The organism is Streptacidiphilus pinicola (genome assembly GCF_003258295.1).
Taxonomy (GTDB): domain Bacteria; phylum Actinomycetota; class Actinomycetes; order Streptomycetales; family Streptomycetaceae; genus Streptacidiphilus; species Streptacidiphilus pinicola.
The window spans coordinates 1-47,963 of sequence record NZ_QKYN01000136.1; the positions used below are offsets into that span (position 1 = coordinate 1).

Sequence of the window (47,963 nt, forward strand, 5' to 3'; positions counted from 1 at the left end):
GGGTGGGTGGAGGACGGCAGACAGGCGAGGGTGAGGTCGAGGGGGAGGACAACGGTGGGCGGTTTTGGGAGGACCCGGGGGCCGGTGGATCAAGATCACCCGTACGGGCGGTGGCCGTTGTCGCAGGTCGGGGCGTTAGGACTGCTGGTCGCAGCCCCACTCTCGAGCACCTGGAGTCCGTCGTGCGCCAGCTCGCCTACGCCTTTGTCGCAGCGCTCACCCTGGCTGGGGGAGCCGTCGCCGAGCCTGGGGGGCAGCGGGGTCGGCCGGCGCAGCAGAGTGTCCGTCTGAGCATCGCCTCCGGCCACGACTCGTCGGACGGGGTGGCGGACCTGACCGTCACACGCGAGAGAGGCGGCTACCGGCTGCGCGGCTCCGTCGAGTCGGCGAAGGGGTGTGTCGAACTCAAGGCCGTCACCATGCACTTCGGCGTCTACCTCGGCGGTGACTCCGTCGCCAAGGTCTGTGGGGACGACGTGCACGCGGGCGTGGACGCCTGGACGCACCACTCCGACGTCGTGCTCACCGCGCTCGTGCCGCACGGCATGGACGGGGACTCGAAGATCGTGACCCTCACCGGACGTCCTTAAGAAATCTTTATTTCGGGCGTGCCGGAGGCCGGTGGCGGGGTGACGATAGGGGTGTACGTCGATCGGCAACGCAGCCATCAGGTGGTGGAGAGAATGCTCCCGAACCATTCCACTGAACGGCGCCACTCCCTGCTCCTGAGCGGGCTCGTGGCAGGGCTGATGCTCGTCGCGGCCGCCTGCAGTTCCGGCTCCGGTACCGGTGGTGCAGGAACGAGTGCGAGCCCGGCCACGTCGGCTTCCGCGACCAGTGCACCCGCGACCAGCGCGCCGGCCGGCACGGGTGGGGCCGCGGCGCAGGCCTGTGCGACGGGGGTGGCGCCGGCCGTCAGTGGGTCTGGGCCCAGTGATGTCGCCGCTGCGGGCGCCAGCGTCGCCCAGAACTTCAGCAAGTTCTTCAGTCCCACCACGCCCGCCGCCGAGAAGGTCGGGCTGCTGCAGAACGGTCAGCAGCTGACCGCCGTCCTGCAGGGCTTCGCCGGGAACCCGCTCGCGGCCAAGGCGAGCGTCACCGTGACGGCCGTGCACTTCACGAGCGCGACCACGGCGGACGTCACCTACAACCTGTGCCAGGGCGGCAGCCCCGCCCTGCCCAACGCCAAGGGCAAGGCGGTGCTGGAGAACGGCACCTGGAAGGTCTCGGACACGACGCTGTGCGCGCTGGTGGCGCTCAGCAACAACGGTAAGTCGGTGCCCGGTTGCTCCTGACGGAGTCCTCAGTCGACGCAGGGGATGCCGTCGCCGCCGCCGTTGACCGCCGAGCCCTGGAAGACCAGGTGCGGGGTGCTGCTGGGGCTGGCACCCACGCCGGAACCCGAGCCCGAACCTGAGCCCGACCCGGAGGACGGCGAGGTGAAGTCCGGGCCGAGGACCACCTCGACCGTCCCCGCCGCGATCGCGGCGCTCGCCGTCGCCTGGGTGCTCAGCTTGCCCGCGATCTGGCCGGCGGCGGACTCGGCGCCCGCGCCGTAGTAGACCTTGGTGGCGCCGACCGCCGCGTGGTTGCCGGTGTGGCCCCGCGTGTAGCCGTCGGAGACGAGCGCGTCCAGCTCCGTGCCCGCGGAGCCGGGCTTCGCGCCGCCGTTGAGGACGTCGACCACCGCGTGCGCGGCGGCCTGGGAGGACGAGCCGGCCTTCGGCGTCGAGGACGACGAGGACGACGAGGAGGACGACGACGGGGCGTCGCGGAACAGGTAGGCGACGGTGCGCTGAACCTGGCCGACGCTGACGGTGTTGACGGACTGGGTGCCCTCGCCCGGGATGTAGACGTTCGGCTGGCCGGTGATCGGCAGGGTGTTGAAAGTGACCTTGCCGCCGGAGAGGTTGGGCGCCTGCTGGGCGAAGTCCAGCAGGTTCCAGCGGTTGTCGATGACGACGTCCTTCTTGACCGTGTCGATCAGACCCTGCAGCTTGCCCAGGTCGGACAGCATGCCGTTCTTCTTCAGCTGCGTCTCGGCCGAGGTGATGTACGCCTGCTGGCGGTGGGTGCGGGCGAAGTCGCCGCCGTTGCCGTTGCCGTCGGTGTTGGTCAGGTTGTGTCGCTGGCGGACGAAGGACAGCGCCTGGGCCGGGGTCTGCAGCACGTTCAGGCCGGCGTGGAAGTTCGCCCCCGAGCCCTGGCCCTCCATGGCCGGGTCCGAGGTGGCGTGGTTGAGGCAGACGGTGACCGGGCCGATCGCCTTCGCCACGTCGTAGAAGCCGATCAGGTTGACCTCGGCGAAGTGGTCGATGTGCACGTTGAGGAACTTCTGCACGGTGGTGAGCGTCGCCGCCCGGCCGACGTCGCGGCTGGCCTGCTCCAGCGCGGCGCCCTTGAGGCCCTGGGCTTCAAGGCCCGGCATGGCCTTGGCCTTGGCCAGGCCGTAGGCCTCCTTGATCTTGTGCATGCCCTGCTCGGTGCCGTCGCCGTTGTAGGTCTCGACGTAGTCGTCACGCGGGACGGAGACCGCCTCGACCTTCTGGTTCGGGTCGGCGGGTATGTGCAGCATGATCAGGCTGTTGGTGTTGTAGCCGCCGACGTCGCTGGACGAGCCGGCGTGCAGCTCGTCCTGGACGAACCAGCCGGGCAGGTCGGAGCCGTCGTTGGCCTTACGGCTGTCCAGGCCGATCAGCAGGATGTTGATCGAGTTGTCCAGCTTCGGCGGCGCGTTCTTGGAGGAGACGTCCAGCGCGTCCGACTGCGTCACGCCGTCCGTCAGCTGGCCGTACTCGTACCAGCTCACGCCGGCGATCGCCATGACCACGCTGGAGCCGATCACGGCGGCGGCCCGGCCCGCCTTCAGCGCGCCCGAGGCGCGGGTGGCCCCGGAGGCCGCCGTGCTCCCACCCTTGCGGCTACCCACGACCGTTCCCCTTCACGTTGCGCGCGGACCGTGCGGACAGCGTCCGCGCCACGCCGATCACCAGGGCGCACAGCAGCGCGGCGCCCATCACCGGAAACGCCCCCGCGACGACCTTGAGCAGGTCGGTGCCGAGCTTGGCGCTCTTCGCCGACGAGTCGCCGACCACCAGCCCCGCGAGTGCCATCAGCAGCACGACCGGAGGCGTGCCGGTGCTGACCCACCAGACGCCGGGACGCGAGCAGAGCGCGGCGGCGCCGATCGCGCCGATCAGCGAGCCGGCCCAGAAGACGAGGCCGGTGCCGCCGCTGACCAGCGCCGCGGCCAGCGGCGGCAGGATCAGGACCAGGGCCACGACGGCCGGGTGACGACGTCCTTCGGGCGCGGGCCCGTCCTCCCAGCCGCCGGGCTGTCCACCGGACCGCTGGGTCGGAACGCCGCGGCGCCGCGCGCCGCGTCCCGCCGACTCCTCCGGGTCCAGCACCCTCGGTCCGGGACGACCCCCGGCCGCGCGCCCGCCCGACCCGGCGGGTCGGTCCCAAGCGTCCGTCATCTTCACACCCTTCGTGCCACGCCACTTCGAGCAGCTCTCCGCACACCTGAGGGACGCGTCGTACGTGCTCTCGGTTGCGAGACTTGCGCAATCTAGCAAGTGTTGGCCGGGCCGTGGGTCACTGCTGGTAAGGAAATCGGAAGGGCTGCCTGGATCCTTTGTGATCGGCCGGGGTCGTCAACGTGCCGATGAGCTGCGGCGATGCGGGCGCGCGCGGTCACGGGCGCGCGCTGGGAGCGGAAGCCGGCACGTGCTCTCCCTCACGCCGCGTGCGCGCTCGACGTGGCCTCGGCGGGCTCAGCCCGGCAGGCCGCGTGCCTCGGCCGGGTCGCAGAGTCCGGCCGCCAGGTCGCCGTGCGCGGCGACGCGGGCGATGACGTCCTCGGGCGAGAAGGCGAGGTCCTCCACCGACCGGCACGACTCGACCTCGGACCAGGTCAGCGGCGTGGAGACGCCGGGGACGGGCGTGCGGGTGGCGCGCAGGGTGTAGGGGGCGGACGTCGTCTTCGAGGTGGAGTTCTGCGACCAGTCCAGGAAGACCTTGCCGGTGCGCAGCGCCTTGGTCATCCGCGCCACCAGTAGCTGCGGGTAGGCGGCCGCCAGCCGCTCCGCGGCCGTGCGGGCGTAGCCGACGACCGCGTCCTCCGTCGTCGGCGGCAGCGGCGTGTAGAGGTGGAGGCCCTTGCTGCCGGAGGTGACCGGCCAGCAGGCGAGCCCGTCGGCGGCCAGGGCCTCGCGGACCAGCAGCGCGGCCACGCAGCACTCGACGGCCGTGGCGCCCTCGCCCGGGTCGAGGTCGACGACGAGGCGGTCGTGGCCGTCGCGGCCGGTCGTGAGCGTCCACTGGGGGACGTGGATCTCCAGGCAGTAGAGGTTCGCGGCGGCGATCAGGCTCGGGGCGTCGTCGAGGACGAGGTGCTCGCGCGGGCCCTCCTTGGCCTCGATCACCTCGATCCGAACCCAGTCGGGCGTCTGCGGCGGCGGGTTCTTGGCGACGAAGAGCGGGCCGGTCATGCCCTCGGGGCCGCGCAGGAACGACGCGGGCCGGTCGCGCAGGTGAGGAGCCATGGCGTCGGCCACGCGGGCGTAGTAGTCGAGCATCTCCGCCTTGGTCCAGGCCGGCCACAGCACCTTGTCCAAGTGGGACAGCAACAAGGGTCGACCGTCGACCTGCACTCGTACCTTTTGCGGCATAACGTGTCAATACCCAGCGAAGGGTGCAGCACCCCGCGAAAGGTTCAGCCCATGCCTCGCAGCGTCTGGACGGGCAGCATCACGTTCGGTCTGGTCGCCGTACCGGTCAAGCTCTATCCGGCCACCGAGACGCACTCCGGCCCGGTGCTCCACCAGGTCCACCGGGAGGACGGTTCACGCGTCCGGCTCAAGCGCTTCTGCGAGGCGGAGGACCGCGAGGTGGAGTACGGCGAGATCGCCAAGGGCTGGGACGCGCCCGACGGCGGGGTGGTCGTGCTGACCGACGAGGACCTGGCGACGCTGCCCGTGCCCAGCAAGAAGATCATCGACGTGGTGGCCTTCGTCCCCGCCGAGCAGATCGACCCGCTGCGCTGGGACAGCCCCTACTACGTGGGCCTCGGCGACAAGTCGCCGGCCAAGCCCTACGCGCTGCTGCGCGAGGCGATGCGCGACTCCGGCCTGGTGGCGGTCACCAAGATCACCATGCGCTCCCGGGAGTCCCTGGCGGTGCTGCGTGTCCAGGACGACCTGCTCGTGCTGCAGACCATGCGCTGGCCCGACGAGATCCGCTCGGCGGAGGGCCTCGCCCCCGAGGACGCCCAACTGCGCCCGCAGGAGCTGGCCATGGCCCGCTCGCTGATGGACACCCTCTCCGAGGGCTTCGACCTCGACGGGGAGAAGGACGCCTACGTGGTCGCCCTCGACGACCTGCTGACCGCGAAGGCCCACGGCGCGACCCCCGCCCCCGTCCCGATGGCCGAGGGCGGCGCGGAGGTCATCGACCTGATGGCGGCGCTGCGCTCCAGCGTGGCCGCGGCCAAGGCGAGCCGCGGCGAGGCCACCGGCGAAGCCGCGGACGGGACAGAAGAGGCGGAGGAGGCGCCAGCCCCGAAGGCGCGCAAGCGCGCGGCGCCCGCGCCCGCAGCCGCCGCCAAGAAGACGACGGCCGGGACGGCCGCGCGCACGAAGGCGGCCACGGCCAAGGAGCCACCCGCGAAGAAGACGGCGGCCAAGAAGACCGCCGCCGAGAAGACCGCCGCCGCCCGCAAGTCCGCGCCGCGGCGCGCCTCCTGAGCGGCGCGTCCCCATGTCCCGCGCCCGCACCCCGACCGCCCTCCCCGTCTACGCGCCGATGCTGGCGACGACCGCGCCGCTGCCGCGCGACGAGGCGCACTGGGCGGCGGAGGTGAAGTGGGACGGCATGCGGGTGCTCGTCTACGTCCCCGGCGACGGCTCCGTCCACGTCCGCTCCCGCACGGGTGCGGAGGCGACCGAGCGGTTCCCCGAACTCGCCGCTGTGGCAGAGGCGTTGGGCGATACTGCCGCCGTCCTGGACGGCGAGGTGGTGGCGCTCGGCGTCAACGGCTCACCCAGCTTCGGCGCGCTGCAGGAACGGATGAGCCTGCGCCGCCCCGCCCAGATCCAGGCCGCGCGGCACTCCACCCCGGTGACCCTGATGGTCTTCGACGTGCTCAACCGGGACGGCCACGACCTCACCCGGCTGCCCTACAGCGCCCGCCGTGCCCGGCTGCTCGAGCTGCCGCTCGACCAGGAGCACGGCCCCGTCCGGACGCCGCCCGCCTGGCTCGGTGACCTGCGCTCCGCGGTGGAGTGGACGGAGGCCTACGGCATCGAGGGCATCGTCGCCAAGCGGCTCGACTCCCTCTACGAGCCGGGCCGGCGCTCGCGGGCGTGGATCAAGCACAAGCACCGCCAGTCCCTGGACGTCCGCCTCGGCGGCTGGCTGGGCGAGCCGCGCAGCGGCGGGCTGCGCAGTGTCCTGGTCGGACTGCCGGAGCGGGGCGCGCTGCGGTACCTCGGCGCGGTCGGCTCGGGTATCGGCGTGCACGAGGGTGAGGACCTGCTGGTGCTGTTGCGGCATCTGGAGACGGACGTCTCCCCGTTCCTGGGCACCCCGGCCGACCTGGGCCGGCCGGACTCCACCGTGCACTGGGCCTCGCCGGCCCTGACGGCGGAGGTCGAGTACCAGGAGCTCACCGCGGGCGGGATCCTGCGGCAGCCGGTGTGGAAGGGCCTGCGCGAGGTGACCCCGGAGGCGTGACCTCAGGGGCGTGCCGCTATCCCCTCGCGGAGACGAGGCCGGCCTCGTAGGCCAGGATCACCAGCTGCACCCGGTCCCGTGCGTCCAGCTTGGTCAGCAGCCTCGCGACGTGGGACTTGGCGGTGGCCACGCTGATGACCAGGGTCTCCGCGATCTCGCTGTTGCTGAGGCCGCGGCCGACCAGGGTGAGGACCTCCACCTCGCGGTCGGTGATGCCGGCGAGCTTGCGGACCGGCGCGCCGGATTTGCCGCGGTCGGGGCGGCTGGCGAACTCCGCGATCAGGCGGCGGGTGACGCTGGGGGCGATCAGGGCGTCGCCCGCGGCGACGACGCGGATCGCGCCGAGAATCTCCTCCAGGGCCATGTCCTTGACCAGGAAGCCCGAGGCGCCGGCGCGCAGTGCGCCGTAGACGTAGTCGTCGTCGTCGAAGGTGGTGAGCATCAGGACCCGCGGCGGGTCCGTGGACTCGACGATGCGGCGGGCGGCCTCGATGCCGTCCATGCCGGGCATGCGGATGTCCAGGACGGCGACGTCGGGCCGGACGCTCGCGGCCAGGGCGACCGCCTCGTCGCCGGTGCCGGCCTCGGCGACGACCTGGAGGTCCGGGTTGTCGTTGATCAGCACCCGCAGGCCCGAGCGGACCAGCGGCTGGTCGTCGGCGAGCAGGATCCGGATCTCGGCGGGCGCGCCGCTCGTACCGTCGTCCATACCGTCCTCAGTCGTCGTCACGATGTTGATCATGTCAGCTCCGGTCACCCGGCGGTGGCCGAAGCCGGCGCCTCGGCCTGGTCCGGGCGCTCCGCCTGGCGGCCCGGCGGCAGTGGCAGGCACGCCGCGACGCGGAAGCCGCCCTCGGGGCGGGGCGCCGCGCTGAACTCGCCGTGCAGCAGGCTGACCCGCTCGCGCATGCCGGTGATGCCGAAGCCGGATCCGTGCCCGGCAGGCGCACCCGGCCCGCCCGGCGGACCGTGCACGGCCCCCGCGGTGCGCCCGTCGTCGACGATCTCCAGCGCCAACTGCTCGTCCCCGTAGTCGATCGACACCCGGCAGCAGCGCGCGCCGGAGTGCCGGACCACGTTGGTCACGGCCTCCTGCACGATGCGGAACGCGGACAGGTCGATGTCGCCGGGCAACGGGCGGCGTTCGCCGCGCCAGGTGACGTCGACGCGCACGCCCGCCTCCGTCGTCGTCGCGGCGAGCTTCTCGACGTCGTCGAGGCCGGGCGCGGGGGCGAGCGGGGCGAGCTGGCTGCCGGGTTCCGGATCGGCCTGACGCAGGGCCACCAGGGTGCGCCGCAGGCCGGAGAGGGTCTCCCTGCTGGTCGCCTCGATGGCCTGGAGGGCGGAGCGGGCCTCCTCCGGCTGGCTGTCCAGGACACGGCTGCCGACGCCCGCCTGGATGGCGATGATGCCGATGCTGTGCGCGACCATGTCGTGCAGCTCGCGGGCGATCCGCAGCCGCTCCTCGGTGATCGCCTGCTCGGTGGCCTGCGCCCGGCTGGCGGCGGCGAAGATGCGCCGGGTGCGGACCGAGTTGCCGATCAGCTGCGCGAGCAGCAGCACCAGCAGCATCGGCAGGATGTTGTACAGGCGGTCCGTCGGCATGCCCTGCCCGACCCGGCCCAACTCGTAACCCAGCAGCGTCGCATAGGACATCACCGCGGCCGGGGTGCTCACCTTGCGCGGCTGGGTGGCGCAGACGTAGCACAGGGCGAGCTGCGCGGGCAGCGTCTGCTGCAGGGCCAGCACCTCGACGGGGTAGTCCGCGGCGGTGCTGGTGTAGAGCACGAGGCCGAGGAAGAGCCCCATGCTCGTGCGCGGGTAGCGGCGCAGCAGCAGCGAGCCGAGGGCGATCCAGACGGTCACCGTCAGCGGACCCTGGTGCTCGGTGCCGTTGCGGATGCTCAGCGGATTCGGGGCCAGGTTCAGCACGAAGAGGATGACCAGCAGCGTCACCATCGCCTGCCCGAGCCCCGTCCACACCCCGGGAGGGATGCGGGAGAGCAGCGGAGGACGGGGTACGGCGGTCATGCCGTCGAGCCTAACGGCCGCTCCGCTTCCCGGCATCGACCTGCGGGCTTACGCCTGTGGGCTACACCGACGGGGCCCGCCGTCCGCCCCGGGCAGGTGGCGCCGTCCTAGGATCGGGGCATGTCGCTGCCCCACGCCATCCTCACCGCCCTGCTGGAGAAGCCGTCCTCGGGGCTGGAGCTGACGCGGCGGTTCGACAAGTCGATCGGTTTCTTCTGGGCCGCCACGCATCAGCAGATCTACCGGGAGCTCGGCAAGCTGGAGCAGGGCGGGCTGATCCGGGCCATCCCCGGCCCGCCGGCCCAGGGGCGTCGCAAGGAGTACGAGGTGCTGCCCGAGGGTCGCGCCGAGCTCGCCGCCTGGGTGTCGCGCAGCGACCCGCCGCGGCAGCTGCGCGACCCGCTCGCGCTGCGGCTGCGTGCCGCGGCCGTCGTCGGCCTCGGCGACGTGGGCGCGGAGGTGCGTCGCCACCTGGACCTGCACGCGGCCCAACTGGACGCCTACCGCGCGATGGAGACCCGTCAGTTCCCGCCGGACCGGCGGGAGACGGCGGAGGCCCGGCTGCAGCACCTGGTGCTGGAGGCCGGTATCGAGATGGAGCGGTTCTGGACGGACTGGCTGCGCCGCGTCGACGCCGCCGTCACGGACCTGGCCGAGTCGGAGCCCGCCCGGTCGGAGCCGGCCGCTTCGGAGGGGGCCGGAGGATGAACGGGTTCAGCTATCCCGAGGTGGGTGCCACGCTGCACGGCGGGGGCCTGCGCCCCGGCTACTCCCGCCTGTACCACCGGGTCCGGATCGGCCAGGGCACGGACGCGTTCCGCGTCGCCGCCGAGGCACTCGGGACGTTCCGGATGCACCGCCGCCTCCCGGTGGGCGTCACCGCCTCCGCGCCCCGCGCAGAACTCGGCGCGGACGTCACGGTCACGCTGGCGGGAGTGGTCCGCGCGCCGTGCCGGATCGTGTGGGTCGTCGACGAGCCCGGCCGTTACGGCTGGGCCTACGGCACCTTGGCGGGCCACCCGGAGTGCGGCGAGGAGGCGTTCCTGCTCACGCTCGCATCCAAGGGCGACGTGTGGTTCGACGTCATCGCCTTCAGCCGGCCCGGCGGCCGCGCGGCGCGGATGCTGGGCGGGCTGGTCCCGGTCATGCAGCGTCTCTACGCCCGCCGTTGCGGCATGGTCCTGCGCGGGATCGCCAGGACCGCGCCGGGCGCTGTGGCAGGCTGAACCCGTCAGCCGCACCACCACGGACGGAGCAGCGATGGCGCACGGCACGCACCAGCACGGCCACACCCACGGTCACGCGCACGACGTCGACGAGCCGCTCTTCGCCGCGCCCCGCCCGGGGGACGCGAAGCGGATCGCGTTCGTGTGGCCGTTCGTGCGGGAGCAGCTCGCGGGGCTGGGCCCGGGGTCGGTGCTGGAGATCGGCTGCGGCGCGCTCGGCGGGTTCGTACCGCTGCTGCGCGCGGAGGGTCATCGCGCCGTCGGCGTGGACCCGCAGGCGCCGGAGGGGCCCGGCTTCGTCCGCGACCGGTACGAGGACTACCGGCCCGACGCCGACGAACTCCCCTACGACGCCGTCGTCGCCTGCCTCTCGCTGCACCACGTCGAGGACCTGGACGCGCTGCTGGCCTCCCTCGCGTCGCGGGTGCGACCTGGCGGGCTGCTCGTGCTGCGCGAGTGGGCGCGCGAGGAGATGGACGAGGCGACCGCGCGCTGGTGCTTCGACCGGCTCCCGGCGGAGCAGACCGAGGACAGCCCGGCGTGGTGGATCGCGGGGCACCACGAGAGCTGGCGGGAGTCCGGCGGCAGCTGGGAGGAGTACTTCCAGGGCTGGGCCGGGGAGCACGGCCTGCTGACCGGAGCGGCCATGCTGCGCGCGCTGGAGGGCTCGGACTTCGAGACGGAGCTGCTGGAGCGCGACGCCTACTTCCACACCGCGCTGGCGGGCGTCACCGCCGAGGAGGAGCGGACGGCGATCGAGGCCGGCGCGATCCGGGCCAACGGCCTGCGCTACGTCGGCCGGCGCCGCGCGGCGTGAGCGTGGGCGCGCCGCACCCGTCGGACGCCCGTTGGACAGCGAACCGTTACGGGCAGCAGACTCGCTGCTCATGAGGGCACCCGGAGACGCAGCCGTGGATGATGCAGCGGTGGGAGACGCAGCCATGGGGGACGCGGCCGTGATCGCGGCGATCGACGTCGGCGGCACCAAGATCGCGGGCGGTCTGGTCGGCCGGGACGGCACCTTGCACCACCGCGTCGAGCGGCCGACCCGGGCGCGGGCCACCGATCCGGCGGAGGTGTTCCTCACCGTCGCCGAGGTGGTCGCCGACCTCGCCGCGGACCCGCGCTGGGCGCGGGTGGACCGGGTGGGCGTCGGCAGCGCGGGCCCGGTCGACATCGGCAAGGGCACGGTCAGCCCCGTCAACATCTCCGCCTGGCGCGGTTTCCCGCTCGTCGCGGAGGTCCGCGCGCTGCCGCAGGTGGCGGGCGCGCCGGTGGCGCTGGGCGGCGACGCGGTCGCGATGACCGCGGCCGAGCACTGGCGCGGCGCGGCCCGTGGCTTCGCCAACGCGCTCTGCCTGGTGGTCTCCACGGGCGTCGGCGCCGGGCTGGTGCTGGACGGCAAGGTCTACCCGGGGCCGACCGGGAACGCCGGTCACCTCGGCCACATCACCGTCGACCTGGAGGGCGAGCCCTGCCCGTGCGGGTCGCGCGGCTGCCTGGAGCGGGTGGCCAGCGGCACGGCCATCGCCGCCTGGGCCGTGGGCCAGGGCTGGCGCCCGGCCGGTGACGAGGGGTCAGCATCCGCCGCGGCCGTCGCGGAGTCGGCGCGGGCCGGCGACCGGGTCGCGCTCGCCGCCTTCGACCGGGCCGCACGCGCGCTCGCGGCCGGGATCGCCGCGACGGCGACGCTGGTCGAGCTCGACGTGGCGGTCCTCGGCGGCGGTGTGCTCCGCGCGGGCGAGCTGCTGCTGGCTCCCCTCCGCCGTCACCTGCACTCCTACGCGACGCTGCCGTTCACCCGTCACCTGACGGTGCGGGCGGCGGAGCTGGGCACGGACGCCGGGCTGATCGGGGCGGCGGCGCTGGCGCTGGACTGAAGGAGCCCGCTCGAGGCAGGCCGTCCGAAGATCAACCTTCGGCATGTCATATCAGCTCAATTCGGGCGAATCCCTTGTAATGGGCTTCATGAGTCTGCTGCGAGAGAACGCGGTTCTCGCCCTGTTCGTGTGTCTGGCCCTCGGATATCTCGTGGGCAAGCTGCGCGTGGGACCGATCACCCTGGGCGGCATCTGCGGCACGCTCAGCGGTTCGCCGGGCGGGCCGGCGCGATGGTCCGGCAGGACAGCGCGGACTACATCTACATCTCGCTCGGCATCTGCGCGGGCGTGCTGCTGGGCATGATCAACGTCCGCGCGGGGTCGGCGAACCTGACCCTGGGCGCGGGCGGCGGCTGCCTCATCTCCGGCCTGGTCTTCGGCTGGCTCCGCGCCCAGCGCCCGACCTTCGGCGCGTATCCGCCGGTGGCCGCGCAGACCGCGAAGGACCTGGGCCTGTCCGTCTTCATCGCGGTCACCGGCATGGCGGCCGGCCCCGACGCGGGCCCGCTGCTCAGGCAGTACCCGGTGCTGCTGCCCGCGGCGGGCATCGTCATGGTGGTGATCCCGGCGTTCCTGGGGCTCCTCGTCGGACGCAGGTTCCTGAAGATCGAGAAGCCGATCCTGATCGGCGCGATCGCGGGTCAGCAGTGCAGTACCCCCGCCATCACGGCGGTCACGAACGTGGCCCAGAGCAGCGTCCCGATGCTGGGCTACACCATCACCTACACGCTCTCGAACTTCCTGCTGCCGCTGACCGGCCCGCTGCTCGTGGGCGTGCTGGGGCTGCGCACCTGAGGTTGTCGGTGGTGCCGGTTAGAGTCCAGGGTATGGAGACGAAGGTCCACTGGGTCGACGTGCTCACGCCGCTGCCCACCGGGCCGGTGCGGGTGGCGGTGACGGAGCGCGGCGTCATAGGCGCCACCTTCGGGCCGGGGGACATGCTGCACGAGACGCGGGGTGAGGTCGTCGGGGCGCCCGCGCCGGCCGGGGACGAACGGGCGGCGCGCGTCGCCGCCCGGCTGGGGGAGTACTTCGCTGGGCGGCGTCGTGCGTTCGAGCTGCCGCTCGACTGGCGCTGGACGGACGGGGTCCAGCGCCAGGTGCTCCAGACGCTGGAGCGGACGGTGGGCTGGGGCGAGACCGTCACCTACGGCCAGTTGGCCGCGCGCAGCGGCGCCTTCGAGGCGGAGGTGGAGCAGCACCTCGCCGCCCGGGCGGTGGGGCAGATCATGGGGTCGAACCCGCTCTTCCTGCTGGTGCCCTGTCACCGGGTGGTCGCCGCGGACGGACTGGGCGGCTTCGGGGGCGGCGAGGCCGGGATGTCGGTGAAGCGCTGGCTGCTGACGCTGGAGGGCCACCTGCCGCCGACGCTCGACTGGGACGGCCCAGCCTGAACCCGTAGGCGGCGCACAGCAGCGCGAGGACGCCGAGGGTGAGGAAGGCCAGCCGGTAGGCGCCGGCGGGCGGGCCGGCCGCTGCTCCCGTCGTCGGCGTGCCCAGCACCAGGGAGGCCGTGACGACGGCGGGCGCCAGCGCCGCCGAGGTCTGGCGCATGACGGTGCTCAGCGTCGCGGCCTGGGCTGCGTCCGCGCGGTCGAGGGTGGTGAGCGAGGCGGCGGTGAGCGGCAGGTAGACGGCGCCCATCGCCAGGCCCAGCAGGAACATGACGAGACGGAAGGTCCACAGCCCGGTGCCCGCGCCGGTGGCGCCGCCCGCCCAGAGCTCGACGGCGGCCACGCCCAGCAGGCCGGCGCCGACCAGCGGGCCGGGGCCGACGCGGTGGTAGACGCGGCCGACGACCTGCACGGTGAGCAGGATCCCGACCGCCTCGGTGCAGGTGGCCGTGCCGGAGTCGAGTGCGCTGCGGCTCTGCAACTGCTGGACCACGAGGGGGACGAGGAACATCGCGCCCAGGAAGGGCACCAGGCCGAGCGCGCCCAGCAGGCTCGCCCGGCGGAACATCCGGTCCTCGAAGAGTCGGACCCGCAGGGCGGGTCGGCGTGCCCGCCACTGGTGGCGCACGGCCGCGACCAGCAGCGCCGCGCCGCCGAGCAGTGTGGCCAGCACGGCCGGCGCGCCCCAGCCCAGGTCGGGCCCGGCGCAGACGCCGTACATCAGCGCGCCCAGCCCGCTCCCGCTGAGCAGCAGCCCGGTCGTGTCCAGGTGCCGGTCCCGAGCCGCTCCGGACCGGTGCTCGTCCAGGAAGGCCAGCCCGAAGGCGACGGCGGCGAGGCCGAGCGGCAGGTTGACCAGGAAGACCCAGCGCCAGCCGAGGCTGTCGACCAGGACGCCGCCGAGCACCGGCGCCAGGGCGGGGGCCAGTTGCTGAGGGATGATCAGGATGCGGGAGAGCCGCACCTGCTCCCGCTGGCTGAAGGTGCGGAAGAGCAGGCCCTGGCTCACGGGCGTGAGCAGGCCTGCCGCCGCGCCCTGCGCGGCGCGGAAGACCACGAGCTGCGGCAGGCTCTGGGCCAGCCCGCAGAGCGCGGAGGCGAGGGTGAACAGGGTCAGTCCGAGCAGCAGCATCCGCCGCCCGCCGTAGTGTTCCAACAGCCAGGCGGAGGCGGGCACCGTGACGCCGAGACAGACGGGATAGACCACGACGACGCTGTCGAGGGCGGTGGGGGAGAGGTGGAAGTGGTGGCCGATGGAGGGGAGGGCCACGGTGGTGATGACACCGTCGACAATGACGAGGAACACCGACGCGAGGTACATGACGGGTACGGCGATCTGCTGCTGACGCAGTGTGGTCACAAGTACTGAGGGTACTCACTATGTGGGTACTCATCAAAACATTTCGAGGACGGGCGCCAGATGGGCAAGCAGCGACGGCACGGCAGCAGCGACGTCCTGATCGACGAGCTCTTCGACACCACGACGGAGCTGCGCGCGTACGTGGAGGGCAGGCTGCGCCCGCTCGGCGCCTCGGTCGCCCGGCTGCGCGCCCTGCGGATCCTCGCCCGTGAGGGCGAGCCGCTGCGCATGCGCGACCTGAGCGAGATGCTGGGGGTCGCCGCGCGGACCACCACCGCGATCGTGGACGGCCTGGAACGGGACGGGCTGGTGGAGCGCGTGCGTCACCCCGAGGACCGGCGCGCCTTCCTGCTGACGCTCACCGAGTCGGGCCTGCGGCACCACACCGAGGCCGAGGCGGAGGACGCGCGGGCGCTCGCCGTCGCGACGGGCCCGCTGAGCCCCGCGGAGCGCGAGCAACTGCGCGCGCTGCTCGCCAGGATGAGGGCCGCGGTCAGCCCCGGGTAGGGCCGGTGGGGGTGGCTCAGCCCTTCCGGGCCGATGCGATGATCTTCTCCACGGTGTGGTGGAACCGGCCCGTGCCCTGCACGCCGAAGGCCTTCTCCAGCAGCGGCACGGGGTTGGCCGGGCCCTTGCCGTCGACGACGCGGTAGTGCAGGTAGGCGGTGGCGCCGTGCAGGCCCACCACCTCCCAGTCGCCCCGCTTGCCGGCCTGCGGCAGCACCTGCGGATCCAGCGGGCCGGTCGTGAAGAGCAGGCTGAACCGCTCGTGCGCCTCGGGCGGTTTCGCGCCGAACGGCGCGGCCGCGTAGGCCTCCTCGACCTCGGCGAGGGTGTAGAGGGCGGTCGGGATCGCGAAGCCGAAGGCCTGCTCCAGCCGCTGCTCGATCTCCGCCCGCAGCTTGGCGCGGTCCTTGCCTGCGGTGGCGAAGAAGGCGTTGCCGCTGGCGATGTAGGTGCGCGCCGGGCCCAGGCCGAGCCCGTCGAGCTCGGCCCGGAGCCGGGCCATCTCCACCTTCCGCCGGCCGACGTTGACGGCCCGCAGGAAGGCGACGTAGGGGATCTGCTCAGCGCTCATGCGCCGATCGTAGGCCGTGCTCCCGCCTGCGGGCCTGCTACCAGGCGTAGTCCTCGGGCGCGGGCTTGTGGCCGGGGAAGATCCGGTCCAGCTCGGCCAGCGTGTCCTCGTCCAGGACCAGGTCCACCGCGGCGAGCGCGGTGTCCAACTGCTCCGCCGTGCGCGGGCCGATGATCGGCGCGGTGACGGCGCTCTGGTGCAGCAGCCAGGCGAGGGCGACGGTGCCCGGCTCGGTGCCGAGCTTCGCGCACAGGTCCTCCCACTGCTGCAGCTGGGCGAGCTGCGCCGGGTCGAGGGTCTTCAGCCGCTCCGCGCTGCGCGTGCCGTCCGCGTTCTCGGCCGCCTTGCGCAGCACGCCGCCCAGCAGCCCGCCCTGCAGCGGGGACCAGGCGATCACGCCGAGCCCGTGGTACTGCGCCGCCGGCAGCACCTCCAGCTCGACCGTCCGCTGCATCAGGTTGTAGTACGACTGCTCGGCCACCAGGCCCACGTTGTTCCGCCGCGCGGCCGCGCCCTGCGCGGTGGCGATGTGCCAGCCGGCGAAGTTGCTGCTGCCCACGTAGAGGATCTTGCCCTGCTGGACCAGGACCTCCATCGCCTGCCAGATCTCGTCCCAGGGCGTGGCCCGGTCGACGTGGTGCATCTGGTAGAGGTCGATGTAGTCCGTGCCCAGGCGCTTCAGGCTCGCGTCGCAGGCACGGCGGATGTTCAGCGCCGAGAGCTTGCCGTCGTTGGGCCAGCTGCCCTCGGTGCCGGGCGTCGGCATCGCTCCGTACAGCTTGGTGGCCAGCACCGTCCGCTCGCGGCGGCCGCCGCCCTTCGCGAACCAGCTGCCGATGATCTCCTCGGTACGGCCCTTGCCCACCTGCTGTCCGTAGGCGTTCGCGGTGTCGAAGAAGTTGACGCCCCGGTCCAGGGCGGTGTCCATGATCGCGTGCGCCGGCGTCTCCTCGGTGCGCGGACCGAAGTTCATCGTGCCGAGGCAGAGCCGGGAGACGGACAGGCCGGTGCGGCCGAGTGAGGTGTAGTCCATGCGGCTACCCTCGCCCGGCCGCACGATCTTGTCGAGAGCGCCCCTGAGGGCGGGTCAGCGGACCAGGACGTCGACGCTGCCCGAGACCCGGTCCAGCCAGCCGTTTCCGGTCGGGCGGCTCTTGGCGATCAGCCGCGCCCGGAACTGGACGCGCCCGAACGACGTGGCCCGCACCGAGCGCCCGTAGGCCGACCACGGCCGTCCGGAGCAGCCGAGCGCGAACCAGCCGCCGTTGCCGATCCGCTCGTCCAGGCAGGCGAAGGTATAGCGCACCGAGTCGTCCCCGCCGGACGCGGTGACCTGGATGTTCTGCCCTATCCGCACCGCGTGGGCCGACACCTGGACGTAGGCGCCGGACTTGGCGTAGGCGGTCCCGGTGAGCGCGGTGCCGCCGATCGCGACGGCGGCGAGTCCGGTGATGGCGGCGGCTCGGACGCGATGGATGGAGTTGACGGACATACGGCATTCCCCCGGGGCCGGCTGGCATTTATGCAGAGCTTACGCAAGCACGGACGCAGAAACGCGCACACCCGTTCCCTTCTGTCCGTCGAAAGAGGGACGCGACGGTGCGCTGATCGGATCGTCTGCTTCTCTCGGAGGGTGCTCGGGTAGACTCTGGGGTGATCGAAGGGGAGTAGCCCCGACCGGACCGTCGACATACTGGCGGGCTTCACGGCCCGCCCGGCGCCCGGGGCGCGAGCCGCCAGCAACGGCCCGCGTCGGCGAGACCTTCGGCCGCAGCAGTCGTACCCGACCACGTGTTCGCACTGGCTGCCGCGCCGAAGCGTCCCCGAGGTCGTGGGCTCCGCGGCGTCGGCACCACCTGATCCTGAGGACCACCCTTCCGTGAGCAGCTTCGCCGTCTTCGGCATCACCTTCGGCGTCATCTTCCTGGCCGAGCTCCCCGACAAGACCGCGCTGGCCAGCCTGGTGCTCGGCACGCGCTACCGCAGCTCCTACGTCTTCGCCGGCGTCGCGGCCGCGATGGCCTGCCAGGTCGCCCTCGCCCTCGTCGCCGGCCGGCTGCTGGCGCTCCTCCCGCACCGCGCGCTCGAGGCCGTGGTGGGCGGCCTCTTCGTGCTCGGCGCAGTGATGCTGCTGCTGCACAAGGAGGACGACGAGGAGGAGGGGGAGGGCCGCACCCCCCGCTCCGACAGCTTCTGGCGCGTGGCGGGCGCGAGCTTCGCCGTGATCGCCATCGCCGAGTTCGGCGACCTGACCCAGATCGCCACCGCGAACCTCGCCGCCAAGTACGGCGACTGGCTCGCCGTGGGCCTGGGCAGCTGGCTCGCCCTCTGCGCCGTCAGCGGCCTGGCGATCCTGGGCGGGCAGAAGCTGATGCAGCGGGTGCCGCTGCACGTGATCCAGCGCGGCGCCGCGCTGATCATGCTGGTGCTGGCCGGGATCAGCATCTACTCGGCGATCGCCGGCTGAGCGGGCTGAAGGTCAACGGGCCGACGGCTGAGCGGGCCGTGGCTGAGCCGGGGGCCTCAGCCGTTCCCGTTGTTGCCGCCGTTGCCCGCCAGCACCTGGGCCATCTTCGCCTGCGAGTTCGGCCCGTAGACGCCGGCCGGGTCGCCCTGGACGTTGTACCAGCTCTGGAACGTGCTGACGTCCTGCGCGGTGCGGTCGTCGTAGGTGCCGCTCGGCTGGCGGCGGTCGATCCAGAGCTGACGCAGGTCCTGCTGCAGCGCCGTCACGGCCGGGCCGGACGCGCCGATGCTCAGCGAGGTCGACTGCGGCGAGCTGGAGGGCGAGGCCGAGTGCGACGGTGAACGGCTCGCCGACGGGGAGGGCCGGTGGCGAGGCGACGGGCTCTGCTTCGGCGCGTGGCTGTGCGAGGCGCTCGGGCTCGGTGACGCGACGGTGCTGAGGGACGGCGTCGCGGACGCCGTGGCCGCGTCGACGGAGGGCGCCGCGGCCTGGACGGCGGGTGCGCCCGTGGACGGGCGCGTCAGCAGCGCCGCACCGGTCCCGATCAGGACGAGCGCGAGCGCCCCGCCGGTGAGTGCGAGCACCTTCCCGCGCCGCGGACCCGAGGGCCCCGGCTGCGGCTCGCGCGGCGTCGGCGGCCGGCCCTGCGGCCGCGCGGTCTGCCGGGGCGGTGCGCCGGGACCGGGTGGGACCGGCGGCAGGACGGTCGTGTGCTCCACGTCCGCCGCCCAGACCTGCGGCGCGCTCGGGGAGTCCGCGCGGGGCCCGACCGGGGCGTCCTCAGGGACGGGAGCGTCCCCCTCGGCGGCGCGCACGTACGGGCGGACCAGCGCCGGGTCGCCGTCGAGCGGCGGCAGGACCGTCGTCTCGTCGTCGCTGCCCGAGCCCTGACCGACGGCTCCGCCGTCCCCGTCACCTGGCGGAAACGCCATCATTCCCCCTGCTCGGGCCGCACATGCGAACGTGCCGAATGGCTCGACTGATGCGTCGATCGGGGCGATTATGCAGCATCCGTGCGAACGGGCGAACAGCAGATCGTCAGTCGGATCGTCAGTCGGTCAGCACCCGGGCCGGGGCCTCCAGCGAGTCGTCGGCCAACGTGCGCAGCATGTCCAGCAGTTCGGCGTGCTGCTCGGGGGAGTAACCCTCCAGCTTCTCGCGCAGCTGGTTCAGCCGCGCATCGGAGAGACGCTGGACGACGTCCTGTCCGGCCGGAGTCAGGGTCAGCACACCGGCAGGGTCGCGCTGGACGCGCCCGGAAGCGACCATCGCGTCCAGCTTCGGGCGGATCTCGACCGAGCTGACCTTCAGTCGTCGGCAGATCTCCTCCTCGGTGATCGGGCCCGCGTGGTGGAGCCGGAACAGCCCGTAGGCCTGCGGGACCGAGATGTTGATCCCGGAGCGGTCGATGGCGCGCCCGTACCGCTCCCAGATGTTCTCGCGGCTGGAGAGCCGCGTGATCATGCCCTCGATCTCCTCCGCCGAGCTGCGGAACGCGGGCGGCCCGGCTCCCTCGACCTGGTTGGTGCGCGTGGCCGTGCGCAGCGGGACCTCGCGCAGGAAGAGCGACAGGACGAAGGCCAGCACCGTAATGCCGGCCGCCACCAGATACACCGTCTGCAGCGAGACCGCGAAGATGTGCAGGAACGGGTCGAGCAGCGGCTTGAGCGCGGGCGGCGCCTTCTGCACGCTGGTCGGGTTGGCCAGCACCTGCTTCGCCGGGAACTGCGGGGAGAGCGTCCCGTCCTTCTGCGCGGTGGCGATCTTCGAGGTCAGCTGGTTGTTCAGCACCGTCCCGAAGATCGACGCCCCGAAGGAGCCGCCGATGGACCGGAAGTAGGTGACGCCGGACGTCGCCGTGCCCAGGTCGGCGAAGTCCGTGGAGTTCTGCACGGCGATGATCAGCACCTGCATCACCAGACCCAGCCCGAGGCCGAGCACCAGCATGTAGAGGCCCATCACCGTCGCGCTGGTCTTCTCGTCCACCTGCGCCAGCAGCACCAGCGCCACGCAGGTCAGCGCGGTGCCCATGATCGGGTAGATCTTGTAGCGCCCGGTCCGGGAGATCAGCTGGCCGGTGCCGATGGAGGTGATCAGTACGCCCGCCATCATCGGCAGCAGCCGCAGCCCGGACTCGGTGGGCGAGTTGCCGTTGACCACCTGCATGTAGAGCGGGATGTACGACAGCGCCCCGAACATGCACAGGCCGATGACGAAGCCGATCCCCGAGCAGACCGTGAAGATCCGGTTGCGGAACAGCCGCAGCGGCAGCACGGGCTCGGGCGCCCGCTGCTCCCACCAGATGAACAGCGCGATGAGCACCACCGCGCCGACCGCGCAGCCCCAGACCTCCGCCGAGTTCCACTTCCAGGTCGTCCCGCCCAGGCTGGTGATCAGCACCAGACAGGTGGAGGCAGCCGCCAGAAGTGCCGTGCCGAGGTAGTCGATCCGCGGGCGCGTCTCCGGTCGCTTGGCGTGCAGCGCGGTCGCGATGACGAACAGGGCGACCGCGCCGACCGGCAGGTTGACGTAGAAGACCCAGCGCCAGTTGAGGTTGTCGACCAGGAACCCGCCCAGCAGCGGTCCGACCACCGAGGACACCCCGAAGACGGCCCCGATCACCCCCTGGTACCGCCCGCGCTCACGCGGCGGCACGACGTCGGCGATGACGGCCATCGCCAGCACCATCAGCCCGCCGCCGCCCAGGCCCTGCAGCGCGCGGAACGCGATCAGCTCGGTCATGTTCCGCGCCTGGCCGCAGAGCGCGGAGCCCGCCAGGAAGATGACGATGCAGATCAGGAAGATGTGCTTGCGCCCGAAGAGGTCGCCCAGCTTGCCCCACAACGGGGTGGTCGCGGTGGCGGCCAGCATGTACGAGGTGACCACCCAGGACAGGTGGTTCGCCCCGCCCAGGTCGCCGACGATCGTCGGCAGCGCGGTCGAGACGATGGTCTGGTCGAGCGCGGCGAGGAACATGCCCAGCATCACGCCGAGAAAGACCAGCCGGACCCTCCGGGCACTCTCCGGCGTGGGCTCCTGCGGACGCGCGTCAACCGCCTGCTGCTGGGCCATGCCCCCAGCAAACCCCGCTGACGCGGGCCCAGCCCGCCGGTAAGCCCGAACGAGTGAGTTGCACCATCCAGGGGCGCGAGGAACTGCGCGAGGAACCCACCCGTGGCGGATGGCCCTGCGCGCTCGGGGCTCTACCCGCGTGGGTGGCTTGTCGCGCAGAGCCTCCCGCCCCTGAAGGGTTACCCGTACTGCACTTCCATCCGCTTGATGCCGTTCAGCCACGGAGAGCGAAGGCGGCGTGGGTCGCCGCTCAAACGGATCCCCGGCATCGCGTCGGCGATCGCGTTGAAGATGAGGTCGATCTCGAGCCGCGCGAGGTTCGCGCCGAGGCAGAAGTGCGGGCCGCCGCCCCCGAAGCCGAGGTGGGGGTTGGGGTCGCGGAGGATGTCGAAGCGGTCGGGGCGGTCGAAGACCTCCTCGTCGTTGTTGGCGGAGGCATAGAAGATGCCGACCCGCTGCCCGGACCTGATCTCCGCGCCGCCCAGCTCCACGTCGCGTGTGGCCGTGCGCTGGAAGGAGATGACCGGTGTGGCCCACCGCACGATCTCGTCCGCCGCGGTCTGCGGCCGGCGCTCCTTGTACAGCTCCCACTGCTCCGGATGCGTCAGCATCGCGTGCATGCCGTGGGAGGTGGCGTTGCGGGTGGTCTCGTTGCCGGCCACGGCCAGCACCAGGACGAAGAAGCCGAACTCGTCGCTGCTGAGGTTGCCCTGGCCGGAGGCGTTGACCAGCTTGGTGACGATGTCCTCGGCCGGGCAGGCCTTACGTTCCTCGGCCATGCCCATCGCGTACGTCATCAGCTCGATCGCCGACTGCATCCCCGTCTCCTGACTGATCGCCAGTTCGGGGTCGTCGTAGCCGACCATGGTGTTGGTCCAGTGGAAGATCTTGCTGCGGTCGCTCTGCGGGATGCCGATCAGTTCCGCGATGGCCTGCAGCGGCAGCTCGCAGGCGACGTCGGTGACGAAGTCGCCGCTGCCCTCCTTGACCGCGGCGTGGACGATCCGCTCGGCGCGGTCGCGCAGGGTGTCCTGGAGCGCGTTGATGGCGCGCGGCGTGAAGCCGCGCTGGACGATGGAGCGGAGTCTGGTGTGCTCCGGCGGGTCCATGTTCAGCATGATCAGCTTCTGGCCGTCGATGCCGGACGGGTCGATCGAGGGGTGGAACCGGATGATCGCGGTGTTGGTGTGCGAGGAGAAGGTCTCGGGGTGGGTGGAGACCTCGCGGACGTCCGCGTGCCGGGTCACCGCCCAGTAGCCGCCGTCGTCGAAGCCTGTCGTGCCGTCGGCCTGCGGAATCCAGCAGACCGGCGCGGTGCGGCGCATCGTGGCGAACTCGGGGAGCGGCACGGCCTGTTGGTTGAGTTCCGGATCGGTCGGGTCGAATCCGTCGGGCAGGGCCGGACAGGACATCAAGGGCCTCCTGAGGGGCTCCTGGGGCTCAGACGACTGGGATGGGACGCTGAGTGGCTCTGACGGAGTGTCAGATTTCCACTTGACGGTAGTAACACGTTCTAGTGGATGCAAGGGCCTTGCGCGCGGGGTCTGCGGACGCATACAAAGGTCCGCAGAACTAGAACGAGTATCAGTTCTGGGCCACTCGGGAGGGACCAGTCATGGCCGCTGAGCCCGTCATCGTCGAGGCAGTGCGCACCCCCATCGGCAGGCGGGGCGGCGCGCTGGCCAATCTGCATCCCGCCTACCTGCTGGGTGAGACCTTCCGTGAGCTGCTGGCTCGCACGGGCGTCCAACCGGACGTCGTGGAGCAGATCGTCAGCGGCACGGTGACCCACGCCGGTGAGCAGTCCATGAACCCGGCGCGCAACGCGTGGCTGGCGATGGGCCTGCCGTACGAGGTCCCGGCCACCACCGTGGACTGCCAGTGCGGTTCCTCGCAGCAGGCGAACCACATGGTCCACAACCTGGTCGCGGCGGGCGCGATCGACGTGGGCGTGGCCTGCGGGGTCGAGTCCATGTCCCGGGTGCCACTGGGCTCGGGCTCGGCGGGCGGCAACGGGCGGCCGTTCCCCGAGGAGTGGAACGTCGACCTGCCCAACCAGTTCGAGGCGGCCGAACGCATCGCCCGCAACCGCGGGTTGACCCGCGCGGACGTCGACCACCTGGGGCTGGTCTCCCAGCAGCGGGCGCAGCAGGCGTGGGCGGAGGAGCGGTTCAAGCGCGAGACGTACGCCGTGCAGGTGCCGACCACGGAGGCCGAGCAGCAGGCGGGTCAGGGCATGTGGCGGCTCTTCGACCGCGATGAGGGCCTGCGCGACACCTCCGCGGAGGCGCTGGCCGGCCTGAAGCCGGTGATGCCGACGGCGATCCACACCGCGGGCAACTCCTCGCAGATCTCCGACGGCGCGGCTGCGGTCATGTGGGCCTCCCGGCGCGCCGCGCGCGCCCTCGGCCTCACCCCGCGCGCCCGGATCGTCGCCCAGGCCCTGGTCGGCTCCGACCCGCACTACCACCTCGATGGCCCGATCGACGCGACCCGCGCGGTGCTGGGCAAGGCGGGGATGTCCTTGAAGGACATCGACATCGTGGAGATCAACGAGGCCTTCGCCTCCGTGGTGCTCTCCTGGGCCCAGGTGATGAAGGCCGACATGGCCAAGGTCAACGTCAACGGCGGCGCCATCGCCCTCGGCCACCCGGTCGGCTCCACCGGAGCCCGGCTGATCACCACCGCGCTGCACGAACTCGAACGCAGCGGCAAGGAGTTCGCCCTCATCACCATGTGCGCCGGCGGCGCCCTGGCGACGGGCACGATCATCCAGCGCATCTGACCCGCCCGGCGCGGCCGGTGGGCCGGGAAGAGGAGGAGGGCGCGGCCTCTCGGTCGCGCCCTTGCTTCGGCCAGAAAATCAAGCAAGCACGCTTGATTGTTTCTGTTCCGGCTGCCAGGCTGGGCGCGTCGCGTCGGGTGGGCTTGCCGGAAGGGGCAGAGGTGTCCGAATCGATCCTGCGGGTCGGGAACGCGTCCGGGTTCTACGGGGACCGGTTCGACGCCGTGCGGGAGATGCTCACCGGCGGCCCGTTGGACGTGCTGACCGGGGACTATCTCGCCGAGCTCACCATGCTGATCCTCGGGCGGGACCGGCTGGCCGACCCCGGTGCCGGATACGCCAAGACCTTCCTGCGGCAGATGGAGGAGAGCCTCGGGCTGGCCCTCGACCGCGGGGTCCGGGTCGTCGTCAACGCCGGCGGTCTGAACCCCGCCGGGCTGGCCGAGAAGCTGCGGGAGCTCGCCGCCACGCTCGGGCTCGGGCACGCGCGGATCGCGCACGTCGAGGGTGACGACATGCTCGCCGCCCTCCAGGCGGGACGCCCCGGCGTGCTGGCCGCCAACGCCTACCTCGGCGGGTGGGGCATCACCGCCTGCCTGGACGCCGGGGCGGACATCGTCGTCACCGGCCGCGTCACCGACGCCGCGCTCGTCAGTGGCGCCGCCGCCGCGCACTTCGGGTGGGCACGGGACGACTGGGACCGGCTGGCCGGTGCCGTCGCCGTCGGACACGTGCTGGAGTGCGGGACGCAGGCGACCGGCGGCAACTACTCCTTCTTCCGGGAGATCCCGGGCGGCCTCGGACGCCCCGGCTTCCCGCTCGCGGAGATCCACGCCGACGGCAGCGCCGTCGTCACCAAGCACGACGGCACCGGCGGCGCGGTGACCGTGGAGACCGTCACCGCCCAACTCCTCTACGAGACCGGCCCCGCCCGCTATGCGGGCCCCGACGTCACCACCCGCCTCGACACCGTCCGGCTGGAGCCCGACGGCCCGGACCGGGTCCGGATCAGCGGGGTGCGCGGCGAGGCGCCGCCGCCGACACTCAAGGTGGGCGTGAACCGCCTCGGCGGCTGGCTCGGCGAGACCGTCTTCGTCCTCACCGGCCTGGACATCGAGGCCAAGGCCGAGTTGACGCGTCGTCAGCTCGCCGCCGAGCTCGGCAAGCAACAACCCGCCGAGCTGCACTGGACCCTGGCCCGCACGGACCATGCGGACGCCGCCGGTGAGGAGGAGGCCAGCGCGCTGCTGCGCCTTGTCGTCCGCGACCAGGACCCCAAGTTGGTCCGGCGCGCCACCGCGACCGTCCCGGTCGAGCTGGCGCTCGCCGGATACCCCGGCTTCCATGTGGCCGGGCTGCCGCAGAAGCCGAGCCCCTACGGCGTCTTCGAGGCGTTGACCGCCGATCCCGCCGAGGTCCGGCACACGGCGCTGCTGCCGGACGGCCGGCGCGCGGAGATCCCGCCGGCGCCCGTGAGCCGCGCGCTCGAAGCCCTGCCGGAGCCCGAACTGCCCGAGCCCCCCGACGCGTCGGCCCGGACCCGTCACGCGCCGCTGGGAGCCGTGGCCGGCGCCCGCAGCGGCGACAAGGGCGGCAGCGCCAACATCGGCGTCTGGGCGCGGGACGACGCCGGCTGGCGCTGGCTCGCGCACACCCTCACGGTCGCGCGCCTGCGGGAACTCCTGCCGGAGACTGCCGAGTTGACCGTCACCCGGACCGTCCTGCCGAACCTGCGCGCGCTCAACTTCACCGTCGAGGGGATTTTGGGTGACGGCGTCGCCGCCCGGGCCCGCTTCGACCCGCAGGCCAAGGCGCTCGGGGAGTGGCTGCGCTCCCGCCATCTCGACATCCCGGAGGCCCTGTTGAACTCGAACCCGAAGGAGGGGCGGTGACCGTCCTGACCACCGACGTCGACCCGCGCGGCGTCGAGTTCGGCGAGCGCCGCGAGGCGATGCTCGCCAAGCTCGCCGAGCTGGACGCCGAGCACGCCAAGGCGGTGGGCGGTGGCGGCCCCAAGTACGTGGACCGCCACCGCGCCCGCGGCAAGCTCCTCGCCCGCGAGCGGATCGAGCTGCTGATCGACCCGGACACCCCGTTCCTGGAGCTCTCCACGCTCGCCGCCTACGGGAGCGAGTACCCGGTCGGCGCGGGCATGGTGACCGGTATCGGGCGGATCTCCGGCACCGAGTGCCTGATCACCGCGAACGACCCGACCGTGCGCGGCGGCGCCAGCAACCCGTGGACGCTGAAGAAGGCGCTGCGCTGCCACCAGATCGCGCTGGAGAACCGGCTGCCGCTGGTCAGCCTGGTCGAGTCGGGCGGCGCCGACCTGCCCAGCCAGAAGGAGATCTTCATCCCGGGTGGCGCGATCTTCCGCGACCTGACCCGGCTCTCCGCTGCCGGCATCCCCACCGTCGCCGTCGTCTTCGGCAACTCCACCGCCGGTGGCGCCTACGTGCCCGGCATGTCCGACCACGTCGTGATGATCGACGAGCGGTCCAAGGTCTTCCTCGGCGGCCCGCCGCTGGTGAAGATGGCGACCGGCGAGGAGAGCGACGACGAGTCGCTGGGCGGCGCGCGGATGCACGCCCGGGTCTCGGGCCTCGCCGACCACTTCGCCGCCGACGAGGTGGACGCGATCCACCGCGCCCGCCGGATCGTCGCCCGGCTGGAGTGGCGCAAGCAGGGCCCCGGCCCCGCCGCCGGGCTCGTCGAGCCGCCGAAGTACGACGAGGAGGAGCTGCTCGGCATCGTCCCCGGCGACCTGCGGCAACCGTTCGACCCGCGCGAGGTGATCGCCCGCATCGTCGACGGCTCGGAGTTCGACGAGGTCAAGCCGCTCTACGGGCCGAGCCTGGTGACGGGTTGGGCCCGGATCCACGGCTACCCCGTCGGCATCCTCGCCAACGCGCAGGGCGTGCTGTTCAGCCAGGAGGCCCAGAAGGCAGCCCAGTTCATCCAGTGGGCCAACCAGCGCGACATCCCGCTGCTCTTCCTGCACAACACCACCGGCTACATGGTCGGCAAGGAGTACGAGCAGGGCGGCATCATCAAGCACGGCGCGATGATGATCAACGCGGTCTCCAACTCCAAGGTCCCGCACCTCTCCCTGCTCGTCGGCGCCTCCTACGGCGCGGGGCACTACGGTATGTGCGGGCGCGCCTACGACCCCCGCTTCCTCTTCGCCTGGCCCAGCGCCAAGTCGGCCGTGATGGGCCCGCAGCAGCTCGCGGGCGTGCTCTCCATCGTCGCCCGCGCCTCCGCGCAGGCGCGCGGCCAGGCCTACGACGAGGAGGCCGACGCCGGTCTGCGCGCGATGGTGGAGCAGCAGATCGAGGCGGAGTCGCTGCCGATGTTCCTCTCCGGCCGCCTCTACGACGACGGCGTGATCGACCCGCGCGACACCCGCACCGTGCTGGGGCTCTCCCTCTCCGCGATCCACTCCGCGCCCATCGAGGGCGCGCGTGGTTACGGCATCTTCCGGATGTGACGACGATGACCCACGACTACACCCAGGGAACCGCCGTGATCGGATCCGTGCTGGTCGCCAACCGCGGCGAGATCGCGCGGCGGATCTTCCGCACCTGCCGCGAGCTCGGCGTCGCCACCGTCGCCGTGTTCTCCGACGCCGACGCGGACGCGCCGTTCGTCCACGAGGCCGACGCCGCCGTCCGGCTGCCCGGCGCCGCGCCCGCCGACACCTATCTCCGTGCCGACCTCGTCATCGCCGCCGCCCGCGCGGCCGGCGCCGACGCCGTCCACCCCGGCTATGGATTCCTCTCCGAGAACGCCGAGTTCGCCCAGGCCGTCCTCGACGCGGGCCTGGCCTGGATCGGCCCGCCGCCGTCCGCCATCGCGGCGATGGGCGTGAAGACCCGCGCCAAGGAGCTGATGGCCGCCGCCGGCGTCCCCGTCCTCTCCGTCGCGGGCGAGCCGACCCACGAGGACCTGCCGCTGCTGGTCAAGGCGGCCGCCGGTGGCGGCGGTCGCGGGATGCGCGTGGTGCGAGAACTCGTGCAGCTCGACACTGAGTTGGCGACGGCCCGACAGGAGGCGCTGGCCGCGTTCGGCAGCGACGAGGTCTTCGTCGAGCCCTATGTCGAGACCGGCCGCCACGTCGAGGTGCAGCTGCTCGCCGACGTGCACGGCACCGTCTGGGCCGTGGGGGAGCGCGACTGCTCGATCCAGCGGCGGCACCAGAAGGTCGTCGAGGAGGCCCCCGCGCCACTGCTGCCCGACGAGACGCGTACGCGCCTGCACGAGGCGGCTCGGGCCGCCGCCCGCGCGATCGGCTATGTCGGCGCCGGGACGGCGGAGTTCCTGCTGGCTCCCGACGGGCGGTTCTTCTTCCTGGAGATGAACACCCGTCTCCAGGTCGAGCACCCCGTCACCGAGTGCGTCACCGGGCTCGACCTCGTCGCGCTGCAACTCCTCGTCGCCGAGGGCGGAGCGCTGCCGAGCGACGAGCCGCCCGCGCCGCAGGGACACGCGATCGAGGTCCGCCTGTACGCCGAGGACCCGGCCCGCGACTGGCAGCCGCAGACCGGCACCGTCACGCTGCTCGACATCCCCGGCGTCTCCGCCGAGTTCGCCGCGCCGCGCGCGGGGGAGCGGGCCGGGCTGCGCCTGGACGCGGGCGTCGGCAGCGGCAGCGAGGTCGGCGTCCACTACGACTCCATGCTCGCCAAGGTGATCGCCTGGGCGCCGACCCGCGCCGAGGCCGCCCGCCGCCTCGCGGGCGCGCTCGCCAAGGCGCGCGTGCACGGCCTGACCACCAACCGCGACCTGCTCGTGCGCGTGCTGCGCCACCCGGAGTTCCTGGCCGGGCAGGTCGACACCGCGTTCCTGACGCGTCACCCGGGCGAGGGCGCGGCCGACAAGGACGCCGTCGCGCTCGCCGCGCTGGCCGCCGCGCTCGGCGACGCCGCCGCCAACCGGACTCCGATCGCCGGTGGTTGGCGCAATGTGCCGGCGCACCCGCAGGTCAAGCGCTACGCCCACGAGGGCGTCGAGCACGAGGTCCGCTACCGCCTCACCCGCGACGGCCTGCACGCCGAGGCGTACCCGGACGTCGCGCTGGTCAGCGCCGCACCCGAGCGCGTCGTGCTCGCCGTGGACGGCGTGCGACGGACCTTCGGCCTCGCCCGCTACGGAGCCGCCCTCGTCCACGTGGACTCGCCGCTGGGCGCCGTCGCGCTCACCGCGCTGCCGCGCTTCCCCGAGCCGGAGCGGGAGACGGCCGCCGGATCGCTGCTCGCGCCCATGCCCGGCACGGTCGTTCGCGTCGAGGCCGCCGTGGGCGACGTGGTGACGGCCGGTCAGCCGCTGCTCTGGCTGGAGGCCATGAAGATGCAGCACCGCATCACCGCGCCGACCGACGGCGTGGTCACCGAACTCCGCGCGACCGTCGGCCAGCAGGTCGACACGGGCGCGCTCCTCGCCGTCATCGGCGAATCCGTGAACTCCGTGGACCGTGAAGAGCAGGAGGGGACCTCGCAGCCATGACCGCGACGTACGAGAGCACCTTCGTCGAATCCGAGGAACGCCGCGATCTGCGCGCCGCCGTAAGGGCGCTGGGCAGCCGCTACGGCCTCGACTACCTGATCGCCTGCGGCAAGGAGCACCGCCCCGCCGACGAACTGTGGCGCGAGGCGGGCAAGCTGGGCTTCCTCGGCGTCAACCTGCCCGAGCAGTACGGGGGCGGCGGCGCCGGCATCCAGGAGCTGTCCATCGTCCTGGAGGAGCTCGGCACGGCCGGCTGCCCGCTGCTGATGCTGGTGGTCACCCCGGCGATCTGCGGCAGCATCCTGGCCCGCTTCGGCACCGACGCGCAGAAGCAGGAGTGGCTGCCCGGCTTCGCCGACGGCACCCGCCGGATGGCCTTCGGCATCACCGAGCCCGACGCCGGTTCCAACTCCCACCGGATCACCACCACCGCCCGCCGCGACGGCTCCGACTGGGTGCTGAGCGGCCAGAAGGTCTTCATCTCCGGCGTGGACGCCGCCGACGCGACCCTCGTCGTCGGCCGCACCGAGGACGCGAAGACGGGCAAGCTCAAGCCCGCCCTGTTCATCGTGCCGAGGGAGACCCCCGGCTTCCAGTACCAGCCGATCGAGATGGAGCTGCATCTGCCCGAGCGGCAGTTCCAGCTGTTCCTGGACGACGTCCGGCTGCCCGCCGACGCGTTGGTCGGCGACGAGGACGCGGGCCTGCTCCAGCTCTTCGCGGGCCTCAACCCCGAGCGCATCATGGCCGCCTCCTACTCGGCGGGCATGGCCCGCCTCGCGCTGGACCGCGCCGTGGACTACGCCAAGGAGCGCACGGTCTGGAAGGAGCCGATCGGCGCGCACCAGGGCATCGCGCATCCGCTGGCCCAGGTCCGCATCGAGCTGGAGCTGGCCCGGCTGATGACCCAGAAGGCCGCCTTCCTCTACGACGCGGGCGACGACTTCGGCGCGGGCGAGGCCGCGAACATGGCCAAGTACGCGGCGGCGGAGGCCGCGGTGCGGGCCGTGGACCAGGCGGTGCAGACGCTCGGCGGCAACGGCCTGGCGTCCGAGTACGGTCTGGCCTCGCTGATCGCGGGCGTCCGGGTCGGCCGGATCGCGCCGGTCAGCCGCGAGATGATCCTGAACTTCGTCGCCCAGCACACGCTGGGGCTGCCCAAGTCCTACTGAGCGAACGCGGCCGCAGGCCCGCGCGGGGGCGACGTAGAGTTCCTCACGGAAAGGAAACACCCGTGTCGACAGCAACCTCCGCCTCCGCGCGCGCCCCCAAGCAGGACCGCAGCCGAGCCACCCGCCAACGGCTGCTGGAGGCGGCCGTGGACTGCCTGGCCGAGGTCGGCTGGTCGGGCAGCACCGTCGCCGTCGTCGCGGAGCGGGCCGGCGTCTCCCGGGGCGCGGCCCAGCACCACTTCCCGACCCGCGAGGACCTCTTCACCGCGGCCGTCGAGCACGTCTCCGTCCAGCGCCGCGCGGAGCTGGACGCTCGGGCCGCGGCTCTTCCGGCTTCCGGCCGGGGCCGCCACGAGGCCGTCGTCCGCATGCTCGTCGGCCTCTACACCAGCCCGCTGTTCCGCGCCGCCCTGCAGCTCTGGGTGGCCGTCAGCACGGACGACCAGCTGCGCCCGCGCGTCCTCGAACTCGAGTCCCGCATCGGCCGAGAGACCCACCGCACCGCCGTCACCCTCCTCGGCGCGGACGAGTCCCGCCCCGGCGTCCGCGAAACCGTCCAGGCCACCCTCGACATGGCCCGCGGCCTCGGCCTCGCCGACGTCCTCAGCGACGACAGCGAACGCCGCGAACGCATCGTCCGCCAGTGGGCCCGCATCCTGGACGCGCAGCTGTAGCGGACTCGTTCGAGTGAACCGTCAGGGGCGCGAGGCGCGCCGGGAGCGGGTCCAGGTGATGAAGAGGCCGCCGCCGACGCCCGCGACGAGGAGGGCGACAAAGCCGCCGATCTTGGTGGCGGTGCCGGCCTTCTTGGGCGTCGGCGCCGGGGAGGAGCTGCTGTTCGCGCCCGGCGTCACGGGCGTTCCGTTCGCCTGCACGGCGGATACCGCCGGGGCCGCCGGGGCGGCGACGGCGGGGGCCGTCGCGCCGAAGAGAGCGGAGACGGCCAGCACGACGGCGGCCGCGTGCGTGGCGGGTCGGCGGAGCGCGGAGAGCATGGCGGAGGCGGCCTTTCGATCAGCGGTGCGCACAGCCTAACCCGGCTGTTCGGCCGCGCCCTCCGCGGTCAACTGCCCGGCGGCCCAGCGGGCCCACTCGTCCTGCATGGCGCTGTAGCGCAGGCCCCACTCCAGGGCGATCCGGCCGTGGACGGCCAGTGGGCCCTGCTCGCCGGTGAGGGACTCCTCCACGCCGCGCAGCCGCTCGTGCATCTCCGCGGCGGCCGCCGCGCGACCCAGCAGGAACTCCCGGGCCTGTTCCGGCGGCACCAGGCCGAGGAAGAAGACCCGCAGCAGCATGTCGTTGCGCCGGTTCGTCGTCGGCGGCTCCTCCAGGAGCCAGTGCTCGAACTCCTTGCGTCCGGCCTCGGTGACCGCGTAGGCCTTGCGACCGCGGCCGCCCTCCGCGACCACCTGCACCAGCTCGGCGTCGGTCAGCTTGCCCAGCTCGGTGTAGAGCTGGCTCTGCGTGGCCGGCCACACGTGTTCCAGCGACTCGTTGAAGATGCCCAGCAGGTCGTAGCCGCTCGCCTCCCCACGGAGTGCGAGCAGGCCCAGTGCGGCGTGTCTCAGGCTCATGCCGTCATCCTACGCCGACATTCCACTGTTGACAGGTCGTCGCTGACATTCTAGTTTTGACATGTCAGCTCAGACATGTTGATGAAGGAGTGGCTATGACCGGCTCGGTACGTGGTTTCATCCCCTGGATCGCCTTCGCCGTACTCAGCGGCACCGCCGGTTGGGAGACCGGCGCGATCACCGCCGTCCTGCTCAGCCTGGCGCTGCTGCTACGCGGTCGCCGCGCCGGCCAGGGCCTGGACGAGAACGTCATCGAGCTGAGCGCCGCGGTGTTCTTCGTGGTGATCGCGGCCCTCGCCGCGGTGGCGCCGCACTCGCCGCTGCGCGACGGCGTCGGCGCGCTCTCCTCGGCCTGGCTGGCCGTGACCGCCTGGGGCTCGCTCGCGATCTCCCGCCCGTTCACGATGGGCATCGCCCGCCGCTCCGTGCCGGAGCAGTTCTGGGGCACCCCGCAGTTCCGGCGGGCCAACAACGTGATCACCGCCGTCTGGGCCTCCAGCTTCACCGTCACCGCGCTGGCCACCGGCGCCGTCGACATCGCCGACCCGCACGCGAGCCTGGCCACCACGCTGATCCAGATCGCCGGCTTCGTCGTCCCGGCCGTCTTCACCGTCCGCTACCAGGAGTCCCGCCGTCGGGCCGCCGCGCAGGCAGCCCAGTCCGGCCCGGCCGCGCAGGTCGGCGTCTTCACCCAGGGGAGCTGACCCATGACCGCACCGCTGTACCTCACCGGCCACCTCGCGCCCGTCACGCACGAGACCGAGGGCCGCGACCTCCCCGTCGAGGGCGCCCTGCCGCCCGAGCTCAACGGCCGCTACTTCCGCAACGGACCCAATCCGCGCCCCGGTGAGGACCCGGGCCACTGGTTCACCGGCGACGGCATGCTGCACGGCGTCCGGCTGCAGGGCGGACGCGCGCTCTGGTACCGCAACCGCTGGGTGCGCACGGCCGCGCTGGCGGGGGCGGCGTTCCTCGGCCCCGAGGGGCCGGACCTGCGGGCCGTCACCGCCAACACCAACGTCGTCCGGCACGCGGGGCGCATCCTCGCCCTGGTGGAGAACGGTCTGCCGTACCAGGTCGACGACCGACTGGAGACGCTCGGCGCCTACGACTTCGGGGGCCGGCTGACCACGGCGATGACCGCCCACCCGAAGGAGGACCCGGTCACCGGGGAGCTGCACTTCTTCGGCTACAGCGCCCTTCCGCCGTTCCTGACCTACCATCGCGCCGCCGCCGACGGCACGTTGGTGGAGAGCCGGGAGATCCCGGTCGGCGGGCCGACGATGATGCACGACTTCGCCATCACCGAGCACCACGTGGTCTGGCTCGACCTGCCGGTCGTCTTCGACCCCGCCCGGCTGGGCCGGGGCATGCCCTACCGCTGGGACGACGGGTACGCGGCCCGGATCGGTGTCATGGCGCAGCACGGCGCGTCCCCGGTCCGCTGGTTCGAGGTCGAGCCCGGCTACGTCTTCCACGTCGGAAACGCCCGCGAGGACGCGGCCGGCCGCATCCTGCTGGACGCCGTGCGGTACGGCCGGGACGGCTTCCTGTACTCCTGGGAGCGGATCGGCGGGGCGGGCGCGGCTCCGTCCGGAGCGGCTGACCAACCCCGGCTGCACCAGTGGACGTTGGACCCGCGCACTGGCCGCGTGGTCGAACAGCCCCTGGACGACCGGTCGGTGGAGTTCCCCACCATCAACGAGACGCTCGTCGGCCGCTCCAGCCGCTACCGCTACGCCGTCGCCGGGGACGGGCTCGTCAAGTACGACCTGCGTACCGGCGCGAGCAGCGGCTACGACGCAGGGCCCGGACAGGCCCCCGGGGAGGCCGTCTTCGTCCCCGCCGCGGGCGCCCGGGCGGAGGACGACGGCTGGCTGCTGACCATCGTGTCCGACCGCGAGGGCCGCGGTTCCGCGTTCACCGTCCTCGACGCCTCCGACCTGACCCTCGTGGCCACGGTGCCGCTGCCGCAACGGGTTCCGGCCGGCTTCCACGGCAACTGGCTGCCGGACGACCGGTCCTGACCGGCCCTATCGGGCGTGGTACCGGACTGGATCGTCGTCCGTGACCGCCTCGGCCATGCCCGTCTTCACCAGCCGGCGCAGGTGCGCGGCCGCCTCCGAGACCGCCAGGTGCCGGGCCAGGAAGCCGAGTTCGGACCACGGTCGGTTCCAGTGCATGCCCTGGGCGGCCTCCCACAGGGTCATCGGCTGCCCGCGCAACTGGCTGTGCAGGTCCGCGAGCCGGGCCGCGTGGTGGTCCAGCAGCTCCTGCACCCGTCTCGGCGCGTCCGTGAACCGGTACTGGTGGGCGGGCAGGATCTCCTCCGGTGCGAGCGCGGCGATCCGCTCCAGCGAGTCGAGGAAGTCGCCGAGGGGGTCGGTCGGTTCGTCCTGCGGGTTCTCCGGATACAACGAGACCACCGGGCTGATCGTCGGCAGCAGGTGGTCGCCGCTGAGCAGACGGGTGCGCGGCTTCTCGTCCAGGAACAGGCAGACGTGGCCCGGCGTGTGGCCGGGCGTCCACATCACGCGTACCGCGCGGCCGGGGACGCCGGCGCTCTCGCCGTGCACGAGCTCGCGGTCCGGCACGACCGCGCCGAGCGTCGCGGGACCGGACTCGGAATCGTCGCCCCAGGCCCGCATCGCGGCCAGATGTTCCTCCGGCAGGCCGGCCGCGCGCATCGAGCGTGTCATCCGGTCGATCCACTGCTCCGCCGGGATCTCCCGGACCGCCCGCACCACCGCCGCCTCGGCGGCGTGCATGCCGACCCACGCGCCGGAGTTCGCCTGGACGTGCGCGGACAGGCCGTGGTGGTCCGGGTGGTGATGGGTGATCAGAACACCGTGTACGTCCTCCAGGGCGAAACCCGCCTCGGCCACGCCCGCGCGCAGCAGTTCGCGCCCCGTCGGGTCGTCCCAGCCGGTGTCCACCAGGACCGGTCCCCGGTCGCTCTCCAGCAGGTACACCAGGGTGTAGCGCAGGGGGTTGTCCGGGATCGGCACGGGGATGCTCCACACGCCGCCGCCCAGCCGCTGCACCGGCGGGAGCACGCGCTCGCGCCAGGCGCGCCGGTCGGGATGCTCGTGCTGCTGCTCCGTTTGAGACTGCGGTGCGGGAACGGACACGGGCGGCCTCCTCGGCGCGGAACTGCAACGCGTTCTGTGCACTGTGCACCTATCGCGGCAGCGTACTGCATGACCATTGCCGCCTATAACTAGAACTGGTATCAGTTCTCATTGAGTGGGACGGCAGACGCGGAGACGCGGAGACACGGTTCGGGAGGAGAGACCGATGGTCGACGGCGTGACCGAGTACGGCGAGCTCTACATCGGCGGATCGCTGGTGGCGCCCGCCGGCGCCGAGGTGATCGAGGTGATCTCCCCGCACACCGAGGAGGTCATCGGACGCGTCCCGCACGCGTCCCGCGAGGACGTGGACCGAGCCGTCGCCGCCGCGCGTCAGGCCTTCGACGAGGGCCCCTGGCCGCGGATGAGCCTGGAGGAGCGGATCGAGATCTGCGCCCGGATCAAGGACGGCATCGCCGCGCGCGCCGACGAGATCGCCCGCGTGATCAGCTCCGAGAACGGCTCCCCGTACTCGTGGAGCATCCTGGCCCAGGCCTTCGGGCCGGTGATGATCTGGGACTCCGCGATCGCCATCGCCAGGAACTTCCGTTACGAGGAGTACCGCAGCGGTGTGCTCAGCCCACTGCTGGTGCGCCGCGAGCCCGTTGGCGTGGTCGCGGCCGTGGTCCCGTGGAACGTCCCGCAGTTCGTGGCGGCGGCCAAGCTCGCGCCCGCGCTGCTGGCCGGCTGCACGGTCGTGCTCAAGCCCTCGCCGGAGACGCCGCTCGACTCCTACATCCTCGCCGAGATCGCTACGGAGGCCGGGCTGCCCGAGGGCGTGCTCAGCATCCTCCCGGCCGACCGCGAGGTCAGCGAGTACCTGGTCGGCCACCCCGGCGTCGACAAGATCTCCTTCACCGGCTCGGTCCCGGCGGGCAAGCGCATCATGGAGGTCGCCGCCCGCAACCTCACCCGCGTCACCCTGGAGCTGGGCGGCAAGTCGGCCGCGATCCTGCTCCCCGACGCCGACCTGGACGCGGCCGTCGCCAACCTCATGGGCTCCTCGTACATGAACAACGGTCAGGCCTGCGTCGCTCTGACCCGGGTCCTCGCCCCGCGCTCCCGCTACGACGAGATCGCCGACAAGATGGCCGCCGCCGTCAGCGGCCTCGTCGTCGGCGACCCGCTGGACGGCGCCACCCAGGTCGGCCCGCTGGTCGCCAGGCGCCAGCAGCAGCGCAACCTCGACTACATCCGCATCGGCCAGGAGGAGGGCGCGAAGATCCTCACCGGCGGCGGCGTCCCCGCGGCGCAGCCACGCGGCTGGTACGTGGAGCCGACGCTGCTGGGGTCCGTCGACAACCGCATGCGCGTGGCCCGCGAGGAGATCTTCGGCCCCGTGGTCTGCCTGCTCCCGTACGAGGACGAGGCGGACGCCATCCGCATCGCCAACGACTCGGACTACGGCCTCTCCGGCAGCGTCTGGGCCGGCGATGCGGCCCACGGTGTGGAGGTCGCCCGTCAGGTACGCACGGGGACCTTCTCGGTCAACAGCTTCAGCCTCGACTTCAACGGCCCCTTCGGCGGCTTCAAGAACTCCGGCCTGGGCCGCGAGTTCGGCCCCGAGGGCCTGTCGGGCTTCCTGGAGGACAAGACCATCAACCTCCCCCAGGGCTACCCCGTCCCGGAGGGTGAGTGAGATGGGGGACCGCTGGCGAGTGGAGGTCGACCGCGGCGTCTGCATCAGCGCAGGGTTCTGCGCGAGCAGCGCGCCCGACGCGTTCAAGCTGGACGCCGCCCGGCAGTCCCACCCGGTCGAGGAGGAGATCGACGCGTCCGAGGTCGTCCTCGCCGCTGCGGAGACATGCCCGGTGGAGGCGATCCTGATCCAGATGGCGGAAACGGGGGATCCTGTTTTCCCGGACTAGGGACGTCGCAACCTGCCAGGGGCGCGGGGAACTGCCCGAGAAGCCACCGGCGTGCGGATGGCCCTGCGCGTTGAGGACCATCCGCACGACGGTGGCTTGTCGCGCAGTTCCTCGCGCCCCTAGAGGGTCAGGAGCTTGCAGGCCGTTTCCAGGTCGATCCGGACCTGGGCGATCGACGCGCGGCCGGAGAGCCAGGTGACCAGCGCCGAGTGCCACGTGTGCTCGATGACCCGCACCGCGGCCAGCTGCTCGCGGGTGGGGGGTTCGGTCAGTCCCATCGCGTCCAGGATCAGCTGGCCGGTGATCCGGCTGACCTGGTCCACCTCCGCGCTCACCGAGCGGTCGGCGAAGGTGAGGGCGCGGACCATCGCCTCCGCGAGCTGGGGCTCGCGCTGCAACCCCCGGAAGGTGCGCATCAGGGTGTCGGCGACGCGTGCGCCGGGGTCCTCGCCCTCGACGGGGTGCTTGCGGGTCTGCTCCTGGAAGATCTGCAGCTGGTCCTGCATCGTCGCGACCAGCAGATGCACCTTGGAGGGGAAGTACCGGTAGAGCGTCCCTAGGGCCACGCCCGCCAGCTCCGCGACCTCGCGCATCTGGACCGCCTCGAAGCCGCCGCGCGACGCCAGTTGCGCGGCGGTGTGCAGGATGCGGCGCCGACGCGCCTCCTGCCGCTCGGTGAGCGGCGGCGCCGCCGGGCGCGGGCTGGTCGTCATCGGAAGCTCCTACGTGCCTACCACTGGACCCCACGCATGATGGCGTACTGCGCGGGCGTGGCGCGAATCACCCGCCCCGCCCGATTTCGTAAAGCTACGGACCGGTAATCTTCAAGCTCTCTCGCTGCCGCCACGCTGGAACGTGTTCTAGATTACCCTGGCCGGGACCGCATCGGGAGACCAGTAAGAGACCCAGGAGAGGGGTCGAGTTGACCGTGAGCCACGACGCGCCTCTGCGTATCGCGCTGCTCTCGTACAAGGGCAACCCGTTCTGCGGCGGGCAGGGCGTCTACGTCAGACACCTGTCGCGGGAACTGGCCCGGCTCGGGCACGACGTGCGCGTGCTCGGCGCTCAGCCCTACCCCGTCCTCGACCACCACGCCGTCGACCCCGACGGACCCGGCAGGCTGGCCTTCACCGAGATCGCCAGCCTCGACCTCTACCGCGACCCGGACCCGTTCCGCACGCCCGCCCTGGCGGAGTACCGCGGGCCGGTCGACGTGCTGGAGACGGCGATCATGCGCACCGGCGGCTTCCCCGAGCCGCTGACCTTCAGCCTGCGCGCCCGGCGGCACCTCTCCCTGCACCGCGGCCGCTACGACGTCGTGCACGACAACCAGACCCTCGGCTACGGCCTGCTGGGCCTGGACCGGATCGGCTTCCCGCTGGTCACCACGATCCACCACCCCATCACCGTCGACCGGCAGCTGGACCTCGACGCCGCCGAGGGAACGCTCAAGAAGCTCTCCGTGCGCCGCTGGTACGGCTTCACGCGGATGCAGCGCCGCGTGGCGGCCCGGCTGGACTCGGTGCTGACCGTCTCCGAGAGCTCCGCCCGCGAGATCGTCGACCACCTCGACGTCACGCCGGGCCGCGTCCACGTGGTGCCGATCGGCGCGGACGTGGACCTGTGGTCGCCGGACCCGTCCGTCGCCGAGGTGCCGGGCCGGATCGTCACCACCGCCAGCGCCAACGTGCCGCTCAAGGGCCTGGTGTACCTGGTCGAGGCGCTGGCCAAGGTCCGCACCGAGCGCGACGCGCACCTGGTCGTGGTCGGCAGGCGGCCCGAGGACGGGCCGGTCGCGGACGCGATCAAGCGGCTCGGCCTGGAGGACGCCGTCGAGTTCCGCGGCGGCATCGACGACGCCGCCTTCGTCGACCTGGTGCGCAGCGCGCAGGTGGCGTGCGTGCCCTCCCTCTACGAGGGCTTCTCGCTGCCGGCCGCCGAGGCGATGGCCACCGGCACCCCGCTGGTCGCCACGACCGGCGGCGCGATCCCGGAGGTCGCCGGCCCGGACGGGGAGACCTGCCTCGCCGTGCCGCCGGGCGACCCGGGCGCGCTGGCGGCGGCGCTCGGCCGGCTGCTGGACGAACCCGACCTGCGCGCCCGCATCGGCGCGGCGGGACGGGCCCGGGTGCTGGAACGCTTCACCTGGCGGCGCGCGGCCGAACTGACCGTCGAGCGCTACCGCGAGGCGATCGCGACCGGCGTCGGGCAACACGCCCGCGCGGGACGCGGCTGGCGCTACGTCTGACGCCCTCACTCCTCTCACCTCTCCCTGAGCCTGTCACCGTAAGGAGCACCGGCCGTGCTGACCGTCGACTTCTCCCGCTTTCCGATCGCCCCGGGCGACCGGGTGCTCGACCTCGGCTGCGGCGGCGGACGCCACGCCTTCGAGGTGTACCGGCGCGGCGGCCGTGTGGTCGCCCTGGACCAGAACGCGGACGAGATCCGCGAGGTGCGCAAGTGGTTCGCCGCGATGGAGCTGGAGGGTGAGGCCCCGGCCGGCGCCTCCGCGGTCGCCGTCGAGGGCGACGCGCTCAACCTGCCGTTCCCGGACGGCAGTTTCGACAAGATCATCATCTCCGAGGTGATGGAGCACATCCCGGACGACAAGGGTGTGCTCGCGGAGATGGTCCGCGTCCTCAAGCCGGGCGGCTCGATCGCGATCACCGTGCCGCGCTGGCTGCCCGAGCAGATCTGCTGGGCGCTGTCCGACGCCTACCACGAGGTCGAGGGCGGCCACATCCGCATCTACCGCGGCGACGAGCTGCTGGAGAAGATGCGCGGGGCCGGCCTGACCCCGCACGGCACCCACCACGCCCACGCGCTGCACTCGCCGTACTGGTGGATCAAGTGCGCCGTCGGCGTCGACAACGACAAGGCGCTGCCGGTCCGCGCCTACCACCAGCTGCTGGTCTGGGACATCGTCGGCACCCCCGTCATCGGCAAGCTCACCCGCCTGACCGAGAAGGCGCTCAACCCCGTCATCGGCAAGAGCTTCGTCGCCTACGCGACCAAGCCCCGCACGGGTCAGGACGAAGAGTGAGGACGCTGATCCTGGACGGCGTGCTGACGGCCGACCAGGCCGCCGCGACCGTCCGCAGCATCCTCGCCGACCAGCGAACCGACGGTGCGATCCCGTGGTTCACCGGCGGCCACCTCGACCCCTGGGACCACGTCGAGGCCGCCATGGCTCTCGACGTGGCGGGCGAGCACGCCGCGGCCGGGGCCGCCTACCGCTGGCTGATCGACAGTCAGAACCCGGACGGCTCCTGGTATGCGGCCTACCGGGACGGCGTCGCCAGCGAGCGCAACCGCGAGTCCAACTTCTGCGCCTACGTGGCGGTCGGGGTCTGGCACCACTACCTGTCCACCGGTGACGACGCTTTCCTGGAGGGGATCTGGCCCACCGTCAGCCGTGCCGTGGCCTTCGTGCTGGGGCTCGGCCGCGCGGACGGCACGGTCTCCTGGCGTCGCGAGGAGGACGGCTCCGCCCCCGACGAGGCGCTGCTCACCGGCTGCTCCAGCATCCACCACGCGCTGCGCTGCGCCCTCGCGATCGCCGAGCACCTGGAGGAGCCCCAGCCCGACTGGGAGCTCGCCGCCGGGCGCCTCGGCCACGCGGTGGCCCACCACCCGGAGCGCTTCCTGGACAAGGACCGCTACTCGATGGACTGGTACTACCCGGTACTCGGCACCGCCCTGCGCGGCGCCGCCGCCAAGGAGCGGATCGAACGCGACTGGGACCGCTTCGTCGTCCCAGGTCTCGGTGTCCGCTGCGTCTCCGACCGCCCCTGGGTCACCGGCGGCGAGAGCGCGGAGCTGGCCCTGGCGCTCTGGGCGATCGGCGAGTCCACCCGCGCGGTGGAGATCCTCCAGTCCATCCAGCACCTGCGTCACACCGACGGCGGCTACTGGACCGGCTTCGTCTTCGAGGACGACGCGATCTGGCCCGAGGAGCGCACCACCTGGACCGCCGGCGCCGTCCTCCTCGCCGTCGCCGCCCTCGGCGGCGACGAGGCCACCGTCTCGGTCTTCGGCGGCGACGCCCTCCCGTCCGGCCTGACCGAGGAGTGCTGCGCCGCCGTGCACTGAACGCCGGCCCCTCACGGGCGGTCGTCGTCACGTCCGTCGACCGCCCGCACACTCGGCACCAGCAGCACCGCCGCCGCGCTCGCCGCGGCCACGGCCGCTCCGCACGCCAGGACCGGTCGTGCGCCCAGCGCTGCGGCGGCCGGTCCGGCGAGCGCCAGCGCCGCCGGACCGAGCGAGAACGCGCCGAAGGTCTGGAAGGTCCGCACTCGCGCCAACACGCCCACCGGCGTGAGGCGTTGGGTCGTGGTGTCGGTCAGCGCCGCCGACACCGTGGACCCGACTCCGGCCAGCGTGGCGCCAGCCGCGAGCAGCGGCGTCGGCGCGCCCAGCGCGAACAGGGCGCACGGCGCCCCGTAGCCGACGGTCGCGAGCGTCGCCACGACGAGCGGCCGGGTGGGACGCCGTCCGAGCGCGGCCAGTCCGCCGAGCAGCGCGCCCACCCCGTAGGCGCTCATGATCAGACCCCACGCCCGTGCCCCGCCCGGTTGTTGGTGGGCCAGCGTCGGCCCGAGGACCAGGAACGGGCCCCACACCAGGAAGTTGATGCAGACGAACTGGACGGTGGAGGCCACCAGCCAGGGACGGGAGGCGAACGCGGACCAGCCCTCGGCCAACGAGCCGAGCAGCGAGGCCTGTTGTCCGGGCTTCGGCTCGGCGTGCAGCAGGGCGAGCGCGAGCACGCTGCCCAGGTAGGTGGCGGCGTCGACCGCCAGGACCAGCCCGGGGCCACCGACCGCGATCAGCGCCCCGGCCGCAGCGGGCCCGACGACCCTGGCCGCGGACTGGGCGAATCCGAGCAGCACGTTGGCATCGCCCCGACGTTCGCCCGGCACGACATGCACCACCAGGGAGCCGAGCCCCGGATTGAACAGCGACTCGCCCAACCCCCGGACGGCGGCCGCCCCGAGGAACACCCACAGCGCCGCGTGGCCGGTCAGGACCGACCACGCCAGGGCGGCCTGGGCGATGCAGCGCAGGGCGTCACCGAGCAGCATGATCCGCCGTGGACCGAACCGGTCCGCCAGGACGCCGCCGAGGAGCAGCAAGGCCAGCTGTGTCACCGGCACTGCCGCGAGCACGAGCCCGAGCGCGCCGGGCCGCCCCCACCGTCGAGGACGGCGAAGGCCACGGCGACCCCCGCCATCGACGACCCGAGCAGCGAGGTCGCGTAGCCGCAGCAGAAGAGCCCGAAGTCGCGCGTCCGAAGCACCGTCAGCGCCCGGACGGCGGCGGGCCGCGGCCGGGCCGGGGCCTCAGGCATCGCGGTTCTCACCCACGGCGCGGTCGCGCCTCGCCGCCGGGCGGTGCGCGGTCCGGCCGGAGGGTGGGGCGTCCGAGAACGCCGCGCGGGTCAGCCCGCGCAGCGTCGCCAACTCGGCGGAGGGATCGACCGCGACCGGTCCGAGGTCGCGCACCGTCTCCTGCACGGCGTGCGCCAAGGTCGTGCCGCCGTGCGCCCGGACGAGCCGATCGGCCGCGTCGAGGTGATCCGCGACCTGGTCCAGCAGCGCCGCCAGGCCTTCGGGCCGCGGCGCGGCGGAGGAGGAGACGGTCGCGCGGAAAGCGAAGACCAGCTCCCTGGCGCGCCGCACTTGCTCGTGGGCGAGCCCCGCCGCACCGGGCGTGAGCAGACCCAGCACCGAGGCCAGGCGGTCGGCCTGGGCACAGAGGGCGTCAGCGCTCGGCCGGGTGAGCCGCGCCCGGTCGACGACGTCCGCGAATCCGGCGGCGAAGTCGAAGGAGGCGTCGGCGCGTTGGACGAAGCCCGCTCGGGCCGCGCGGAAGAGCTTGTCCACGGCGTCGTCGCCGTGCCGGTCAGTGCTCACGGTCGTCTCCTTCGGAGATCAGGGCCCGCAGTGCGCGGCGCGCGCGGGAGAGGTTCTGCCGGACCGCCGGCTGTTCCAGCCCCAGTTCCGCGGCGATCTCCGCCGTGCCGAGGCCCTCCAGGTGGAGGCAGAGGACCGCGCGCGGACGCGGTGGCAGTGTGTCGAGCAACGCGAGCACGTAGCCCTCGCGGGACCGGGCCTCGACGGTGTCGGCGACACCCGGCGTCGCCGTCGGCCGGTCCGGCAGGTCGCCGGGGCCATGGTCTCGACCGCCACGCGGCCGCCACCCGCCGCGCTCCGGGCCCGGGCGAGGCAGCGCGCCGCGACGGTGCGCAGCCACCCGTACCAGGCGGCGGGGTCGTCGATCGAACCGGCGCGCAGCGCCGCCACGAAGGCCTCCTGGACCGCGTCGTGCGCTTCCGCCTCGGTCGCGCCGCGCGCCCGGAGGTGCCACACCAGCGGCGACCGGTACCGGCGGTACAGCCCGGCGACGACGTCCGCCGCGCCCGCTGTGTCGACCTCCTCCACGCCCCCCGCTCCTCGCCTCGTCCGAACGTCCTGACCATAGGTGTCGCCGAGGAGCGAATCCGTGACATCCACGCCCGACGTCGCTGCTAGCGTCCGGGGCATGGCTATGGAGTGGCTTTCACACGAGCAGTACCTCGACCACGCCGCCGCGCACGCGCGTCAGGCCGCGGAGCTCGCGCAGGGGGCGGACTTGGGCGCGGCCGTGCCGAGTTGTCCCGACTGGGCGCTGCGGGACCTGCTGTTCCACACGGGCATGGTGTACCGCTGGATCGGCGAGACCGTCGGGCGCAAGGCGGCGGAGCGGGTGCCCTTCCGGGAGGTGCCGGACCGGGAGATGCCGGAGGGCGGCGAGGCCGCCTGGCTGCTGGCCGGGGCGGAGCGGACGGTGGCGCTGCTGCGCGAGGCCGGACCGGACGTCGCGGTGTGGGGCTGGGCCCACGGCGGCGGCACGCGCTGGTGGGGCCGCCGGATCGCGCACGAGTCGCTCGTGCACCGGATCGACGCCGAACTGACCGTCGGCGTGCGGCCGGAGGCGGACGCCGCGCTCGCCGCCGACAACATCGACGAGCTGCTGACCAACGCCTCCGACTTCGACGCCCGCGCCTTCACGAGCCGTGGCGAGCTCGCCGGGGCGGGTGACAGCCTGCACCTGCACTGCACGGACGTGCCCGGCGAGTGGCAACTGCGGCGCACCGCTGAGGCGTTCACCCTGGAGTACGGTCACGCCAAGGCCGACGCCGCCGTGCGCGGCAGCGCACGGGACGTGATGCTCTGGCTCAACGGCCGGTTGCCGCAGGGCGAGCCGGGCCCGGAGCAGTTCGGCGAGGAGCGGGTGCCGCAGCTGTGGCGGGCCGGGCTCTCGCTGACCTGATCCGGCGTCGAGGAGCGGCGGGGCTCAGAGCAGCTGGGCTCAGAGCACCAGTTCCGCCAGCGTCCGCAGCGTCTGCGGGTCGCGTGAGGTGACCAGCAGGTCGGTGACGGGCGTCGCTCGCCAGGCGGCCAGCCGCTCCGCGATGCGTTCACGCGGGCCGACCAGGCTGATCTCGTCCGCGAACGCGGCCGGGACCGCCGCGACGGCCTCCTCGCGACGCCCGGCCAGGAACAGCTCCTGGATGCGGCGGGCCTCGGCCTCGTAGCCCATCCTGGCCATCAGGTCGGCGTGGAAGTTGCGCGTCTGCGTGCCCATGCCGCCGATGTAGAAGCCGAGCATGGCCCGGATCGGGGCGAGGCCCTCGTCCACGTCCGCGCAGACGCGGGCGTGGACGAGCGGCGCGACCATGAAACCCTCGCCCGCGCCGGCCAGCGGCTCGGCGTAGACCTCGCGCCAGCGTTCGGGGGAGAAGTAGAGCGGCAGCCAGCCGTCGGCGATCCGGGTGGTCTGCGCGATGTTCTTCGGGCCCTCCGCGCCGAGCAGGATCGGGATGTCCGGGCGCAGCGGGTGCACGATCGGTTTGAGCGGCTTGCCGAGGCCGGTGCCGTCGGGGCCCTGGTAGGGGAGCGGGTGGTAACGCCCGTCCAGGGCCACGGGCTTCTCGCGGCGCAGGGCCTGCCGGATGACGTCCACGTACTCGCGCACGGCGGTCAGCGGCGAGCGTGGGAACGGCCGCCCGTACCAGCCCTCCACCACCTGCGGCCCGGACAGGCCGAGGCCCAGCAGCAGGCGGCCGCCGCTGAGGTGATCGAGCGTCAGGGCGTGCATGGCGGTGGCCGTCGGCGTGCGCGCGGCCATCTGGGCGATGCCGGTGCCCAGCCGGATCCGGCTGGTCTGCGCGGCGATCCAGGTCAGCGGGGTGAACACGTCCGAGCCCCAGGACTCGGCCGTCCACACCGAGTCGAAGCCGAGCCGCTCCACCTCCTGGGCCAGCTCGACGAAACCGGGCGTCGGGGCGGCGCCCCAGTATCCGAGGACCAGACCGAGCCGCATGACGGAACCCCCTCGCTCATCTGACGGTGTGTCAGATTAGCGAGGGGGCCCGAAACGAACAATCCCCCCAGCCTCCGGCCGGGGGGACAGGTTCAGCCGCGCTGGATGCCGGTGGTGTCGATCAGCAGACCGCTCTTGCCCTCCTGGGTCCGCGCCAGCAGTGCCTCGCCGCGCTGGGCGATCGCCAGGTACCAGGTGCCGGGCACCAGTTCGCCCACGGGCGCGCCGGTCGGGTCGTTCTCCGGCGCCAGCGGCCGGGCCGCCGGGACGGCGAACCAGAACGGCGCGAACGCGGGCGCGGCCTCCGCCGGCTCGGCGGCCGGCTGGGCGGACGGCTGGGCGGCCGGGGCCGGACCGGTGCCGAGCCGGACGGTCGAGGCCGCTCCGGGCGGGCCGTCCTTCGGCATCGGCTGCGACAGGCGCGCGGTCGCCGCGTCGGACGAGTCCGAGCCGCCCGCGGCCGCCTGCTCGCCGGGGGTCGGCAGCGGCAGCGTCGCTCCCTGCTTCTCCGGACCGTGGAACGGCTCGCCCGGGTGACCCTGCTGTACCGGCTGCGGGTTGAAGTGGCCCACATGCGGTTGCTGCGGCCCGCCGGCCGCGTCGAAGCCCGCGACACCCGGGTGGCCCTCGCCGCCCTGGGGGGCGTAGGGCGAGGGCGGGGTCTGCGCCTTGGCCTCCGGCAGCAGCGGCGCGGCCAGCACCGGCAGGACCGGACCGGCCACCGCGAGCACCACGTCGGCCGCGCAGAACAGGAACGCCAGGAACGCGCCGAGCTGCGGGCTGGAGGAGACCTCCGGGTGCCCGAAGAGCTCACCGGTCGGGCCGCCGAACAGCGCCCAGAGCGCGGACCACGCCGCGGCCACGGTCAGCACCACGCCCCAGGGGCGCAGGCCGATGCCGAGCGCGGAGGGCTCCTGCGGCAGCAGCCGGCCGAGCAGCACCAGGACCGGGCCGATCACGCCGAGCAGCACGACGCCCGGCAGCAGCGGGAAGAGCGCGGAGTTCCACGCGTTGGTCGAGCAGGCGGAGGCCGTCCCGGTGCACGCGTCCACACCGGCTTGGTAGAACGTGAAGAAGGAGGAGACGAGCAGCAGCAGCGCTGAAGCCGCCAGCGCGGCGTCACCTCGGGTGACGGTTCGCAGATTCACCGCGTGAACCTCTCGTAAGTCGTGGACTGCTGGGAACCGTTGGGCCGGATTCGGATCGGTTGCGACCGTATCAGCCCGATCAGTGCCCCTCGTGGAGGACGAACTGGCTGAGTCCGTTCGCGATGCCCTGGGCCGCCTCCTGGCGCCAGGACGCGGAGGTCAGCTTGTCCGCGTCGCCGGAGTTGCGCATGTTGGCGCACTCGATGAAGACCTTCGGGACCGTGGACAGGTTCAGGCCGCCCAGGTCGTTGCGGATGTCGTAGCCGACACCGCCGTTGATGTAGTTGGCGAACGGCTCGCCCGTCGCCGCGGCGAACGCCGATCGCACGTCCATGCCGAGCGTGTGCGACGGACCGACGATCGCGGTGTTGTCGGCGCCGCCCTCGTCCACCGCCTGAGGCATGATCACATGGAAGCCGGTGTCGGACGCGCCGGCGCCGTCGGCGTGGATCGAGATCGCCGCGTCCGCGTGGGCGCGGTTGCCGATCTGCGCGCGCTCGGTGACACAGGGCCCCCACGGCCGGTTGCCGTCCTGGGTCAGCACCACCGTCGCGCCCTCGGCCTGCAGGATGCTGCGCACCCGTCGTGACACGTCCAGCGTGAACTGCGCCTCCGGGTAGCCGGCGTTCGTCGACGCGCCGGTGGTGTCGCAGGCCTTGCTGCCGTTGCCGACGTCGACCAGGCTGTTGATCTCGCTCGGGTAGTCGACGTTGCCCGGATTGTGCCCCGGGTCCAGCACGATCACCTTGCCCGCGAGCGGCCTGCCGCCCGGGGCGCCGGACGCCGGGGACGAGGAGGACGAGGCGCTGCCGCCGGCGCTCGGCGAGTGGCCGGGCGTGCCCGAGGCGTCCGCGCCCGGCGCGGGCCAGGCGCTCCGCTTCGCGTCCTGGCTCGCGCTGCCGGCGGCGGCGCCGCCCGAGCCCTGCCCGCCCTCCCGCCACACCCCCCGCCACGCCCCCCCAGCACACCACCCCGCCCCCCCTGGCCGGCGCCCCCGCTATCGCGCGCCAGCCGAGCCAGCCCGCGAAGCAGAGCGGCACCAGTGCGGCCAGGACCAGCACGAAGGTGGTGGTCCTGGTGCGCTGGGTGCGCTGCGGCCCGAGGTCGTCAGAAGTCATTTTTCGTCCACGAAGGCAGTCCGTACTGTCCGGCGATCTGGTCCCATTC

General features: G+C 72.8%; 47 protein-coding genes and 3 pseudogenes. 26 read left to right on the top strand and 24 right to left on the bottom strand.

The features are described 5' to 3' along the window. Positions 1 to 182: 182 nt before the first annotated feature. Together DN069_RS30630 and DN069_RS39570 are read left to right on the top strand one after the other, a co-directional pair. Complete coding sequence (locus tag DN069_RS30630) at positions 183 to 590, top strand: hypothetical protein (protein ID WP_111506491.1); 408 nt, start codon at positions 183 to 185, stop codon at positions 588 to 590. 93 nt (positions 591 to 683) lie between these two features. After that, positions 684 to 1,295, top strand: a complete 612-nt coding sequence (locus DN069_RS39570) for an MTB12 C-terminal domain-containing protein (protein WP_133260091.1) — start codon at positions 684 to 686, stop codon at positions 1,293 to 1,295. Between the two features lie 8 nt (positions 1,296 to 1,303). Here DN069_RS39570 and DN069_RS30640 read toward each other — a convergent pair whose 3' ends face one another. The 3 genes from DN069_RS30640 to ligD (DN069_RS30650) form a co-directional block, all read right to left on the bottom strand. Then, the gene (locus DN069_RS30640; RefSeq protein ID WP_243639952.1) at positions 1,304 to 2,929 is read right to left on the bottom strand and encodes an LCP family protein; all 1,626 of its coding nucleotides are present in this window, start codon (positions 2,927 to 2,929) and stop codon (positions 1,304 to 1,306) included. Continuing rightward, complete coding sequence (locus DN069_RS30645) at positions 2,922 to 3,479, bottom strand: DUF6542 domain-containing protein (RefSeq protein ID WP_133260092.1); 558 nt, start codon at positions 3,477 to 3,479, stop codon at positions 2,922 to 2,924. The genes DN069_RS30640 and DN069_RS30645 overlap by 8 nt, the downstream gene beginning before the upstream one ends. Before the next feature lie 297 nt (positions 3,480 to 3,776). Beyond that, the gene (gene ligD / locus DN069_RS30650; RefSeq protein WP_341538515.1) at positions 3,777 to 4,634 is read right to left on the bottom strand and encodes a non-homologous end-joining DNA ligase; all 858 of its coding nucleotides are present in this window, start codon (positions 4,632 to 4,634) and stop codon (positions 3,777 to 3,779) included. Between the two features lie 90 nt (positions 4,635 to 4,724). Between ligD (DN069_RS30650) and ku the strand changes: the two genes are divergently transcribed. Together ku and ligD (DN069_RS30660) are read left to right on the top strand one after the other, a co-directional pair. Next, a complete protein-coding gene (ku, locus tag DN069_RS30655; protein WP_111506495.1) occupies positions 4,725 to 5,747 on the top strand; it encodes a non-homologous end joining protein Ku in 1,023 nt (340 codons plus the stop codon). A 13-nt stretch (positions 5,748 to 5,760) separates the two neighbouring features. Then, a complete protein-coding gene (gene ligD, locus DN069_RS30660; protein WP_111506496.1) occupies positions 5,761 to 6,735 on the top strand; it encodes a non-homologous end-joining DNA ligase in 975 nt (324 codons plus the stop codon). Between the two features lie 16 nt (positions 6,736 to 6,751). Here ligD (DN069_RS30660) and DN069_RS30665 read toward each other — a convergent pair whose 3' ends face one another. Then, on the bottom strand, positions 6,752 to 7,444 hold the full coding sequence (locus DN069_RS30665) for a response regulator (protein ID WP_111506531.1): 693 nt from the start codon (positions 7,442 to 7,444) through the stop codon (positions 6,752 to 6,754). A 44-nt stretch (positions 7,445 to 7,488) separates the two neighbouring features. Then, the gene (locus DN069_RS30670) at positions 7,489 to 8,766 is read right to left on the bottom strand and encodes a sensor histidine kinase (protein WP_111506497.1); all 1,278 of its coding nucleotides are present in this window, start codon (positions 8,764 to 8,766) and stop codon (positions 7,489 to 7,491) included. Positions 8,767 to 8,886: 120 nt separating this feature from the next. Between DN069_RS30670 and DN069_RS30675 the strand changes: the two genes are divergently transcribed. The 6 genes and pseudogenes from DN069_RS30675 to DN069_RS42975 form a co-directional block, all read left to right on the top strand. Then, the gene (locus tag DN069_RS30675) at positions 8,887 to 9,474 is read left to right on the top strand and encodes a PadR family transcriptional regulator (protein ID WP_111506498.1); all 588 of its coding nucleotides are present in this window, start codon (positions 8,887 to 8,889) and stop codon (positions 9,472 to 9,474) included. After that, the gene (locus DN069_RS30680) at positions 9,471 to 9,992 is read left to right on the top strand and encodes a DUF1990 domain-containing protein (RefSeq protein ID WP_111506499.1); all 522 of its coding nucleotides are present in this window, start codon (positions 9,471 to 9,473) and stop codon (positions 9,990 to 9,992) included. Before DN069_RS30675 ends, DN069_RS30680 begins: the two co-directional genes overlap by 4 nt. A gap of 34 nt (positions 9,993 to 10,026) precedes the next feature. After that, on the top strand, positions 10,027 to 10,809 hold the full coding sequence (locus DN069_RS30685) for a class I SAM-dependent methyltransferase (RefSeq protein ID WP_111506500.1): 783 nt from the start codon (positions 10,027 to 10,029) through the stop codon (positions 10,807 to 10,809). 124 nt (positions 10,810 to 10,933) lie between these two features. Beyond that, positions 10,934 to 11,872, top strand: coding sequence for an ROK family protein (locus tag DN069_RS30690; RefSeq protein ID WP_111506501.1), 939 nt, complete (start codon positions 10,934 to 10,936; stop codon positions 11,870 to 11,872). A 225-nt stretch (positions 11,873 to 12,097) separates the two neighbouring features. Continuing rightward, positions 12,098 to 12,667, top strand: a pseudogene (locus tag DN069_RS30695) (aspartate-alanine antiporter-like transporter); the annotation flags it as partial. A 143-nt stretch (positions 12,668 to 12,810) separates the two neighbouring features. After that, positions 12,811 to 13,167 (top strand): annotated as a pseudogene (locus tag DN069_RS42975) (methylated-DNA--[protein]-cysteine S-methyltransferase); the annotation flags it as partial. Here the strand turns inward: DN069_RS42975 and DN069_RS30705 are convergent. Then, positions 13,100 to 14,626 (bottom strand): DHA2 family efflux MFS transporter permease subunit, encoded by a 1,527-nt coding sequence (locus DN069_RS30705; protein ID WP_424556347.1) that lies wholly within the window; start codon positions 14,624 to 14,626, stop codon positions 13,100 to 13,102. The pseudogene DN069_RS42975 and the gene DN069_RS30705 overlap by 68 nt on opposite strands. Positions 14,627 to 14,686: 60 nt before the next feature. On the opposite strand from DN069_RS30705, the gene DN069_RS30710 reads away from it, so the two are divergent. Then, entirely contained in the window at positions 14,687 to 15,133 is a 447-nt protein-coding gene (locus tag DN069_RS30710) for a MarR family winged helix-turn-helix transcriptional regulator (RefSeq protein WP_111506503.1), read from the top strand. 16 nt (positions 15,134 to 15,149) lie between these two features. Here DN069_RS30710 and DN069_RS30715 read toward each other — a convergent pair whose 3' ends face one another. Genes DN069_RS30715 through DN069_RS30725 form a run of 3 tightly spaced genes read right to left on the bottom strand, consistent with a single transcriptional unit; the run spans position 15,150 to position 17,196 of the window. Next, on the bottom strand, positions 15,150 to 15,704 hold the full coding sequence (locus DN069_RS30715; RefSeq protein ID WP_111506504.1) for a DUF1697 domain-containing protein: 555 nt from the start codon (positions 15,702 to 15,704) through the stop codon (positions 15,150 to 15,152). Between the two features lie 37 nt (positions 15,705 to 15,741). Beyond that, entirely contained in the window at positions 15,742 to 16,737 is a 996-nt protein-coding gene (locus tag DN069_RS30720) for an aldo/keto reductase (RefSeq protein ID WP_111506505.1), read from the bottom strand. Between the two features lie 54 nt (positions 16,738 to 16,791). Next, on the bottom strand, positions 16,792 to 17,196 hold the full coding sequence (locus DN069_RS30725; RefSeq protein ID WP_111506506.1) for a hypothetical protein: 405 nt from the start codon (positions 17,194 to 17,196) through the stop codon (positions 16,792 to 16,794). Positions 17,197 to 17,583: 387 nt separating this feature from the next. Between DN069_RS30725 and DN069_RS30730 the strand changes: the two genes are divergently transcribed. Beyond that, on the top strand, positions 17,584 to 18,171 hold the full coding sequence (locus DN069_RS30730) for a TMEM165/GDT1 family protein (RefSeq protein WP_111506507.1): 588 nt from the start codon (positions 17,584 to 17,586) through the stop codon (positions 18,169 to 18,171). Between the two features lie 56 nt (positions 18,172 to 18,227). Here the strand turns inward: DN069_RS30730 and DN069_RS30735 are convergent, their stop codons facing one another. The 3 genes from DN069_RS30735 to DN069_RS30745 form a co-directional block, all read right to left on the bottom strand. Then, positions 18,228 to 19,103: a peptidoglycan-binding domain-containing protein gene (locus DN069_RS30735; protein ID WP_133260093.1), complete on the bottom strand. Its 876-nt coding sequence runs from the start codon at positions 19,101 to 19,103 to the stop codon at positions 18,228 to 18,230. Between the two features lie 118 nt (positions 19,104 to 19,221). Beyond that, positions 19,222 to 21,243 (bottom strand): MFS transporter, encoded by a 2,022-nt coding sequence (locus tag DN069_RS30740; protein WP_111506509.1) that lies wholly within the window; start codon positions 21,241 to 21,243, stop codon positions 19,222 to 19,224. Positions 21,244 to 21,422: 179 nt separating this feature from the next. Beyond that, positions 21,423 to 22,655, bottom strand: a complete 1,233-nt coding sequence (locus DN069_RS30745; protein WP_111506510.1) for a cytochrome P450 — start codon at positions 22,653 to 22,655, stop codon at positions 21,423 to 21,425. 203 nt (positions 22,656 to 22,858) lie between these two features. Between DN069_RS30745 and DN069_RS30750 the strand changes: the two genes are divergently transcribed. From DN069_RS30750 to DN069_RS30775, 6 genes are all read left to right on the top strand, one after another. Beyond that, the gene (locus tag DN069_RS30750) at positions 22,859 to 24,028 is read left to right on the top strand and encodes a steroid 3-ketoacyl-CoA thiolase (RefSeq protein WP_111506511.1); all 1,170 of its coding nucleotides are present in this window, start codon (positions 22,859 to 22,861) and stop codon (positions 24,026 to 24,028) included. A 161-nt stretch (positions 24,029 to 24,189) separates the two neighbouring features. Beyond that, entirely contained in the window at positions 24,190 to 25,920 is a 1,731-nt protein-coding gene (locus DN069_RS30755) for an acyclic terpene utilization AtuA family protein (RefSeq protein ID WP_111506512.1), read from the top strand. Further along, on the top strand, positions 25,917 to 27,518 hold the full coding sequence (locus DN069_RS30760; protein WP_207892328.1) for an acyl-CoA carboxylase subunit beta: 1,602 nt from the start codon (positions 25,917 to 25,919) through the stop codon (positions 27,516 to 27,518). The genes DN069_RS30755 and DN069_RS30760 overlap by 4 nt, the downstream gene beginning before the upstream one ends. 5 nt (positions 27,519 to 27,523) lie before the next feature. Continuing rightward, positions 27,524 to 29,533 carry an ATP-binding protein gene (locus DN069_RS30765; RefSeq protein WP_207892332.1) on the top strand — a complete coding sequence of 670 codons (2,010 nt, stop codon included), beginning with the start codon at positions 27,524 to 27,526 and terminating at the stop codon, positions 29,531 to 29,533. Continuing rightward, on the top strand, positions 29,530 to 30,705 hold the full coding sequence (locus DN069_RS30770; protein WP_111506513.1) for an acyl-CoA dehydrogenase family protein: 1,176 nt from the start codon (positions 29,530 to 29,532) through the stop codon (positions 30,703 to 30,705). The genes DN069_RS30765 and DN069_RS30770 overlap by 4 nt, the downstream gene beginning before the upstream one ends. A 62-nt stretch (positions 30,706 to 30,767) precedes the next feature. After that, on the top strand, positions 30,768 to 31,379 hold the full coding sequence (locus tag DN069_RS30775; protein ID WP_111506514.1) for a TetR/AcrR family transcriptional regulator: 612 nt from the start codon (positions 30,768 to 30,770) through the stop codon (positions 31,377 to 31,379). A 21-nt stretch (positions 31,380 to 31,400) separates the two neighbouring features. On the opposite strand, the gene DN069_RS30780 is transcribed toward DN069_RS30775, so the two are convergent. Both DN069_RS30780 and DN069_RS30785 read right to left on the bottom strand, forming a co-directional pair. Continuing rightward, on the bottom strand, positions 31,401 to 31,700 hold the full coding sequence (locus DN069_RS30780) for a hypothetical protein (protein ID WP_111506515.1): 300 nt from the start codon (positions 31,698 to 31,700) through the stop codon (positions 31,401 to 31,403). 36 nt (positions 31,701 to 31,736) lie between these two features. After that, positions 31,737 to 32,279: a PadR family transcriptional regulator gene (locus DN069_RS30785; protein ID WP_111506516.1), complete on the bottom strand. Its 543-nt coding sequence runs from the start codon at positions 32,277 to 32,279 to the stop codon at positions 31,737 to 31,739. Between the two features lie 95 nt (positions 32,280 to 32,374). Here DN069_RS30785 and DN069_RS30790 point away from each other — a divergent pair, with 95 nt between their 5' ends. Continuing rightward, on the top strand, positions 32,375 to 32,983 hold the full coding sequence (locus DN069_RS30790) for a hypothetical protein (RefSeq protein ID WP_207892329.1): 609 nt from the start codon (positions 32,375 to 32,377) through the stop codon (positions 32,981 to 32,983). Positions 32,984 to 32,986: 3 nt separating this feature from the next. After that, a complete protein-coding gene (locus tag DN069_RS30795; RefSeq protein ID WP_111506517.1) occupies positions 32,987 to 34,306 on the top strand; it encodes a carotenoid oxygenase family protein in 1,320 nt (439 codons plus the stop codon). Between the two features lie 6 nt (positions 34,307 to 34,312). Here DN069_RS30795 and DN069_RS30800 read toward each other — a convergent pair whose 3' ends face one another. Beyond that, positions 34,313 to 35,335 carry an MBL fold metallo-hydrolase gene (locus DN069_RS30800; protein WP_243639957.1) on the bottom strand — a complete coding sequence of 341 codons (1,023 nt, stop codon included), beginning with the start codon at positions 35,333 to 35,335 and terminating at the stop codon, positions 34,313 to 34,315. A gap of 241 nt (positions 35,336 to 35,576) precedes the next feature. On the opposite strand from DN069_RS30800, the gene DN069_RS30805 reads away from it, so the two are divergent. Further along, a complete protein-coding gene (locus tag DN069_RS30805) occupies positions 35,577 to 37,049 on the top strand; it encodes an aldehyde dehydrogenase (RefSeq protein ID WP_111506518.1) in 1,473 nt (490 codons plus the stop codon). A 1-nt stretch (position 37,050) separates the two neighbouring features. Then, the gene (locus tag DN069_RS30810) at positions 37,051 to 37,278 is read left to right on the top strand and encodes a ferredoxin (protein ID WP_111506519.1); all 228 of its coding nucleotides are present in this window, start codon (positions 37,051 to 37,053) and stop codon (positions 37,276 to 37,278) included. 119 nt (positions 37,279 to 37,397) lie between these two features. Here DN069_RS30810 and DN069_RS30815 read toward each other — a convergent pair whose 3' ends face one another. Next, positions 37,398 to 37,991 (bottom strand): TetR family transcriptional regulator, encoded by a 594-nt coding sequence (locus DN069_RS30815; RefSeq protein WP_042379694.1) that lies wholly within the window; start codon positions 37,989 to 37,991, stop codon positions 37,398 to 37,400. A gap of 215 nt (positions 37,992 to 38,206) precedes the next feature. Between DN069_RS30815 and DN069_RS30820 the strand changes: the two genes are divergently transcribed. From DN069_RS30820 to DN069_RS30830, 3 genes are read left to right on the top strand one after another with little or no spacing between them, the layout of a single operon-like run. Then, complete coding sequence (locus DN069_RS30820; RefSeq protein WP_243639959.1) at positions 38,207 to 39,526, top strand: glycosyltransferase family 4 protein; 1,320 nt, start codon at positions 38,207 to 38,209, stop codon at positions 39,524 to 39,526. Positions 39,527 to 39,580: 54 nt separating this feature from the next. Then, positions 39,581 to 40,321: a class I SAM-dependent methyltransferase gene (locus DN069_RS30825; RefSeq protein WP_111506521.1), complete on the top strand. Its 741-nt coding sequence runs from the start codon at positions 39,581 to 39,583 to the stop codon at positions 40,319 to 40,321. Then, complete coding sequence (locus tag DN069_RS30830) at positions 40,318 to 41,370, top strand: prenyltransferase/squalene oxidase repeat-containing protein (RefSeq protein ID WP_111506522.1); 1,053 nt, start codon at positions 40,318 to 40,320, stop codon at positions 41,368 to 41,370. The genes DN069_RS30825 and DN069_RS30830 overlap by 4 nt, the downstream gene beginning before the upstream one ends. A gap of 11 nt (positions 41,371 to 41,381) precedes the next feature. On the opposite strand, the gene DN069_RS30835 is transcribed toward DN069_RS30830, so the two are convergent. The 5 genes and pseudogenes from DN069_RS30835 to DN069_RS42980 form a co-directional block, all read right to left on the bottom strand. Beyond that, positions 41,382 to 42,431, bottom strand: coding sequence for an MFS transporter (locus DN069_RS30835; protein WP_165845713.1), 1,050 nt, complete (start codon positions 42,429 to 42,431; stop codon positions 41,382 to 41,384). Then, on the bottom strand, positions 42,428 to 42,631 hold the full coding sequence (locus tag DN069_RS40475; RefSeq protein WP_165845714.1) for a hypothetical protein: 204 nt from the start codon (positions 42,629 to 42,631) through the stop codon (positions 42,428 to 42,430). The genes DN069_RS30835 and DN069_RS40475 overlap by 4 nt, the downstream gene beginning before the upstream one ends. Then, a complete protein-coding gene (locus DN069_RS30840; protein WP_111506524.1) occupies positions 42,624 to 43,196 on the bottom strand; it encodes a hypothetical protein in 573 nt (190 codons plus the stop codon). Before DN069_RS30840 ends, DN069_RS40475 begins: the two co-directional genes overlap by 8 nt. Then, positions 43,186 to 43,536, bottom strand: a complete 351-nt coding sequence (locus DN069_RS41995) for an RNA polymerase sigma factor (RefSeq protein ID WP_243639955.1) — start codon at positions 43,534 to 43,536, stop codon at positions 43,186 to 43,188. Before DN069_RS41995 ends, DN069_RS30840 begins: the two co-directional genes overlap by 11 nt. A gap of 23 nt (positions 43,537 to 43,559) precedes the next feature. Then, positions 43,560 to 43,826, bottom strand: a pseudogene (locus tag DN069_RS42980) (sigma factor); the annotation flags it as partial. Here DN069_RS42980 and DN069_RS30850 point away from each other — a divergent pair. Then, positions 43,825 to 44,595, top strand: coding sequence for a maleylpyruvate isomerase family mycothiol-dependent enzyme (locus tag DN069_RS30850; RefSeq protein ID WP_111506526.1), 771 nt, complete (start codon positions 43,825 to 43,827; stop codon positions 44,593 to 44,595). The pseudogene DN069_RS42980 and the gene DN069_RS30850 overlap by 2 nt on opposite strands. A 39-nt stretch (positions 44,596 to 44,634) precedes the next feature. Here the strand turns inward: DN069_RS30850 and DN069_RS30855 are convergent, their stop codons facing one another. The 3 genes from DN069_RS30855 to DN069_RS30865 form a co-directional block, all read right to left on the bottom strand. Further along, a complete protein-coding gene (locus DN069_RS30855) occupies positions 44,635 to 45,648 on the bottom strand; it encodes an LLM class F420-dependent oxidoreductase (protein ID WP_111506527.1) in 1,014 nt (337 codons plus the stop codon). Between the two features lie 92 nt (positions 45,649 to 45,740). Then, on the bottom strand, positions 45,741 to 46,796 hold the full coding sequence (locus tag DN069_RS30860; RefSeq protein WP_111506528.1) for a hypothetical protein: 1,056 nt from the start codon (positions 46,794 to 46,796) through the stop codon (positions 45,741 to 45,743). A gap of 79 nt (positions 46,797 to 46,875) precedes the next feature. After that, entirely contained in the window at positions 46,876 to 47,739 is an 864-nt protein-coding gene (locus DN069_RS30865) for an N-acetylmuramoyl-L-alanine amidase (RefSeq protein ID WP_111506529.1), read from the bottom strand. Between the last annotated feature and the right edge of the window lie 224 nt (positions 47,740 to 47,963).

Coding starts and splice junctions, on each gene's coding strand:
- DN069_RS30665 (WP_111506531.1), bottom strand. CDS start 7,444: ATGGACGACGGTACGAGCGGCGCGCCCGCCGAGATCCGGATCCTGCTC.
- DN069_RS30750 (WP_111506511.1), top strand. CDS start 22,859: ATGGCCGCTGAGCCCGTCATCGTCGAGGCAGTGCGCACCCCCATCGGC.
- DN069_RS30780 (WP_111506515.1), bottom strand. CDS start 31,700: ATGCTCTCCGCGCTCCGCCGACCCGCCACGCACGCGGCCGCCGTCGTG.
- DN069_RS30850 (WP_111506526.1), top strand. CDS start 43,825: ATGGCTATGGAGTGGCTTTCACACGAGCAGTACCTCGACCACGCCGCC.
- DN069_RS30670 (WP_111506497.1), bottom strand. CDS start 8,766: ATGACCGCCGTACCCCGTCCTCCGCTGCTCTCCCGCATCCCTCCCGGG.
- DN069_RS30680 (WP_111506499.1), top strand. CDS start 9,471: ATGAACGGGTTCAGCTATCCCGAGGTGGGTGCCACGCTGCACGGCGGG.
- DN069_RS30770 (WP_111506513.1), top strand. CDS start 29,530: ATGACCGCGACGTACGAGAGCACCTTCGTCGAATCCGAGGAACGCCGC.
- ku (WP_111506495.1), top strand. CDS start 4,725: ATGCCTCGCAGCGTCTGGACGGGCAGCATCACGTTCGGTCTGGTCGCC.
- DN069_RS30810 (WP_111506519.1), top strand. CDS start 37,051: ATGGGGGACCGCTGGCGAGTGGAGGTCGACCGCGGCGTCTGCATCAGC.
- DN069_RS30645 (WP_133260092.1), bottom strand. CDS start 3,479: ATGACGGACGCTTGGGACCGACCCGCCGGGTCGGGCGGGCGCGCGGCC.
- DN069_RS30765 (WP_207892332.1), top strand. CDS start 27,524: ATGACCCACGACTACACCCAGGGAACCGCCGTGATCGGATCCGTGCTG.
- DN069_RS30690 (WP_111506501.1), top strand. CDS start 10,934: ATGGGGGACGCGGCCGTGATCGCGGCGATCGACGTCGGCGGCACCAAG.
- DN069_RS30745 (WP_111506510.1), bottom strand. CDS start 22,655: ATGTCCTGTCCGGCCCTGCCCGACGGATTCGACCCGACCGATCCGGAA.
- DN069_RS30710 (WP_111506503.1), top strand. CDS start 14,687: ATGGGCAAGCAGCGACGGCACGGCAGCAGCGACGTCCTGATCGACGAG.
- DN069_RS30735 (WP_133260093.1), bottom strand. CDS start 19,103: ATGGCGTTTCCGCCAGGTGACGGGGACGGCGGAGCCGTCGGTCAGGGC.
- DN069_RS30685 (WP_111506500.1), top strand. CDS start 10,027: ATGGCGCACGGCACGCACCAGCACGGCCACACCCACGGTCACGCGCAC.
- DN069_RS39570 (WP_133260091.1), top strand. CDS start 684: ATGCTCCCGAACCATTCCACTGAACGGCGCCACTCCCTGCTCCTGAGC.
- DN069_RS30795 (WP_111506517.1), top strand. CDS start 32,987: ATGACCGCACCGCTGTACCTCACCGGCCACCTCGCGCCCGTCACGCAC.
- DN069_RS30725 (WP_111506506.1), bottom strand. CDS start 17,196: ATGTCCGTCAACTCCATCCATCGCGTCCGAGCCGCCGCCATCACCGGA.
- DN069_RS30790 (WP_207892329.1), top strand. CDS start 32,375: ATGACCGGCTCGGTACGTGGTTTCATCCCCTGGATCGCCTTCGCCGTA.
- DN069_RS30720 (WP_111506505.1), bottom strand. CDS start 16,737: ATGGACTACACCTCACTCGGCCGCACCGGCCTGTCCGTCTCCCGGCTC.
- DN069_RS30785 (WP_111506516.1), bottom strand. CDS start 32,279: ATGAGCCTGAGACACGCCGCACTGGGCCTGCTCGCACTCCGTGGGGAG.
- ligD (WP_111506496.1), top strand. CDS start 5,761: ATGTCCCGCGCCCGCACCCCGACCGCCCTCCCCGTCTACGCGCCGATG.
- DN069_RS40475 (WP_165845714.1), bottom strand. CDS start 42,631: ATGCCTGAGGCCCCGGCCCGGCCGCGGCCCGCCGCCGTCCGGGCGCTG.
- DN069_RS30815 (WP_042379694.1), bottom strand. CDS start 37,991: ATGACGACCAGCCCGCGCCCGGCGGCGCCGCCGCTCACCGAGCGGCAG.
- DN069_RS30740 (WP_111506509.1), bottom strand. CDS start 21,243: ATGGCCCAGCAGCAGGCGGTTGACGCGCGTCCGCAGGAGCCCACGCCG.
- DN069_RS30855 (WP_111506527.1), bottom strand. CDS start 45,648: ATGCGGCTCGGTCTGGTCCTCGGATACTGGGGCGCCGCCCCGACGCCC.
- DN069_RS30805 (WP_111506518.1), top strand. CDS start 35,577: ATGGTCGACGGCGTGACCGAGTACGGCGAGCTCTACATCGGCGGATCG.
- DN069_RS30715 (WP_111506504.1), bottom strand. CDS start 15,704: ATGAGCGCTGAGCAGATCCCCTACGTCGCCTTCCTGCGGGCCGTCAAC.
- DN069_RS30675 (WP_111506498.1), top strand. CDS start 8,887: ATGTCGCTGCCCCACGCCATCCTCACCGCCCTGCTGGAGAAGCCGTCC.